This window comes from Burkholderia sp. Bp9140 (genome assembly GCF_003853425.1).
Taxonomy (GTDB): Bacteria; Pseudomonadota; Gammaproteobacteria; order Burkholderiales; family Burkholderiaceae; genus Burkholderia.
In genome coordinates, this window is the sequence record NZ_QTPQ01000027.1 from 56,371 (window position 1) to 111,501 (window position 55,131).

The following is a 55,131-nucleotide window of genomic DNA, read 5'->3' on the forward strand; positions in this document are numbered from 1 at the left end:
CGCATGTCCGGCCTGACGACGATTGCCGAGCGTCCGCGCGCCGCGCACGCGCAAACCGTGCTGCGGATGATCTTCGATGCGAACCGCGCGGATGCGCAGCGCGGCATCTATTCGATCTGCAGCGCGCACCGGCTGGTGCTGGAGGCCGCGTGCGAAGCCGCGCGCGCGGACGGCTCGCCGCTCCTGATCGAGGCGACCTGCAACCAGGTGAACCACCTCGGCGGCTACACGGGCATGACGCCCGCCGATTTCCGGCGCGACGTCGATGCGATCGCGCAGCGCTGCGGGCTCGCGCCGTCGGCGCTGGTGCTGGGCGGCGACCACCTGGGCCCGAACCCGTGGCGGCACCGCCGCGCGGCCGACGCGATGCGCGAAGCGGCTGCGATGGTCGCCGCGTATGTCGAGGCCGGCTTCGAGAAGATCCACCTCGATGCGAGCATGGCGTGCGCCGACGATCCGGCGCGGCTCGACGATCGCACGATCGCCGCGCGCGCGGCCGAGCTGTGCCGCGCGGCCGAAGACGCGGCGGCGCGCACCGGCGTCGCGCCGGTCTACGTGATCGGCACCGAGGTGCCGACGCCGGGCGGCGAAGTGGCGGGCGACACGGGCGGCGACGCGATCGCGCGGATCGCGGTCACGCGCGGCGACAGCATCGCCGCGACGCTCGACGCGCACCGCGACGCTTTCTCCGCGGCCGGGCTCGACGACGCATGGACGCGCGTGGTCGCGATCGTCGCGCAGCCGGGCGTCGACTTCGACGACCGCCACGTGCTCGACTACGACAGCGCGAAGGCCGCGTCGCTCGGCGCGAGCATTCTGCGCACGCCGCGCCTCGTGTTCGAAGCGCATTCGACCGACTACCAGACCGAAGGCGCGCTTGCCGCGCTCGTGCGCGACCACTTCGCGGTGCTGAAGGTCGGCCCCGCGCTGACCTTCGCGCTGCGCGAGGCGCTGTTCGCGCTCACCTTCATCGAGGACGCGCTGATCGACGACGTCGCGCAGCGCTCGCGCTTGCGCGACGTGGTCGACGCCGCGATGCGCGCGCAGCCCGAGCACTGGGCGCCGTACTACCGCGGCGACGAAACCGAGCAGCGGCTCGCGCGCCAGTTCAGCTACAGCGACCGGATCCGCTACTACTGGCTGCAGCCGGCCGTCGCGGCGGCGGTCGAGCAGCTGTTCGACAACCTCGCGCGGCAGCCGGTGCCCGAGACGCTCGTCGCGCAGTGGCTGCCGGACGTGTACGCGGCGTGCCGCGCGGGCGGTCTCGCGAAGGAACCGCGCGCGTGGGTGCGCCACCGGATACGCGACGTGATCGCGCACTATGCGCGCGCGTGCGGGATGCAGCGGCCGGCGTGACGGGCCGCAACGGAAACGACGCAACACGACACACGCACTACGCAACACGCAACACGCAACACCGACGACAGTTCGAACAATCACAGGAGACATGCCATGCAACGAAAGATGCTCGATGCCGCCGTACGCTGCTTCGCCGGAGCCGCGCTCGCGACGGCCGCGTGCGCGGCGTCCGCCGGCACGCTGACGATCGCGACGCTGAACAACCCGGACATGATCGAGTTGAAGAAGCTGTCGCCGGCGTTCGAGAAGGCGAACCCCGACATCAAGCTGAACTGGGTGATCCTCGAGGAGAACGTGCTGCGCCAGCGCGCGACCACCGACATCACGACCGGCAGCGGCCAGTTCGACGTGATGGCGATCGGCACCTACGAGACGCCGCAGTGGGGCAAGCGCGGCTGGCTCGCGCCGATGACGGGGCTGCCCGCCGACTACGACCTGAACGACATCGTGAAGACCGCGCGCGACAGCCTGTCGTACAACGGCCAGCTCTTTGCGCTGCCGTTCTACGTCGAGAGCTCGATGACGTTCTACCGCAAGGACCTGTTCGCGGCGAAGGGGCTCAAGATGCCCGACCAGCCGACCTACGACCAGATCGCCGAGTTCGCGGACAAGCTCACCGACAAGGCGAAGGGCACCTACGGGATCTGCCTGCGCGGCAAGGCCGGCTGGGGCGAGAACATGGCGTACGTGTCGACGGTCGTGAACACGTTCGGCGGGCGCTGGTTCGACGAGAACTGGAACGCGCAGCTGACGTCGCCGGAATGGAAGAAGGCGATCAATTTCTACGTGAACCTGCTGAAGAAGAACGGGCCGCCGGGAGCGAGCTCCAACGGCTTCAACGAGAACCTGACCCTGACCGCATCGGGCAAGTGCGCGATGTGGATCGATGCGACGGTCGCGGCCGGGATGCTCTATAACAAACAGCAGTCGCAGGTCGCCGACCGGATCGGGTTCGCGGCCGCGCCGGTCGCCGCCACGCCGAAGGGCTCGCACTGGCTGTGGGCGTGGGCGCTGGCCGTGCCGAAGACGTCGAAGCAGCAGGACGCCGCGCGCAAGTTCATCGCGTGGGCGACGTCGAAGCAGTACATCGAGATGGCCGGCAAGGACGAGGGCTGGGCGTCGGTGCCGCCGGGCACGCGCACGTCGACCTACCAGCGTGCCGAGTACAAGGCCGCCGCGCCGTTCTCGGAGTTCGTGCTGAAGGCGATCGAGACGGCCGACCCGAACGATCCGTCGCTGAAGAAGGTGCCGTACACGGGCGTGCAGTACGTCGGGATTCCCGAATTCCAGTCGTTCGGCACGGTGGTCGGCCAGTCGATCGCGGGCGCGGTGGCCGGCCAGATGACGGTCGACCAGGCGCTCGCCGCCGGGCAGGCCGCCGCCGACCGCGCGGTCCGGCAGGCCGGCTACAGGAAGTAACGCGGCCCGCACCGTGCGCGCGCGCACGGTGCGCGTCGCCGAAGCAGACAGGCGGGCCGCCCGTGCGCGCCCGCGCCTCAACCGGAGGGACTCCGATCATGCGTCATTTGCGTCTTCCCCTGAGCCACGCGTCGTCGGTCGGCGATGCGTCGTCGCCGCCGGGCGCGCCGCGCCGCGCGCGCGGCGGCGCCAGCTGGCTCGTGTCGCCGTCCGTGGCGGTGCTGCTGCTGTGGATGTCGATTCCGCTCGCGATGACGATCTGGTATTCGTTCTCGCGCTACAACCTGCTGAACCCGGACGTGAAGGGCTTCGCCGGATTCGACAACTACCGCTTCCTCGCGACCGATCCGTCGTTCCTGCCCGCGATCTGGCACACGCTCGTGCTGATCGGCGCGGTGCTCGCGATCACGGTGGTCGGCGGCGTGCTGATGGCCGTGCTGTTCGACCGCAAGTTCTACGGGCAGGGCGTCGCGCGCCTGCTCGCGATCGCGCCGTTCTTCGTGATGCCGACGGTGGCCGCGCTGATCTGGAAGAACATGATCCTGCACCCGGTGTACGGGCTCGTCGCGAACGCGATGCGCGCGCTCGGGATGACACCGGTCGACTGGTTCGCCGATTACCCGCTCACCGCCGTGATCATGATCGTCGCGTGGCAGTGGCTGCCGTTCGCGTTCCTGATCCTGTTCACCGCGATCCAGTCGCTCGACCAGGAACAGAAGGAAGCCGCGCGCATCGACGGCGCCGGCCCGATCGCGATGTTCTTCTACATCACGCTGCCGCACCTGAAGCGCGCGATCGCCGTGGTCGTGATGATGGAGACGATCTTCCTGCTGTCGATCTTCGCGGAGATCTACACGACCACCGGCGGCGGCCCGGGCGATGCCACGACCAACCTGTCGTACCTGATCTACGCGCTCGGCCTGCAGCAGTTCGACGTCGGCCTCGCGTCCGCGGGCGGGATCATCGCCGTCGTGGTCGCGAACGTCGTGTCGTTCTTCCTGGTGCGGATGCTCGCGCGCAACCTGAAGGGGGAATACGAAAAATGAGCGACCTGACCTTCGAAGGCCGGCGCACGCCGGCCGTGTTCGACCTCGTGCGGCGCGCGCTGCCCGGCGCGCTCGCGTGGCTGCTCGCGCTGCTGCTGTTCTTCCCGATCTTCTGGATGGCGATCACCGCGTTCAAGACGGAGCAGCAGGCGTATGCGTCGACGCTGTTCTTCATGCCGACGCTCGACAGCTTCCGCGAGGTGTTCGCGCGCAGCAACTACTTCGGGTTCGCGTGGAACTCGATGCTGATCTCGGCGGGCGTCACGGTGATCTCGCTGCTGTTCGCGGTGCCGGCCGCGTACGCGATGGCGTTCTTCCCGAACCACCGCACGCAGAAGGTGCTGCTGTGGATGCTGTCGACCAAGATGATGCCGTCGGTCGGCGTGCTGGTGCCGATCTACCTGCTGTGGAAGAACGCGGGGCTGCTCGATAGCGTATCGGGCCTCGTGATCGTCTACACGCTGATCAACCTGCCGATCGCGGTGTGGATGACCTTCACGTATTTCAACGAGATCCCGAAGGACATCCTCGAAGCGGGGCGCATCGACGGTGCGTCGACGTGGCAGGAGATCGTCTACCTGCTGATGCCGATGGCGCTGCCGGGGCTTGCGTCCACCGCGCTGCTGCTCGTGATCCTGTCGTGGAACGAGGCGTTCTGGAGCATCAACCTGTCGAGCTCGAACGCGGCGCCGCTGACCGTGTTCATCGCGTCGTACTCGAGCCCCGAAGGGCTGTTCTGGGCGAAGCTGTCCGCGGCGTCCCTGCTCGCGGTCGCGCCGATCCTGATCGTCGGCTGGCTGTCGCAGAAGCAGCTCGTGCGCGGGCTCACGTTCGGGGCGGTCAAATGAGCGCGGCCGGCCATGGGGTGAACGTGCTGATCTGCGATTGCGACGGCGTGCTGATCGACAGCGAGGCGGTTGCCGCCGACGTGATCGTGCGCGAGCTCGACGCGCGCTGGCCGGGCGTCGATGCGCGTCCGGCGGTGATGCCGCTGCTCGGGCTGCGCATCGAGCGCGTGCTGGCCGGCGCGAGCGAGGCCGTCGGCCGCACGCTGACGGACGACGACGTCGACGCGATCCGCCGCGCGGTCGAAGCGGCGGCCGTCAACGCGCCGATGGTCGACGGCATCGATGCGGCACTCGCGGCGATCAGCCTGACGACGGCATGCGCGAGCAACAGCTACCGCGCCTATGTCGCGGCGGCGCTCGCGCGCACCGGCCTCGCGCGCTTCTTCGGCGACCGGCTGTTCTGCGCGGACGCCGTCGCGCGGCCGAAGCCCGCGCCCGACGTGTATCTGGCGGCCGCGCACGCGCTCGGCGCGGTGCCCGCGCAATGCCTCGTCGTCGAGGACAGCGTGACCGGCATCACCGCGGCCGCGGCGGCCGGCATGACCGTGCTCGGCTTCGTCGGCGGCGGGCATGCGTCGGCCGCGCAGATCGACGCGCTGCGTGGGATCGGCGCGCGTCACGTATTCGACGACATGCACGAGCTGCCCGGCTACGTCGCGCGCTGGCAGGCGACGGGCGCCGTGCTGCCGAACTAGCAACAAACGATTGCGCGCCGCGTCGAACGCGGCGCATCACGAACGAACGGAGACAGATCATGGCAAGCGTGCTCCTGCGCAACATCGCGAAGCGCTACGACGACACCGAAGTGCTGCGCAACGTGAACCTCGACATCGCCGACGGCGAATTCGTCGTGTTCGTCGGGCCGAGCGGCTGCGGCAAATCCACGCTGATGCGGATGATCGCCGGGCTCGAGGACATCTCGAGCGGCGACCTGCTGATCGACGGCGCGAAGGTCAACGACGTGCCGAGCGCGAAGCGCGGCATCGCGATGGTGTTCCAGTCGTATGCGCTGTACCCGCACATGACGCTGTACGACAACATGGCGTTCGGCCTGAAGCTCGCGGGCGCGAAGAAGCCCGAGATCGACCAGGCGGTGAAGCAGGCCGCGAAGATCCTGCACATCGATCACCTGCTCGACCGCAAGCCGAAGCAGTTGTCGGGCGGCCAGCGGCAGCGCGTCGCGATCGGCCGCGCGATCACCCGCAAGCCGAAGGTGTTCCTGTTCGACGAGCCGTTGTCGAACCTCGACGCGGCGCTGCGCGTGAAGATGCGGCTGGAATTCGCGCGGCTGCACGACGAGCTGAAGACGACGATGATCTACGTGACGCACGACCAGGTCGAGGCGATGACGCTCGCCGACAAGATCGTCGTGCTGTCGGGCGGCGCGGTGCAGCAGGTCGGCACGCCGAACGCGCTGTATCACGCGCCGGCCAACCAGTTCGTCGCGGGCTTCATCGGCTCGCCGAAGATGAACTTCCTGAAGGGCACGGTCGAGTCGGCCGATGCGACCGGCGCGCTGGTGCGCTTCGACAGCGGCGAGACGCAGCGCGTCGCGGTCGATGCGGCGGGGCTGCAGCGCGGCGCGGCCGTGACCGTCGGCGTGCGGCCCGAGCATCTGCTGGTGGGGCAGGCGGCGACCGGCGTCGCCGCGCGGACGATGGCCGTCGAATCGCTTGGCGACGCCGCGTATCTGTATGCGGAGTCGGCCGTCGCGCCGGACGGGCTGATCGCGCGGATTCCGCCGCTCGACACGTACCGCACGGGCGAGGCGCTGCACGTGCATGCGCAGGCCGAGCACTGTCATCTGTTCGACGAGCACGGACAGGCGTTGCGGCGGCTGAGCGCGCATGCGAAGGCCGCGTGACGGCCGGAAGCGGTCAGAAGCGCAGGTGCGAGGCCATGAAGTCGACGAATGCGCGCAGCTTCGGCGTCGGATGGCGGCCTGACGGCCACAGCACGTAGATCGGCGTGCAACTCGCGACGTGTTCGTCGAGCACCGCGCACAGCGTGCCGTCGTCGAGCGCGTCGCGCACGAAGAACTCGGGCAGGCACGCGATGCCGAGCCCGCGCAGCGTGAAGCACAGGCGCGCTTCCGCGCTGTTGCTGACCATCGCGACGGGCACCTCGGGCGGCGTGCCCGAGCGCGGCGCGCGCAGCGGCCAGGTTTCGAGCTTGCCGCTGCTCGGGAAGCGATAGTGCAGGCAGCGGTGCAGCGCGAGATCGGCCGGCGTGCGCGGCGTTCCATGCCGTGCGAGGTAGTCGGGCGACGCGACGAGGTGCTGGCGGAAATGGCGGAGCAGCCGCGACGACAGTCGTGAATCCGATGGCTGGCCGGTGCGCAGCACCGCGTCGAAACCTTCCTCGACGACGTCGACGAGCCGGTCGCTGAAGTCGATGTCGAGTTCGATCTCCGGATAGGCGGCCATGAAATCGGCGAGCACCGGCAGCAGCAGCGTGCCGATCGTCGGCAGGCTCACGCGCAGGCGCCCGCGCGGCGCTTCGGCGCTGTGCGTCAGCTCCTGCTCGGCCGCGTCGATCTCGGCGATCACGCGCCGGCATCGCTCCAGGAAGCGCGTGCCTTCCGCCGTCAGCGTGATGCTGCGCGTGCTGCGGTGAAACAGCCGCACGTTCAGCCGGGCCTCGAGCCGCGCGATGCGTTTGCCGATCGCGGATGCCGACAGCCCGAGCGCGCGGCCGGCCGCGACGAAACTGCGCGTTTCCGCGACCTGGACGAACACGACGAAGCCGCCAAGATTTTCCATACAGGTTCCCGATTGCGGACATCGATGTCCGGAGTGTCCGGAACTCTAACCCGGTTTTTCTTCTTGCGCCGGCTCCCTACGATGGGCGTTCCTTCACTGTTCGAGGTCACGCCATGTCATCCCTGCCTGTCACCGCCCACCGCGCAGAACCGGACGCCGCGCTGCCCGAGCGCCTCGACGCCGTGCTCGATCGCGCGCTGGCCGAGGCGCGTCTGGTCGGCGCGGTCGTGCTGGTCACCCGCGACGGCGAACCTCGCTATGCGCGCGCGGCCGGTCTCGCCGATCGCGAGGCCGGCACGCCGATGCGGGAGGACACGCTGTTCCGGCTCGCGTCGGTGTCGAAGCCGATCGTGACGGCCGCCGCGATGCGGCTGGTCGCGGCAGGCCGTATCGGGCTCGACGAGCCGGTCGCGCGCTGGTTGCCGGCGTTCGAGCCGACGCTGGCGGACGGCACGCGCGCCGGCATCACGTTGCGTCATCTGCTGTCGCATACGGCCGGGCTCGGCTACCGCTTCCTCGAAGCCGACGGCGACGGCCCGTATGCGCGCGCCGGCGTGTCCGACGGCATGGACCGCGCGGGCCTGTCGCTCGTGGAGAACGTGCGGCGCATCGCCGGCGTGCCGCTGCGGTTCGCGCCCGGCACGTCGTGGGACTACTCGCTCGCGATCGACGTGGTCGGCGCGCTGATCGAGGCGCTCGACGGCCGGCCGCTCGCCGAGGCCGTGGCCGCGCTCGTCACCACGCCGCTCGGGATGACCGACACGGCATTCTTCGCGCACGACGCCGCGCGCTTCGCGACGCCGTACGTGAGCACACCGGGCGCGCCGCGCCGGATGACCGACGACGATCTCGTCCCGGTGTACGACGGCACGGTCGGCATCCGCTTCGCGCCGGCGCGCGCGTTCGATGCGGCCGCATGGCCGTCGGGCGGCGCGGGGATGGTCGGCACCGCGCGCGACTGCATGACGCTGCTCGATACGCTGCGCACCGGCCGCGACGACTGGCTCGCGCGCCGCTGGATCGACGAGATGTCGCGCGTGCAGCCGGGGGCGCACGACCTGCAGGACGCGCCGGGATTCGGCTTCGGGCTCGGCTTTTCGGTGCTGCGCGATCCGGCGGCCGCGCAGTCGCCGGAGTCGGTCGGCACGTGGCGCTGGGGCGGCGCGTACGGGCATGCGTGGTTCGTCGACCGCGCGGCCGGGCTGACGGTCGTGGCACTGACCAATACGTTGTACGAAGGGATGCACGGGCGCTTCGTCACCGACGTGCGCGATGCGGTGTACGGCGTCGACGAACGGAGCGCGACATGAGCGAGTGCATACCCGCTTCCGCTTCCGCCTCCGTCTCCGACCGGGCGTCCGGCCTGTCCGCACCGGTGCGCGAACGCCTGCCGGTCGCGAACCTGCTGGCGCTCGCCACCGCCGGTTTCATCACGATCCTCACCGAGGCGTTGCCCGCCGGCCTGCTGCCGTTGATGAGCGTCGACCTGCGCGTGACCGAGGCGCTGATCGGCCAGCTCGTGACCGTCTATGCGCTCGGCTCGATCGTCGCGGCGATTCCGCTCGTCGCCGCGACGCGCGCGATGCGCCGGCGCCGGCTGCTGCTCGCGGCGCTCGCCGGCTTCGTCGTGTCGAATGCGTTGACGGCGGCGTCGCCGTACTACGCGCTCACGCTCGCCGCCCGTTTCGTCGCGGGCGTGTCGGCCGGGCTGCTGTGGGCGTTGCTGGCCGGCTATGCGAGCCGGATGGTCGACGCATCGCTGCGCGGCCGGGCGATCGCGGTCGCGATGCTCGGCGCGCCGGTCGCGATGTCGATCGGCATTCCGGCCGGCACCGCGCTCGGTGCGTTGTTCGGCTGGCGCATCGCGTTCGCGGGCATCACGATCGCGGCGCTCGCGCTGATCGGCTGGATCCGGCTGCGCGTGCCCGACTATCCGGGGCAGCGGGCCGGCGCGCGCGAGCCGGTGCTCGGCGTGTTCGCGCTGCCCGGCGTGCGGCCGGTGCTGGTCGTGATGTTCGCGTACGTGCTCGCGCACAACATGCTGTACACGTACGTCGCGCCGTTCCTCGCGGGCGTGCGGATGGGCGCGCAGGTCGACGCGGTGCTGCTCGTGTTCGGCGTCGCGTCGCTGGTCGGCATCGCGCTGACGGGCGCATGGATCGGCGCCGCGCAGCGGCGGCTGACGCTCGCGAGCATCGCGCTGTTCGCGCTCGCGGCGGCGATGCTCGGCGCCGGATCCGGAATGGCGATCGTCTATGCGGGTGTCGCGCTGTGGGGGCTCGCGTTCGGCGGCGCGCCGACGCTGTTCCAGACGGCCGCCGCGAACGCGGCCGGCGACGCGGCCGATGTCGTGCAGTCGATGCTCGTGACGGTGTGGAACCTCGCGATCGCGGGCGGCGGCATCGCGGGCGGGATGCTGCTCGGCGCGACGGGCGCGAGGGCGATTCCGTGGGTGCTCGTCGCGCTGCTGACGGCGGCGTGGCTCGGCGCGTGGCGCGCGCGCCGGCATGCGTTTCCGGCACCGCGCGCGGCCGCGGCCGTGTAAGTGTCCGGCGGCGTCAGGCTGCCTTCGCCTCGAGTGCCGCGCGTGCGCATGTCTCGTCGGTGACGAGCCCCGACAGCCAGCCGCCGCGCAGCGCGGCGATCACCGCGTCGCGCTTCTTCGGGCCGCCCGCGAACGCGATCGTCGGACGCTTCGGCGGCGTGTCGAGCGCGACGCTCGTCACGCGCGCGCTCGTCGACACGTCGACCAGCCTGCCCTGCGCATCGATCGGCACGCCCAGCAGCTCGGCCACCGCGCCGAGCGCGGTCATCTCGTCGCGTTCCTGTTCGGTGATGAAGCCGTCCTCGTAGAGCGGGCAGTGCGGGCCGATGTTGCCGATCCCGACGAACGCGACGTCGGCCTGCGCCGACAGCGCATCGACGATCCGGTACAGCCGGTGATTGCACCATTGCGCGCGCTCGGCGTCGCTGTCGGCGAACAGTGGCGCGGGCAGCAGGAAGTGCTTGCTGCCCGTCTTCTCGGAGATGTACTGCGCGACGTCGTAGCGGTTCGACGAGCCGTCGGCCGCGATCGCGCCGACCATCGACACGAGCCGGTGCTGCGGCCGCTCGATCTGCGCGATCTGCGCGACCGCCGCCTTCAGCGTCCGTCCGCTGCTGACCGCGATCACCATCGGCCGTGTTTCGTTCAGGTAGCGCTCCATCACCTGCGCGCCGGCGACTGCGAGCTTGCGGTCGATCGCTTCGGGCGCGTCGGCATCGACCGGCACGACTTCGCACATCGCGAGTCCGTAGCGTTTCGACAGTTGCGCGCCGAGATCGAGACAGTCGGCGAGCTGGTGATCGACGCGCACGCGGATCAGGTTTTTCTCGACCGCGAACGCGACGAGGCGCTGCGCGACCGGGCGCGACACCTGCAGCTTCTCGGCGATTTCGTTCTGCGTGTCGCCCGCGACGTAGTAGAGCCACGCGGCACGCGTGGCGAGATCGAGTTTTTCTGAGGACTTGGACACGATAGCGGTTCGGTTCGGATCTGGGCCGGCCGTCGGGCGGCGCAACGGCATCCACTGTAACGCATGCCGGGCGCGCGGCCGACGGCCGCCGCGCGTCGTCGCGGCGCTTACGCGAGCCGCGCGCGCGACGGTTCGTAAAGCGGGCGCACATGACGATACAGCGAGCGGAACGCGTCGAGGCGTTCGCGCAGCAGCGCATGACGTGCGGCGTCGGGCGCATATTCGGCGCGCACCGGCGGCTTGGTCAGCACGGCAAGCGGATCGCCGCCGACGGCAAGCCAGCCCAGGCGCGCGGCGCCGAGCGCCGCACCGGTTTCGCCGCCGCCGTGCTGGCGCGTGCGCACGTTCAGCGCGTCGGCGATCAGCTGCGCCCAGAACGCGCTGCGCGCGCCGCCGCCGATCAGCGACAGCCGGTCGGTTTCGACGCCCGCCGCGTGCAGCGCATCGAGGCCGTCCGCGAGGCCGAGCGTCACACCTTCGAGCACCGCGTAGCCGAGATGCGCGCGCTCGGTCGCGTGCGTCATCCCGAAGAACACGCCCTGCGCATACGGATCGTTGTGCGGCGTGCGTTCGCCGGACAGGTAGGGCAGGAACAGCGGCGCCGTCGCGAGCGCGTCCGCGTCGAGCGCCTCGATTTCGGCGAGCAGCGCCGGTTCGTCGGTGCCCGTCAGCTTGCAGACCCAGCGCAGGCAGCTCGCGGCCGACAGCACGACGCTCATCAGTTGCCAACGATCGGGGATCGCATGACAGAACGCATGCACGGCCGATGCGGGATTCGGCATGAAGCGGTCGCCGACCACGCTCAGCACGCCCGACGTGCCGAGCGACACGAAGCCGTCGCCGGCGTGGATCGCGCCGATGCCGAGCGCGCTCGTCGCGTTGTCGCCGCCGCCGCCCGCCACCACGACGGCCTCCGACAGCCCGAGTTCGCGCGCGACGTCCGCGCGCAGCGTGCCGGACGGCGCGTTGCCTTCGACGATGCGCGGCATCTGGTCGCGCGTCATGTCGCACGCGGCGAGCAGCGCGTCGGACCAGTCGCGGCGCGCGACGTCGAGCCACAGCGTGCCGGCCGCGTCGGACGGATCGGAGACCTTCGCCCCCGTGAGCCGGAAGCGCAGGTAGTCCTTCGGCATCAGCACGCAGGCCGTCGCGGCGAACACGTCGGGTTCGTGTTTCGCGACCCACAGCAGTTTCGGCGCGGTGAAGCCGGGCATCGCGAGGTTGCCGGCCAGCGCGTGCAGATCGGGCGCGCGTTCGGTGAGCAGCGCGCATTCGTCGGCGCTGCGCATGTCGTTCCACAGGATCGCGGGGCGCAGCACGCGGTCGTCGCGGCCGAGCAGCACCGCGCCGTGCATCTGGCCCGACAGGCCGATCCCGCGCACCTGCGCGAACGCTTGGCGGTGCCGTTCGCGCAGTGCCGCGAGCGCGGCGAGCGTGCCTTGCCACCAGTCGTCCGGATGCTGTTCCGCCCAGCGCGGGTGCGGCCGCGACACGCTGAACGGCGTGCCCGCGGTGCCGGCCACGGTTCCGTCCGGGGCCAGCAGCAGCACCTTGACTTCCGAGGTGCCGAGGTCGATGCCGAGATACATGAGCGATCCGTTCCGTCAGTGAGGAGCCGCTACTTTAGCCGCACGCACGCGCGCATGCCAACGCAGGTTCGCCCGGATGCGCGGCTGCGCACGGGCGGCGGGCCGCCGTGCTTCGGGGCCGCCCATCAGCGCTGCGCGAGCCATGCGTCGACGCGCGCGAGCCCGGCGCGCAGCGCCTCGAACAGCGCCGCGTTGCCGGCGAGCGAGCCCCACAGCGGGCGGCTCGCGCACAGCGCGACGACCGGGTCGTCGGCCTCGACGATCGCTCGCGCGGCGCCGTCGTCCATCACGCCGTCCTGGTACGCATACGGCAGCAAGCCGCGCGCCCAGCGTTCGAGAAAACGCAGGAACAGCGCCGGCAGCACGGCGGTGGCGACCGGCGCCGCGCCGCGTGCGAACGATTCAACGAGCGTCGGCGCGATGAAGCCGGGAATCTTCGAGAAGCCGTCGGCCGCGACGCGCTGGTTCGTGTCGAGCACGTACGGGTTGCCGAAGCGTTCGAGCACGACGTCGCGATAGCGTTCGAGATCGAGCGGGCTCGGGCTGAGGCACGGGATCACGTCCTGCGTCACGTAGTCGTGCGCGAAGCGGCGGATCGCCGCGTCGTGCGTGCCCTCGTGGATATACGTGCAGCCCGCGAGCGTGCCGGCCCACGCGATGCAGCTGTGCGTCGCGTTGAGGATGCGGATCTTCGCTTCCTCGTACGGGTGCACGTCGTCGACCAGTTCCGCGCCGGCCAGCTCCCAGCGCGGCCGGCCGGCCGCGAAGCGGTCCTCGATCACCCACTGGATGAACGATTCGCCCATCACCGGACACGCGTCATCGACGCCGGTGGCCGCGCGCACGCGTTCGCGCACGTCGGCGGTCGGGCGCGGCGTGATGCGGTCGACCATCGCGCTGGGCGTCGCGACGTTCGCATCGAACCACGCGAGCAGGTCCGTTGCGCCGCGCCGTTCGAGGAATTCGCGCATGCCTGCGCGAAAGCGCGCGCCGTTGTTGCGCAGGTTGTCGCAGCTCTGCAGCGTGAGCGGGCCCGCGCCGCGCGTCGCGCGCTCGGCGAGCAGTGCCGCGAGCGCGCCGTACAGCGTCGTGCGCGCGCCCTGCAGGTCGGCCGCGAGATCGGCGTTCGCGAGGTCGAGCCGGTTGTGTTCGTCGAGGTAGTAGCCGCCTTCGGTGACGGTGAACGACACGATCCGGCACGCCGGGTCGGCGCCCGCGTCGATCAGCGCGGCGAGGTCGATCGACCACGGCAGCACGCGCGAGATCGCGCGGACCGTCTCGTATGCGCGCTCGCCTTGCGGCGTGACGGTTTCGAGCGTGTAGGCGCCGTGTTGGGCGGCGAGCGCGTCCATCGTCGCGCGCATGTCGTCGCGGATGTTGCCGACGGTCAGCGACCAGCGTTCGCCGGCCGGCACGGCCGCGTTCACGCGATGCAGATACCACGCCTGGTGCGCGCGGTGAAACGAGCCTGCGCCGATGTGCAGCAGCACGGGCGTGCGCTCGGAGGGCGATTCGCTCATCCGGTGTCTCCTGTTCGTGCCAGTTTTCCTGTCGAATACGATCATTTGCTCTTTGTGTGAGCGAATGATCGTATTCGGGCGAGCGAAAGTCAAGGCGGAGACACGGCATTTCGATGGTGCGCTGCGGCGGTGCGCGGGCAGTGCGGGAGCGGGGGCCGGAAGGAGCAGGGCGTCAGCGCCCTTCGCGCGTGAGCGCGACGAGTTCGTCGAGCAGCTTGCCGGCCGGCCCCGGCAGGATCCCGTGGCGGCGCCGGAACGCGGTGAGCGTGCGCACCGCGACGACCTCGCGCACCGGCAGCGTGTCGATCGTGCCGGCGAGCCGTTCGGCGCCGTACATCGGTTCGGCCATCCAGCTCAGGAAGCCCGCATGCGCGACGAGGCTCTTGAGCGTCGTGACCGAGCGCGTCTCGACCGCGATGTCGGGCAGCGCGAGCCCGTGCGCATCGAAGGTCGCGCGCATGTGATCGAACGGCGCGGTGCCGCGCGGCGGAATCGCCCAGCGCGCGTGCAGCGTGTCGGCGAGCGTCGGTGCGCGGCCGAGCGCGCGCAGCGGATGGTGCGGCGCCGCAACGATATGGCTGCGATCTTCCCAGCGGCACTCCGGAATCGCGACGATCTCGTCGGTGTCGGGCCCGTGCGCCGACAACGCGAGATCGATCTCGTGCTTGTTCAGCCCTTCCGCGAGCCGGTCCCACACGCCTTCGAGAATCTCGACGCGCAGGTTCGGCCAGCGGTCGAGCACGCGGCCGACCGCGACCGGCAGCACGAGGCTCGCGATGCTGCCCACCGTGCCGACCTTGATCGTGCCCTTCGCGAACCCGCGCATCGCGTCGAGCTCCTCGCGCGCGTGTTCTGCCTCGTGCTGCAGCAGCGTCGCATGCGGCAGCAGCGCCTCGCCGAACGCGGTCAGCTGCACGCCTTTCGAATGGCGCTCGAACAGCGGCGCGCCGACCTGGTCCTCGAGCCGCTTCAGGATCCGGCTCAGCGCCGGCTGGGTCACGTGCAGCGCGTCGGCCGCGCGGCCGAGGCTGCCGCACGCGACGATGGTCGTGAAGGCACGCAATTGTCGGAGATCGAAAGTCATGCCGAACCGTAATGGCTTTTCGCAGAAAATACAGTATCCGAGAATGACTCGCGCTTCGATACTGTGGAAACCGCCAAGCCACCGAGGAGACGCCCGAGCATGTCCGGCACCCCGTCCCATTCCGCCACGCCGATCACCGTCCGCGACGCCGTCATCGATTTGTTTCGCCAGTTCGGCATCGATCGCGTGTTCGGCAACCCCGGCTCGACCGAGCTGCCGATGTTTCGCGATTTCCCCGCCGATTTCCGCTACGTGCTCGGCCTGCAGGAGGCCGTCGTGGCCGGGATGGCGGACGGTCATGCGCAGGCCACCGGCAATGCGGCGGTCGTCAACCTGCATTCGGCGGCCGGCGTCGGCAACGCGATGGGCAACCTGTTCACCGCGTTCAGGAACCGCACGCCGCTGATCGTCACCGCGGGCCAGCAGGCGCGCGCGATCCTGCCGTTCGATCCGTTCCTCGGCGCGACGCAGGCCGCCGAGATGCCGAAGCCCTATGTGAAATGGAGCATCGAGCCCGCGCGCGCGCAGGACGTGCCGGCCGCCATCGCGCGCGCCTACCGGATCGCGATGCAGGAGCCGCGCGGGCCGGTGTTCGTGTCGATCCCGGTCGACGACTGGGACCAGCCGGCCGAGCTGCTGCCGCGCCGCGACGTGAGCAGCGTCGTGCGGCCCGATCCCGACGCGCTCGCGCGGCTCGGCGACACGCTCGATGCCGCGCGGCGTCCCGCGCTGGTGGTCGGTGCGGCCGTCGATCGGGCCGGTGCGTGGGACGACGTCGTGCGGCTCGCCGAGCGGCACCGCGCAAGCGTGTACGTCGCGCCGATGTCGGGGCGCTGCAGCTTTCCCGAGGACCATCCGCTGTTCGCCGGCTTCCTGCCCGCGATCCGCGAGAAGATCGTCGCGCGGCTCGACGGGCACGACCTCGTGTTCGCGTTCGGCGCACCTGCGTTCACCTATCACGTCGAGGGCTTCGGCCCGCACGTGCCGCCGGGCGCCACGCTGGTGCAGCTCGTCGACGATCCGGGCACGGCGGCGTGGACGCCGTCGGGCGACGCGGTCGTCGGCAACCTGCGGCTCGCGGCGCGCGACCTGCTGGCCCGGCCGGCGCCGCCCGAGCGGCCGATGCCCGCGCCGCGGCCGCCGCGTCCGCGCGCCGAAGCGCCGGCCGCCGGCGAGCGGATGTCGGTGGCGTTCGCGCTGCAGACGCTCGCCGACGTGCGCGACGCGCATGACATCGTCGTCGAGGAAGCGCCGAGCGCGCGGCCCGTGATGCAAATGCACCTGCCGTTCACGCGCAGCGGCACGTTCTACACGATGGACAGCGGCGGGCTCGGCTACGGGATGCCGGCCGCGGTCGGCGTCGCGCTCGCGCGGCCGGGGCGGCGCGTGATCGGCCTGATCGGCGACGGGTCGAGCCTCTATTCGATCCAGGCGTTGTGGAGCGCCGCGCAGCTGAAGCTGCCGATCACGTTCGTGATCCTGAACAATCGCCGCTACGCGGCGTTGCAGGACTTCGCGCCCGTGTTCGGCTTCGGCCCCGACGATCCGGTGCAGGGCACCGATCTGCCCGACCTGGATTTCGTCGCGCTCGCGCAAGGGATGGGGTGCCGCGGCATCCGCGTCGCCGATGCCGCGCGCCTGCGCGACACGCTGACGGACGCGCTGCGGGCCGATACGCCCGTCGTCGTCGACGTCGAGGTTGCCTGACGCGCATGGCGCGTCGTTCCGGAGAATCCATGCAAACCGTATCGATGCTGATCGGCGGCGAACGCCGCCATTCGTCCAGCGGCGCGACCTTCGTGCGCCGCAACCCGCTCGACGGCGAAGCCGCGTCGGCCGCGCCCGCGGGCACGGTCGACGATGCGCGCGCGGCGGCCGACGCGGCCGCCCGCGCGTTTCCAGCGTGGGCGGCGCTCGGCCCCGGCGCGCGCCGCGCACTGCTGTTGAAGGCGGCCGCGGCGCTCGAAGCGAAGCACGAGCAGTTCGTCGCCGCGATGGCGGCCGAAACCGGCGCGTCGGCGCTGTGGGCCGGCTTCAACGTGCACCTTGCCGCGAGCGGGCTCGTCGAGGCCGCGTCGCTGACCACGCAGGTCGGCGGCGAGCTGATCCCGTCCGACGTGCCCGGTTCGCTCGCGATGGGCGTGCGGCAGCCGGCCGGCGTCGTGCTCGGCATCGCGCCGTGGAACGCGCCGGTGATCCTCGCGACGCGCGCGCTCGCGCTGCCGCTCGCATGCGGCAACACGGTCGTGCTGAAGGGCTCCGAACTGTGTCCCGTCACGCACGGGCTGATCGTCGAGGCGCTGCAGGAGGCCGGGCTGCCGCCGGGCGTCGTCAACTTCGTGACGAACGCGCCCGAGGATGCGGGCGCCGTCGTCGATGCCCTGATCGCGCATCCGGCGGTGCGTCGCGTGAATTTCACCGGATCGACGCGCGTCGGGCGGATCGTCGCCGAAGCGTGCGCGCGTCATCTGAAACCGTCGGTGCTCGAACTCGGCGGCAAGGCGCCGTTCGTCGTGCTCGACGATGCGGATCTCGACGCGGCGGTCGCGGCGGCCGCGTTCGGCGCGTTCGCGAATTCCGGGCAGATCTGCATGTCGACCGAGCGCATCGTCGTCGACGCATCGATCGCCGACGCGTTCGTCGCGAAGCTCGCCGCGAAGGCTGCGTCGCTGCCGCTGGGCGACCCGCGCCACGGTCCCGTCGTGCTCGGCTCGCTGATCGACATGAAGGCCGTCGAGCGCTGCAACGCGCTGATCGACGATGCGCTCGCGCACGGCGCGACGCTGCTGTGCGGCGGCATGTCCGGCAGCACGCTGTTTCCGGCGACGCTGCTCGATCGCGTGACGCCCGCGATGCGGATCTACGCGGAGGAATCGTTCGGGCCGGTGAAGGGCATCGTGCGGGTCGACGGCGAGGCGGCCGCGATCCGCTGCGCGAACGACAATGCGTTCGGGCTGTCGTCGGCCGTGTTCAGCCGCGACGTCGCGCGCGCGATGCGCGTCGCGGCGCGCATCGAATCGGGCATCTGCCACGTGAATGGCCCGACCGTGCACGACGAGGCGCAGATGCCGTTCGGCGGCGTGAAGGACAGCGGCTTCGGTCATTTCGGCGGCAAGGCCGGCATCGCCGCGTTCACGGACCTGCGCTGGATCACCGTGCAGACCGTGCCGCGCCACTATCCGTTCTGAGAGGCCGCCGACGATGAGGATTGCGATTCTCGGTGCGGGCGCGATGGGCTCGCTGTTCGGTGCGCTGCTGGCCGAGCACGGCGAGGCCGTCACGCTGATCGACGTGAACGACGCGCATCTCGATGCGATCCGTCGCGACGGGCTGCGCCTCGACGACGATCGCGGTGAGCGCCGCATCCGTACGTTGCAGGCCATTCGGCCGGAAGCGGCGAATGCGGCCGCAAGCGCGTCGCCCGACATACCGTTCGACTTGCTGATCGTTTTCACGAAATCGCTGCACACGCGTGCGGCGCTCGAAGGCGTGCGCGCATTGCTGACGCCGCATACGCACGTGCTGACGCTGCAGAACGGTCTCGGCAACGTCGAGACGCTGAATGCGTTCGTGCCGCTCGAGCGCATTCTGGTCGGCGTCACGACGTGGCCGGCCGACTTCGCCGGCGCCGGGCACGTGCGTTCGCACGGTGCCGGCACGATCCGCATGATGACGGCCGACGGCGCGACGCGTCCGTTCGCGGCGGCCGTGGCCGACGCGCTGTCGCGTGCCGGGCTCGCGTGTTCGCTCGATGCCGACGTGTGGGCCGCGATCTGGGAGAAGGTTGCGTTCAACGCGGCGCTCAACACGCTGTGCGCGGCGACGGGCTGCACGGTCGACCAGCTCGGCGGCGTTCCGGACGGCCCGCGGCTCGCGCTCGCGATCGCGGCCGAGACGGCCGCCGTCGCGCGTGCGAAAGGCATCGCCGTGGACGGCGAACGCATCGCGCGCAACGTCGAGCATGCGATCCACGCGCATCGCGGCCATCGGCCGTCGATGCTGCAGGACGTGCTCGCGGGTCGCCGTACCGAGATCGACGCGATCAACGGCCAGGTCGTCGCGGCCGCGCGCGAGACGGGCGTCGCGGTGCCGCATACGGACACGCTGCTCGCGCTGGTCCGGCTGATCGACGCACGGATCGACTGAGCATCAGGCCGGCGGCCGGCTTGCGCCGCAAGACGATACGAGTGCGTCGCGCGCAGGCGACGTCGCCGGATCGGGACGGGTTGGACAAGACACCGGAGCCGGCGCCGATGCGTCGACGCCGGCCGACTGCGCAGCACGAGATCCGGGCACGCGCCACCGCGCCAGCCCGGGCAACAGGAGACGCCATGAAAGTCATCGAATGCCGTTGTCTGGACGCGCGCCGTTCGCGCACCTTGCCGCCGACGCGCGGCGCGCGGGAGCGCGCATGAGCACGCGCGACGGGTTGCAGCCGCCCCCGGTCGACATCGGCGCGACGCTCGACGACGGGCCGTTCACGACGATGCAGCGTTACGTGGTGCTGCTCGCCGCGCTCGCGATCGTGCTCGACGGTTTCGACGGCCAGTTGATCGGCTTCGCGATTCCGGTGCTGATGCGCGAATGGGGGATCACGCGCGGCGCGTTCGCGCCGGCGGTGGCCGCCGGGCTGATCGGGATGGGCATCGGCAGCGCGTGCGCGGGGCTGGTCGCGGACCGCTTCGGCCGCCGCCAGGCCGTGATCGGCAGCGTGTTCCTGTTCGGCGTCGCGACCTGCGCGATCGGCTTCGCGCCGGATGTCGCGACGATCGCGATGCTGCGCTTCTGCGCGGGGCTCGGGATCGGCGGCGCGCTCCCGACGGCCACGACGATGACGGCCGAATACACGCCCGCGCGGCGCCGCACGATGATGGTGACGGCGACGATCGTCTGCGTGCCGCTCGGCGGGATGCTGGCCGGACTGTTCGCCCACGAGGTGCTGCCGAGCTACGGCTGGCGCGGGCTGTTCTTCGCCGGCGGCGCGCTGCCGCTCGTGCTCGGCTTCGTGCTGGTGCGCGCGCTGCCCGAATCGCCGCGCTACCTGGCGCGCCGCCCCGCACGCTGGCCGGAACTCGGCGCGCTGCTCGCGCGCATGCAGCGGCCCGTCGCGCCCGGTACCGCGTTCACCGATCTGCGCGATGCACGCGCGCCCGGCGCACGAGGCGGGTTCGGTGCGCTGTTCGCCGGCGGGCAAGCGCGCGACACGATCGCGCTGTGGTGCGCGTTCTTCATGTGCCTGCTCGCGGTGTATGCGGCATTCAGCTGGCTGCCGACGATGCTGGCCGCGAGCGGGCTGAGCGTGTCGGTCGCGGGCTCGGGGCTCACCGCGTACAACCTCGGCGGCGTGATCGGCGCGCTGCTGTGCGCATGGGCGATCGCGCATGCCGGGTCGCGCTGGCCGCTCGCGCTGTGCAGCATCGGCGGCGCCGTGAGCGCGGTGTGGCTGATGGGCGTGGATGCAAGCCGCCATACGGGCTGGCTGATCGTCGGGCTCGGCCTGCACGGGCTGTTCGTCAACGCGGTGCAGTCGACGATGTATGCGCTCTGCGCGTACATCTACCCGACGGCGGTGCGGGCAACCGGGACCGCGAGCGCGCTCGCGTTCGGCCGGCTCGGCGCGATCCTCAGCGCGTTCGCGGGCGCGATCGTGATCACCACGGGGGGCGCCGCGGCCTACCTGACGATGCTGGCGATCGCGATGGGGGTAGTCTGCGTCGCGCTGCTCGTCGTGCGACGGCATATCCCGCGACTGTCGCGCGCGACAGTGCAGCCGCGCGAAGGGGAGGAACTGGCCCGCACGTCGTCGTGACGGCGGGCGCATGACGTGCGCGGCTGACGTGCGTTACAGCGTCGTGCGCACGTGCCAGAGCTCGGGGAACAGCACGACGTCGAGCATCTTGCGCAGGTACGGCGCGCCGCTCGTGCCGCCCGTGCCCTGCTTGAAGCCGATGATGCGCTCGACGGTCGTCACGTGACGGAAGCGCCACTGGCGGAATGCATCCTCGAGATCGACGAGTTCCTCCGCCATCTCGTAGAGCTCCCAGTGTTGCTGCGGGTGACGATAGACCTCGAGCCACGCGGCCTCGACGGTTTCGTCGTGACGCATCGGCTGCGTCCAGTCGCGCTCGAGCCGCTCGGGCGCGATCGGGAAGCCGCGCCGCGCGAGCAGGCGCACGACCTCGTCGTAGAACGACGGCGCCTCGAGCGTCGCGCGCACCTGCTCGAGGATGTCGGGCCGGTGCGCATGCGGCTGCAGCATCTGCACGTTCTTGTTGCCGAGCAGGAATTCGAGCTGCCGGTACTGGTACGACTGGAAGCCCGACGACTGGCCGAGATACGGCCGCATCGCCGAATACTCGGACGGCGTCATCGTCGACAGCACGTTCCACGCCTGCACGAGCTGCTCGAGGATCCGCGACACACGCGCGAGCATCTTGAACGCGGGCGGCAGCGCGTCGCCGCGCACCGCGTCGAGCGCGCCGCGCAGCTCGAAGAGGGCGAGCTTCATCCACAGCTCGCTCGTCTGATGCTGGATGATGAACAGCATCTCGTTGTGATCGGGCGACAGCGGATGCTGCGCGTCGAGGATCGCGTTCAGCGACAGGTAGTCGCCGTAGCTCATCGACTTCGAGAAATCGAGCTGCGCGTCGTGCCAGCCGGCTTGCGCGGGGGCATCGCCCGGCACGTGCGGCGCTTCATGAGCGGGGTGGCCCGCGCGTGCGCCCGAGAACGGGCAGCCCGCCGGCGCATCGTCGCCGGGTGGCTGCATATGACCAGAATTCACGACTCTCTCCAGATTTGAATGACGGGGGCCCGGCGCGCGGCCTGCGCGCGCCGGGCGATGCCGATCAGGTCACCGCGCCGCGCTCGGCGAACTCGGGGGCCTTCCACGCATCGGTGGCGAGGATGTCGCGCAGCGTCTCGACGGCATCCCACACGTCGGCGAAACGCGTGTAGAGCGGCGTGAAGCCGAAGCGCAGCACGTACGGCTCGCGGTAGTCGCCGATCACGCCGCGCGCGATCAGCGCCTGCATCACCTCGTAGCCGTGCGGATGCTCGAAGCTCGCCTGCGAGCCGCGCTGGTGATGCGCGCGCGGCGTGACGAGCTTCAGCGACAGGCCCGCGCAGCGCGCTTCGACGAGCGCGATGAACGCGTCGGTGAGCGCGAGCGACTTGCGGCGGATCGCGTGCATGTCGGTCTGCAGGAACACGTCGAGCCCGCATTCGACCATCGACATCGACACGATCGGCTGCGTGCCGCACAGGAAGCGCGCGATGCCCGGATCGGGCGCGAAGCCCGGCTGCATCGCGAACGGTGCGCGGTGGCCCCACCAGCCCGACAGCGGCTGCGAGAAATGCGCGTGATGGCGGTGCGGCACCCACACGAACGCCGGCGAACCGGGGCCGCCGTTCAGGTACTTGTACGTGCAGCCGACCGCGCCGTCCGCATGCGCGCCGTTCAGGTCGACCGGCACCGCGCCGGCCGAATGCGCGAGATCCCACAGCATCAGCGCGCCCGCGTCGTGCACGAGCTGCGTGACGGCCGGCATGTCGTGCATGTAGCCGGTGCGGTAGTTCACGTGCGTGATCATCGCGACGGCCGTGTCCGCGCCGAGCGCGCCCGGCAGGTCCGCCGGATCGTCGATCAGGCGCAGCTCGTAGCCGCCGCCGAGCTGCTCGATCAGCCCTTGCGCGATGTACAGGTCGGTCGGGAAGTTCGAGCGCTCCGACACGATCACGCGGCGCTGCGGTGCGCGCCCGGCCTGGTGGCGCAGCATCGCCGACAGCAGCTTGAACAGGTTGATCGAGATGGTGTCGGTCACGACGGTCTCGCCGGGCGCGCCGCCGATCAGCGTCGCGAGCTTGTCGCCGAGGCGGCGCGGCAGCGCGAACCAGCCGGCGGTGTTCCAGCTGCGGATCAGGCCTTCGCCCCATTCGGCGCCGATCACCTGTTGCGCGCGGGCGGCCGATGCGCGCGGTTGCGCGCCGAGCGAGTTGCCGTCGAGGTAGATCACGCCGCCGGGCAGCGCGAACTGGTCGCGCAGTGCGGCGAGCGGGTCGTCGCGATCGAGGGCGAGCGCGTCTTCACGGGTCTTGATCATGATGTCGGGTCAGTGGTTCGGTTAATCAGGAGGATCGGCCGGGCAGCGCGCGCAGCACCGCACGCACGGGGCTCGCATCGAGCGTCGCGAACTTCAGCGGCAGTGCGATCAGCTCGTAGTCGCCGGGCGGCACGTCGTCGAGCACGATCCCTTCGAGGATCGCCATCCGGTGCGCGCGCACGCGATGATGCGCATCCATGGTCTTCGATTCCTGCGGGTCGAGCGACGGCGTGTCGATGCCGATCAGCTTGACGCCGCGCGCGGCGAGCAGGTCGACGGTCTCGGGCGCGACCGCGCAGAAGCCGCTGTCCCATTGCTCGACGCGGGCGCGCGCATAGGTGCGCAGCAGCACGCGCGGCGGCACGCCGTCGAGCGCGGCCTCGAGGTCGGCCGGGCGCACGACCGGCGATGCGCCGATGCAGTGGATCACGCGGCACGGGCCGAGATAGGTGTCGAGCGGCACCGCGCCGATCGGCGCGCCGTCGGCGTCGTAGTGGAGCGGCGCATCGCAGTGCGCGCCGGTGTGCGGCGACAGCGTCAGGCGCGCGACGTTGACCGGCGAGCCGGCCTCCATCCGCCATACGCGTTCGACGGAAACCGGCGTATCGCCCGGCCACACGGGGGTGGCGGGGCTGACCGGCGGCGAGATGTCCCAGAGTGTGTCCATGGCATGACGAATCGGTGAATCGATGCTTCGAATGATAGGTGGACGCTCGCAGAAAGTGCTTGCGAAATAAACATGGACAATCCGCCCGATTGGCAGATAATTCGAATCAGAGGGAAAACGGGGACCAAAAATGCATGCGATCACGCTCGATGCCACCGACTGCCGGATTCTGGCGGTACTGCAGGAGGAGGGCAGAATCAGCAATCTCGACCTGGCCGAACGCATCTCGCTTTCGCCGTCGGCCTGCCTGCGCCGGATGCGCCTGCTCGAAGAGCAGGGCGTGATCGAGCACTATCGCGCGTGCCTGAGCCGCGAGAAGCTCGGCTTCGAGCTCGAGGCGTTCGTGCAGGTGTCGATGCGCAACGAAGAGAATCAATGGCACGAGCGTTTCGCGGAAGCGCTGCGCGAATGGCCGGAGGTGGTCGGCGCGTTCGTCGTGACGGGCGAGAGCCACTACCTGCTGCGCGTGCTCGCACACAACCTCAAGCACTATTCGGATTTCGTGCTGAACCGGCTCTACAAGGCGCCGGGCGTGATGGACATCCGTTCGAACATCGTGCTGCAGACGCTGAAGGACGAAGCGGGCGCGCCGGTCGGACTGGCGCGCACCGGGGCGATCAAAGCGGTGTGAGGCCGTGGAAGCCACCGCCGTGGAACACGAGCGGCGGCGCGGCGTCCGACACGTCTCGCACGCCGCAGCGTTCCACTTCGCCGACGAAGATCACGTGGTCGCCTTCGTCGTAGCGGCTGCGGTTGTGGCATTCGAACCACGCCAGCGCACCGTCGAGCACCGGCATGCCCGAGTTGCCGGCCGCATGCGCGATGCCTTCGAAGCGGTCGCCCTTGTAGGTCGAGAAGCGCTTGCACAGGTCGAGCTGCGATGCCGCGAGCACGTTCACCACGTAATGGCTGTTGCTGCGGAACACCGGCGTCGACGCCGATTTGTGCGCGAGGCTCCACAGCACGAGCGGCGGATCGAGCGACACCGAGTTGAACGAGCTTGCGGTGATGCCGATCAGCTGCCCGGACGGCGCACGCGTCGTGATGACGGTGACGCCGGTCGCGAACTGGCCGAGCGCCTGGCGGAAGGCGGCCGAATCGAAATCCGGCGGGTTGGCATGCTTCATCGGGCGGCCATCCGGAACGAAACGGACAGGCGCGGCGCGCGGCGGATGCAACGGGCGCGGCGGACGAAAGGCGGCAAGGCCGGGGCGGTCGGTTGGAAAGTGGTGCGCATGGCCCGATTTTAGCGGAATCGCGACCGGCAAGCCCGTGCGGACGGCGCATTGCGGCGCGAGCGTGAGGTAGCGAACACTGTCGCGCGGCGCCGCCATCGCTGCGGAACGGCCGTTCGATCGCGTTTTGTTGCGCGCCATCGCGGCCGCGCCGCGCGCCGGGGGCTACCGCGTCGCCGCCAACCCGAGCGACAGCGCACCCGTCAGGATCAGGCTCGACGCCCACACCGCATCGAGGTTGAACCAGCTCCGTGCAACGAACTTCAACCCGAGATAGCGGTACACGAGCCACGCCAGCACGCCGCCCGCGCCGATCATCGCGGCCGCGTGCACGGCCGCGACGACAAGCGCCATCCCGAGATGCGCGTCGACGAGCGTGGCCGCCGCGCGATGGCCGGCGTCCCCGTCGAGCCCGCAGAGTCCCAGATAAATCGGCACCAGCATCAGCCCCGCGCCGTGCGCGAGCGCGACCGCGAACGACCAGAGCCCGAGCCGCGCGGGCGGAATCCGCGCGAGCGCGCGCGGATGGCGCCGACGGATCAGCAACGCGGCGCCGAAGCCGATCACGAGCGCGCTCGCGCCGATCCGGATCGCCGACTGCCACGCGAGCAACGCGGCGAGCAGCCCGAACGGCAGCATCACCGTGAATACCGCGAGCGCGTGGCCGAGCGCGAGATAGCCGAGCGCCGCGACGAGCGCGCCTGCGCGGCGCGTCATCAGCGCGTTCGACACCGCGAGCGGCCAGCCCATCGCCGGGTTGAGCCCGTGATAGACGCCGCTCGCGAGCACGGCTGCCCACAACGCGAGCGACGCGGGAAGGCCGGTGCTCAACGCTTGACCGACGGATAGCAGAACGAGTCGGTCGAGCAGTCGCCGCCCTCGAGCCGGATCTGGTGCGCGCGATAGCCGTCGGGGAAGTCGACCCAGTAGTCGTCGGCGAGCGTCAGCCCGCCGTCCGGCCCCGCATGCGCGAGCACCTGCGCGGCCGGCACGCCGTCCGGATAGAACTGGTCGTCCCACGTCGAGTAGAGCGAGTTGGTCCAGTACACGCGCCGGCCGTCGCGGCTGATCTCGACCATCTGCGGGCCGCCCGCGAACGCGCGGCCGTTCGTGTGCGGCGCGCGGCGCACGATCCCGCCGATGCGTACCGACCCCGCGAGCACCGGGTGATGCGGATCCGATACGTCGTACTGGCGCATCTCGCCCGTGCCCCAGCACGACACGTACAGGAAACGGTCGTCGAGCGACAGGTCGATGTCGGTCACGAGCGGCGGCACCGCGCCGAATCCCTTGAGCAGCGGCGGCAGTTCGTCGGCCGCGGCCGGCTCGGGCGGAATCGTCGCTGTCTTCTTCACATGGAACTGGCCGTCCTCGCGCCACCAGGTCCAGATCGACCCTTCGAGATTGGTCGTGTCGACCACGACGCCGACGAACCCGTATTCGCGCACCGGATCGTGCGCGGGCCGCACCTCGAGCGCCATCTGGTGGTGCGCGCCGAGATCGATCGTCTGCACGTTGCGCCGCGCGCGCAGGTCCCAGAAATGCAGCCGGTGGCCGTAGCGGTTCGCGAGCAGGTCTTCCGGCACGATGCCGTTCTCGAATTGCGGCGGCAGCGCCCATTCGCTCGACACCATGTAGTCGCGCGGCAGGTTCCACCAGAAGTCGTAATGCTTGTCCTGCGGGCCGCGGTCGATTTCCCAGCGGCCGAGCACGTCGAAGGTCTCGCAGTCCATGATGAAGATGCCGGGCGCGCCGTCGGTGCCGTCCTTGCCTGCACCGCCGAGCGTGCTCACGTAGATGCCCTCGGGGCCGCAGTGGACCGTGTGCGGCCGCGAATAGCCGGTCTTCGCGAAGATCTCGTCGGGCTCGATGATCTTGTGGATGCGTGCCTGCGTCGGGTGCGGCTTCGTGTCGATCACGTAGATGCGCGACGAGCGCAGGCCGGGGATGATCAGGAAGCGGCGCTCGAGAAACGCGTGGCCGGTCAGCGGCGACAGCGACGACGAACACGCATTCCAGCCGAAGTGGTGGAATTCGTCGCCGGTGTTCGGCATCGTCACCGTGTGCACGATCCTGCCGTAGGTCGCCGAGCCGGGCTTCACGTCGATCACGGCGAGCGCGTCGGGTCTGGAAAAATCGGGGCTCAGCAACAAGGTATAGGCGAATTCCTCCGCCGGCGCCTGCATCGCGAGTTCCGGCGAAGCGTGAAATGTCGGGTCAGGCCGCATGCTCATCGTAGTGCCTCTCTCGGTTGTATCGGATCACGGGCGCACGGCCGTTCGCGTGCGTGCGGGTCGAACAGTTGCGTGATGCGAATGCGCCGGCGGCCGCACGCGTTGCGGGACGCGCGGTGCGGTGCATGCATCAGATCGGGACAGCGGGGAAACGCGGTGCACCGGATCGTCGCGCATGCGGCGCAACGCGCGCACGGCGACGCAATGGTGCGATGGAAGCGACCGCGCGAGGGACGCCGGCGGCCGGGTTCGCGATGCGGACGGAATCTACTGGGGCGTGCATATCGATGTTCCGGCGGATGATGGTGGCATCAGGGCGGGCATGCATCGGACGCTGCGTGCAGCCGGACGGTGTGCCGTCGCGGCGAGGCGTGCCTAAGTGTAGTCGAGAAACGCGCGGCTGGTGGTACGCGGCACGCACGCGTTTCTGCCTGATTCGCGCGCGAGTGAGATACTTGAACGCGTGCCGCTTCGCGCCGGTCAACCGGGCAGCGGCGATACGGACCGGCGGCGCCGGCGCGTGCCTGCGTGCCGGCCGCCGTCATCAACGAGGTGATGATTTCATGGTGAACGAGATGCTTGAAACCGCGACCGTGGGCGGCGGGTGCTTCTGGTGCACGGAGGCCGTGTTTCTCGACGTCGACGGCGTGACGGCCGTCCAGTCGGGCTATGCGGGCGGCCATACGCGCAATCCCGGCTATCGCGACGTCTGCGACGGCGACACCGGTCACGCGGAGGTCGTGAACGTGACGTTCGATCCGGCGCGCATCGGTTATCGCGAGATCCTCGAGATCTTCTTCGCGACGCACGATCCGACCCAGCTGAACCGGCAGGGCAACGACGTCGGCACGCAATACCGGTCGGTCGTGTTCACGCATTCGGACGCGCAGCGCGACATCGCGCTGGAGGTGATCCGCGAACTGGAGCGCGAGCAGATGTTCGGGCAGCCGATCGTCACGCAGGTCGTGCCGCTCGACGACAACTACTGGCCGGCCGAGGACTATCACCAGAACTATTACGCGCGCAATCCGGGGCAGGGCTACTGCTCGGTCGTGATCGGGCCGAAGCTCGCGAAATTCCGCCAGAAGTTCTCGCACCGGCTGAAGTCGCTGCGCGGCGCGTAATCGGCCGGCAAGCCCGCGTGTCATTTGGGGGCGCGGGCGCCCGCGCCGCGACCCCTACGCCGCCTCGCTGCGCCAGTGCGCGCACGCGGCGGCGATCTCGCGCGCGAGCGCGAGGCACGACAGCGGTGCGGAGCCTTCCGCCTTGTTGTTGATCGTGATGATCACCGGCTGTCCGGCCAGCGTGTAGCGCGCGGCCAGCTCGGCGAGCGCCGAGCGTGTGGCCGGATCCTCGTCGACGAGCTTGTCGAACGGCTCGTACTTCGCTTTCGCCTGTTCGTACTTGAACCCGCCGTGCAGGCTCCAGCGCACGATCAGCGGGCCCGGCGCGTCGCCGTCGAGCAGCGCGAGCGCGGCCGCCTGGCGCAGCGGGTCGGGCATCCGCGCGTGCAGGCCGACGCAGTAGCGCACGCCGAGCGCCGCGAGCGAGCGGATGAAGCGCGGCGTGAGCAGGCTCGCGTCGCGGATCTCGATCGCGTAGCGCGTGCCGTCGGCGTCCGGCGGCAGCGGCGGCAGCGCCGCGAAGAACGCCGACAGCCGGTCGATCAGCGCCGCCGGTTCGGCGAGCAGTTGATCGGGCATCGGCGAAAACTGGAACACCAGCACGCCGGCCTTCCTGCCGAGCCCTTCGAGGCACGGCTCCACGAATTCCCGGGTGGCGAGCGGCGCGTCGAGGAAGGTCGGGTTCGGGCCCGACGGCTCGCCGCGCCGGCCGCGCACGACCGCGTCGGTGACGGACGCCGGCGCCTTCACGACGAAGCGGAAGTCGTCCGGCACCTGTTGCGCATAGCGCAGGTAGTCGGCCACCGACAGCGGGCCGTAGAACGACCGGTCGAGGCTCACGCTCTTCAGCAGCGGATGCGCGCCGTACGCCTCGAGCCCCTCGCGCGACAGCTTCGTCTGCGCGAAATCGCCGTCGTAGACGATGCCGTCCCAGCCGGGGAAATACCACGACGACGTGCCGAGCCGCACATTCGGCGGCAGCGCGGCCGCCGCTTCGGCGACGTCGGCGGAAACCGGGGCGGGCGGCACGCCGCGCCGGCGACGGCCCTTCTTCGGCGGCGCGGCCGGCGGGGACGGCTCGTCCCACAGCAGGCCGGAGGCGGGGGGCGGTTCCGGATCCTGATCGGCGGAAGGGCGGGGTGATGCACGGCTGGCGGCGCGCGCAGGCGGCTTTGCAGGTTGCGCGGCGTCGCGCTCGTCCGGCGTCACGCGGTCGCCAGCGCCTGCAGGGTTGTCGTCTTCCGCCGGCGCAGCCGCGCGCGCGTCGTCGGGCGACGCGCCGAACAGGTCGAACTGCCCGTCGGCGTGCGACCCGTCCGGTTCGTCGCGCTGCTGTCGTTGCGGCGGTGTGTCGCGCCGCGTCCTGCCGTCACCCATGCCTGCCCAGCTTGAAGTGCCGCCTAGCGCGGCAGCGGGTTTTCGTACATGTAGCGCCGCGACCACGGCAGCGTTTTCGCGCTGTGACCGGCCTTGCGGCACACGATCTGGAAGATCGACACGTCGTCGTGCTCGAACGCATACGCGCAACCGGCGAGGTACACGCGCCAGATGCGGAATTTTTCGTCGTCGACGAGCGCGCGCGCCTCATCCGCCTTCGCCTCGAAGTTCTCGGTCCAGATCTCGAGCGTGCGCGCATAGTGCCGCCGCAGGCTTTCGACGTCAATCGCCTCGAGCCCGCCGCGCTGCGCCGCTTCGAGTGCGAGACTGATGTGCGGCAGCTCGCCGTCCGGGAACACGTAGCGGTCGATGAATTCGCCGCCGCCGAGCGCCGTCTCGCCGCTTTCCGCGTCGGTCGACGTGATCCCGTGGTTCATCGCGACGCCGTCGTCGGTCAGCAGCTCACGTACGCGCGAGAAATAGAGCGGCAGGTTCTTGCGGCCGACGTGCTCGAACATCCCGACGCTCGTGATGCGGTCGAACTGGCCCTCGATCTCGCGGTAGTCCTGCAGGCGGATCTCGATCTTGTCCTCGAGCCCGGCGGCCTTCACGCGCGCGGTCGCGAGGTCGAACTGGTTCTGCGACAGCGTCACGCCCAGACACTGCGCGCCGAACTTCTGCGCGGCGCGCAGCACGAGCGCGCCCCAGCCGCAGCCGATGTCGAGCAGGCGCTGGCCGGGCTGAAGCTGGATCTTGGTCAGGATGTGGTCGATCTTCTTGATCTGCGCGGTCGCGAGATCCTCGTCGCCGTTCTCGAAGTACGCGCACGAGTACACCATGTTCTCGTCGAGCCAGAGCTGGTAGAACGCGTTCGAGACGTCGTAGTGATACTGGATCGCCTTCTTGTCGGTGCTCTTCGTGTGATTGAAGTAGCGCCTCACGCGCGCGAGCTTGCTCGCGCTGGTGACCGTGCTGCGCGCGAGCGAATAGCTGATGTTGATGATGTCCGACAGCCGGCCCTCGATGTCGATCTTGCCCTTCACGTACGCCTCGCCGAGATTGTCGAGGCTCGGTTCGAGCAGGAGCGGCAACGCGGACGCGCTGTTGACCTTCAACGTGACCTGCGGCGCGCTGAAGGTGCCGAAATCGAGTTGATCGCCGTTCCACAGCACGAGGCGCGCCGGTATGTTCGCTTTTGCCCGTACTTCGTCCGCCCACTGTGCCAGCTTCTTTTCCCAGAACATTTGGATTCTCCGTTTGTTCGTTGAATCGAATACAGCCAAGTATCTTGACCGGCGCCCGCCTCTCGCGAGGCGGGCGCCCGGATGCAACACGAGACACGACCGGCGTGCGCCGGCACCGCGGCAGCGGCGCTTACGGCGACAGGCGCGAGATCGTCCAGCCGGCCGCCGCCGCGGCGTCGCGCGTATAGAGCAGGCGGTCGTGCAGTCGCGACGGGCGGCCTTGCCAGAACTCGATCGCGTCGGGCACGACGCGATAGCCGCCCCACTGCGGCGGGCGCGGCGGGTTCTCGCCGTAGCGTTCGGCCACGGCCTTCTCGCGCGCTTCGAGCGTCGCGCGGCTGTCGATCACGGCGCTCTGCTCGGACGCCCACGCACCGATGCGCGAGCCGAGCGGGCGCGACGCGAAATAGCGGTCGCTTTCGTCGGCGCTGGTTTTCTCGATCCGGCCTTCGATGCGCACCTGGCGCTCGAGCTCGATCCAGTAGAACAGCAGCGCCGCGTGCGGATGGGCGGCGAGATCGCGGCCCTTGCGGCTTTCGTAATTGGTAAAGAAGACGAACCCGCGTTCGTCGACGGCCTTGATGAGCACGATTCGGGCCGACGGCCGGCCGTTATCGCCGACGGTGGCGAGCGTCATCGTGTTGGGCTCGGGGAGCTTGGCGGCGAGCGCCTCCTTGAACCAGCGATCGAACTGGGCGAAGGGGTCGGGGGCGGCGTCTGCTTCGTCGAGCGAAGCACGCGAATAATTGATGCGGAGATCGGCGAGAGTCGTCATGTTATGCAAACGCTTCAATCTGGGGCCAGTATAGCGAACGCGCGAGAATCGTGCGTGCACAGTGGCGCGTGTCGACGGGGAGTTCAGGCAAAATAGAGGGCTGCTCGACTTACGTTTTCCTTGCTGCCATGTCCGCTGCCGACACTGCCCCGCCCAGTTCCTCTGATCTTACCCCGACCCCGACAATCCGGCTTGACGTGGATCGCGAACGCCGCTTTGGCGGCATCGCGCGGCTGTACGGCGCCCCTGCGCTCGCCGCGTTCGAGGGTGCGCACGTTGCCGTGATCGGCATCGGCGGCGTCGGATCGTGGACGGCCGAGGCGCTCGCGCGCAGCGCGATCGGCACGCTGACGCTGATCGACCTCGACAACGTCGCGGAAAGCAATACGAACCGGCAGATCCACGCGCTCGACGGCAATTACGGCAAGCCGAAGGTCGACGCGATGGCCGAGCGGATCGCGCTGATCGATCCGGCGTGCCGCGTGAACCGGATCGAGGATTTCGCGGAGCCCGACAACTTCGACGCGTTGCTCGGCGGCGGCTTCGACTACGTGATCGACGCGATCGACAGCGTGCGCACGAAGGTCGCGCTGATCGCGTGGTGCGTCGCGAAAGGGCAGCCGCTCGTCACGGTCGGCGGCGCGGGCGGGCAGCTCGACCCGACGCGCATCCGGATCGACGATCTCGCGCTGACGATCCAGGATCCGCTGCTGTCGAAGGTGCGCGCGCAGCTGCGCAAGCAGCACGGCTTTCCGCGCGGGCCGAAGGCGCGCTTCAAGGTCAGCGCCGTGTATTCGGACGAGCCGCTGATCTATCCGGAAGCGGCCGCTTGCGACATCGAGGACGGCGCGGAGCCGTCCGCCGCCGCGCATGTCGCGGGGCTCAACTGTGCGGGGTTCGGTTCGAGCGTGTGCGTGACCGCGAGCTTCGGCTTCGCGGCCGCCGCGCATGCGCTGCGGGCGATCGCGGCGCGGGCCGCGGGCTGATCAGGGAACCGATCGACGCGCAGGGGAATGCTGCGGCGCGGCAAACCCGCCGCGCGCGACAGGGCGACTCGGCCGGGCCGTTGCGGCCCGGCCGGCCGTTGGTTCGTCAGTTGAGCGCCATGCTCAGCTTGCGCCGCCACGCGGCGACGAGCTCGGGGCGATCGCCCGCCAGCTCGAACACTGAAATCATCGTGCGGCGGCCGAGGTCGTCGCCATACGCGCGGTCGCGCAACACGATTTCCAGCAACTGCTCGAGCGCGCCTTCGTAGGCGCGTCGCGCGATCAGGCTCTGCGCGAGGTCGAAGCGTGCTTCGAGATCGGCCGGGTTCGCTGCGATGCGTGCTTCGAGCGCATCGGTCGGCGGCAGGTCGGCCGTCGCGTCGAGCGCATCGAAACGGGTCTTGATCGCCTGGTAGCGCGGATCGGCGCCCTGCACGATCTGCGGCGCCAGGCGCTCGGCCTCGGTGCGCGCGGCATCCACCTGGTTGTTCGCGAGCAGCAGTTCGATCAGGTCGAGCCGTGCGTCGTCGAAACCGGGGTTCAGCGCGAGCGCCGCCTCGAGGTGGGTGAGCGCATCGTCGTAGCGCGACTCGGCGATCGCGTATTGTGCGGCGCGGCGTTCGGCTTCGTCGGGCGCCGGCAGCAGCCGGTCGAGAAACGCCCGCAACTGGCCTTCCGGCAGTACGCCGATGAACTGGTCGACCGGGCGCCCGTCGGCAAACGCGATCACGTGCGGGATGCTGCGCGTCTGGAAGTGCGCGGCGAGCTCCTGGTTCTCGTCGACGTTCACCTTCACGAGCTTCCAGCGGCCTTCGTAATCGGCTTCGAGCTTCTCGAGCAGCGGGCCGAGCGTCTTGCAGGGGCCGCACCACGGCGCCCAGAAGTCGACCAGCACGGGCGTGTCCAGCGACGCCTCGATGACGTCTTTCTCGAAAGTGGCAAGCGTGGTGTCCATGTCGTTCTCTTCCGTTCGAATGTCGTCAGGATGGGGGCGGCGCGCCCGTTTTTCAACGCGGCTTCGATTCGGGCAGCGCAATCCACTCGGTTTCGCCGGGCACCTTGCCCATTGCCTGGTTCGTCCATGCTGCTTTCGCGCGCTCGATCGCGTCGCGGCTGCTGGCGACGAAATTCCATTCGATGAAGCGCTCGCCGTCGATCTTGTCGCCGCCCAGCAGCATCGCGCGTGCGCCGTTGCCGCTCGCGAGCGTGACGGTTGCACCCGGCGCGAGTACGGCCATCTGCGCGGCCGGCACCGGCGTGCCGTCGATCGTCAGGTCGCCGTCGACCACGTAGACCGCGCGCTCCTCGTGCGACGCGTCGAGTTCGAGGCGGCCGCCGGCCGCGAATTGCGCGGCGACGTACAGCGTGCGCGAGAACGTCGTGACCGGCGAGCGCAGGCCGAACGCGTCGCCGGCGATCACGGTCAGCGACACGCCGTCTTCGTGGCGCGTGGGCAGCGTATCGGCCGCATGGTGCTCGAACGACGGCTCGGTGGTCTCGTGGGCGACGGGCAGCGCGACCCAGGTCTGGATCCCGTGCACCGTATGGCCGCTCGCGCGCTGCGCGTCGGGCGTGCGCTCCGAGTGGACGATGCCGCGGCCGGCCGTCATCCAGTTCACGTCGCCCGGCACGATCTCCTGCAGCGAACCGAGGCTGTCGCGATGCAGGATCGCGCCGTCGAACAGGTAGGTGACGGTGGCGAGCCCGATATGCGGGTGCGGGCGCACGTCGAGCCCGGTGCCGGCCGGCAGCGTCGCGGGCCCCATGTGATCGAAGAAGATGAACGGGCCGACGAGGCGCGCGGCGAGCGCGGGCAGCGTGCGGCGCACCTGCAGGTTGCCGATGTCGCGGACGTGCGGCTTCAGCAGGGCTTTGATCGGATCGCTCATGGCGGACCTCGTGGGGAGCGGCTGGAATGCCGGTCATTGTACTGGCGGCGCGGCGGCGACGCGCGTGACGGACCTGACGAACGCGCCGGCCGGCGGTATCGGCGCCGGCGGGTACGCGCGATGCTGCTTTCCTGCCGACGCGTGCCGACGCGTGCCGACGCGCGGCCGCGCAGGCCGCCGATTCCATGCGCGCCTCGCGGGTATCGGGCCGCGTGGCGAAACCCGGTAGACTGACCGGCTTCAGAACATCCATCCGACAATCGAGGAGACGCCGATGATGGCCCCGAAGGACTTGCTGCTCGCGCTGGTCGTGATCCTGGCGTGGGGCGTGAACTTCGTCGTGATCAAGGTCGGCCTGCACGGCATGCCGCCGATGTTGCTCGGCGCGCTGCGCTTCACGCTTGCGGCGGTGCCCGCGGTGTTCTTCGTGCGCCGGCCGCGGATTCCGTGGCGCATGCTGATCCTGTACGGCGCGACGATCCAGCTCGGCCAGTTCGTGTTCCTGTTCACCGGCATGTACGTCGGCATGCCGGCCGGCCTTGCGTCGCTCGTGCTGCAGTCGCAGGCGTTCTTCACGCTGGTGTTCGCGATGCTGTTCCTCGGCGAGCGGCTGCGCGTGCAGAACCTGGCCGGGCTCGCGATCGCCGCGGCCGGGCTCGTCGTGATCGCGGCGCAGGGCGGCCGCGCGATGACGCTCGCGGGCTTCCTGCTGACCATCTGCTCGGCCGCGATGTGGGCGTTCGGCAACATCGTCACGAAGAAGGTCGGCCGTGCGGACCTCGTGTCGCTCGTCGTGTGGGCGAGCCTCGTGCCGCCCGTACCGTTCTTCCTGCTGTCGCTGTGGTTCGAGGGGCCGCAGCGGATCGGGGCCGCGCTCTCGGGGCTGGACGGCGCGTCGATCTTCGCGGTCGTCTATCTCGCGTTCGTCGCGACGCTCGTCGGCTACGGCCTGTGGAGCCGCCTGATGTCGCGCTATCCGGCCGCGCAGGTCGCGCAGTTCTCGCTGCTGGTGCCGATCGTCGGGCTCGCGTCGTCGGCGCTGCTGCTCGACGAGCATCTGACCCAGGCGCAACTGATCGGCGCCGCGCTCGTGATGGGCGGGCTCGCGGTGAACGTGTTCGGCGGAAAGCTGGTGCGCCGCTTCGCGGCGTCGTGACGCGCCGGCACGCGGCGCGTGCCGGCGGCGGGGAAGGGGCGGCCGTGCTTCAGGCCATCCGGCTCTTCGCGAGCGGCGGATTCGCGGCGAAGTAACGCTTGATGCCGCGGAAGATCGCGTCGGCCATCTGGTCGCGATAGCTTTCGTCGTTGAGCCGGCTTTCCTCTTCCGGGTTGCTGATGAACGCGGTCTCGACGAGGATCGACGGAATGTCCGGCGCCTTCAGCACCGCGAACCCGGCCTGCTCGACCGAGCCCTTGTGCAGCTTGTTGATGCCGCCGACTTCCTTCAGCACATAATTGCCGTAGCGCAGCGAATCGCGGATCTGCGCGGTCGTCGACATGTCGAACAGCGCGCGGCTGACTGCCGCGTCCTGCGTCTTGATGTTGATGCCGCCGATCAGGTCCGACGAGTTCTCCTTGTTCGCGAGCCAGCGCGCCGCGGCGCTCGACGCACCGTGGTCGGACAGCGCGAATACCGACGAGCCGCGCGCGGACGGCGTCGTGAACGCATCCGCGTGGATCGACACGAACAGGTCGGCGCCGACGCGGCGCGCCTTCTGCACGCGCACGTTCAGCGGCACGAAGAAGTCGGCGTCGCGCGTCATCATCGCGCGCATGTTCGGCGCGCCGTCGATCTTCGCGCGCAGCTTCTTCGCGATGTCGAGCGCGATGTGCTTCTCGTACGTGCCGCCGCCGCCGATCGCGCCCGGATCCTCGCCGCCGTGGCCCGGATCGATCGCGACCGTCAGGAGCCGCACGGTCCCGCCCTTGCCGGATTTCGGCGCGGTGAATTTGTAGGTGTCGCCGTCGTCCTCGCTGTCGTCGCGGCGCGCGATGACGGGCGGCGGCTTGACGGCCGGCTTCGCGGGCGCGGAAGGCGTCGTGGTGCCCGGTGGCGTGCGCGGCGTGGCCGGCGTGTTCTGCGCGAAGCGCTGGAAGAACGCATCGCTGTTGTCGCCCGCGGCGGGCGGCGGCGTGGCCGGGCCCGCGAGCGCGGTCGGCGGCTGCATCTGTTGCGCGCGCGCGGTGTCGTTGAGCGCCTGTTCCTTGCGTTCGGTCTGCGCGATCAGGTCGGTCAGCGGATCGGGCGCGACGGCCGGATACAGGTCGAACACGAGCCGGTACTTGTAGGTGCCGACCGGCGGCAGCGTGAACACCTGCGGCTTCACCGAGCCTTTCAGGTCGAACACCATCCGCACGACGTGCGGCTGGTACTGGCCGACGCGCACCGACTGGATCTGCGGATCGTTCGGCGCGATCTTCGACACGAGGTCGCGCAGCGCCTGGTCGAGATCGAGCCCGTTCAGGTCGACGACGAGCCGGTCGGGACCCTGCAACAGCTGTTGGCTATTCTGCAGCGGCTGGTCGGATTCGATCGTGACGCGCGTGTAATCGCGCGCGGGCCAGACGCGCACGCCGAGCACCGACGACGCGTGCGCGAGCCGCGGCACGGCGAGACCGAGCACCAGCGTCGACGCACCCGCGCGCAGGATCTGGCGGCGGCGCCAGTTGTGCGTCGCGGTGGCCGCCGATTCGATCGAGCGGAACGGTTTGATCAACATCTTTCGAGACATGCCTTTCCTGAAGCGCTGTACGCCCGCACGGTGAGGGCGCGGCCGTCGCCATCCACGTCGAGCGAGAAAACCAGATCGGGCACGCCGAGCAGGGTGCCCGCCTGTTGCGGCCATTCGACGAGACAGATCGCGCTGGAATTGAAATATTCGCGAAAGCCTGCGTCGGACCATTCGGCCGGATCGTTGAATCGATACAGATCGAAGTGATAGACCTCAAGTTCCCCGTCATCGCGTGCGAACGCATAAGGTTCGACGAGCGTGTAGGTCGGGCTGCGCACGCGTCCCGGGTGGCCGAGGCCGCGCAGGATTGCGCGCACGACGGTCGTCTTGCCCGCGCCGAGGTCGCCGATCAGCTGGATCTGCAGTCCGTCGAACGCGTGCGCGCGGGCGAGTTCGGTGCGTGCCGCGTCGAGCGCGTGCGCGAAGCGGGTGCCGAAGGCCTCGGTCGCCGCTTCGTCGGCGAGTGCGATCACGCGCTCCGCGAGCGGGGCAGGCAGCGTGTCGGCATGAGGCGTATGAGGCGTGGCTGGCATTCTCGTAAAATAGTGCGATGAACCGATTACCGGAACTCGCCGCATCCGACAGGCCTTCGACTCGTGCCGAAGGCGCGGCGCCGTGCGCGCTCGATGATGCGACGTTGACTGCGCTCGCCGCGCGCATCAGGGCGTGGGGGCGCGAATTGGGTTTCGGGGCGATCGGCATCAGCGATACCGATCTCTCGGATGCCGAAGCAGGCCTCGCCGCCTGGCTGGAAGCCGGGTGCCACGGCGAAATGGATTATATGGCGAAACACGGGACGAAACGCGCGCGGCCGGCCGAACTTGTGGCCGGTACGCGACGCGTGATCTCCGCGCGGCTCGCCTATCTGCCGGCCGAAACGCTCGCCGCCGACGCGCCCGATGCGTCATCCGGCGCACGCGTGCCGCACGACTGGCGCGCCCGCGAGCGCGCGCGCCTCGACGATCCGCAGGCCGCCGTCGTGTCGATCTACGCACGCGGCCGCGACTATCACAAGGTGCTGCGCAACCGGCTGCAGACGCTCGCGGAGCGCATCGAGCGCGAGATCGGCGCATTCGGCTACCGCGTGTTCACCGATTCGGCGCCGGTGCTCGAGGTCGAGCTCGCGCAGAAGGCCGGTGTCGGCTGGCGCGGCAAGCACACGTTGCTGCTGCAGCGCGACGCGGGTTCGCTGTTCTTCCTCGGCGAGATCTACGTCGACATTCCGCTGCCGACCGACGCGCAAACGGCGCCCGACATCGCGCCCGAGACACCCGGCGCGCACTGCGGCAGCTGCACGCGCTGCATCGCCGCATGCCCGACCGGCGCGATCGTCGAGCCGTACCGCGTCGACGCGCGCCGCTGCATCTCGTACCTGACGATCGAACTGAAAGGCAGCATTCCGGAGCCGCTGCGCCCGCTGATCGGCAACCGCGTGTACGGCTGCGACGACTGCCAGCTCGTGTGTCCGTGGAACAAGTTCGCGCAGGCCGCGCCCGTCGCCGATTTCGACGTGCGGCACGGGCTCGACCGCGCGACGCTCGTCGAGCTGTTCCGCTGGGACGCGGACGCGTTCGACACGCGGATGCAGGGCAGCGCGATCCGGCGCATCGGTTACGAAAGCTGGCTGCGCAATCTCGCGGTCGGGCTCGGCAATGCGTTGCGCGCGCCGGCCGACCGGCTCGCGCCCGATGCGCGCGACGCGATCGTCGCCGCGTTGCGCGCGCGGGCCGACGATCCGTCGCCGGTCGTGCGCGAGCATGTCGAATGGGCGCTGCGTGCCGCATGATCACGGCGTAAAGTGTCGTCGGCGCGCGGCGGCGCCGCGCGTTTCACGGTGAGGAGAAGCTCATGTTCAACGCAGTCATCGACGCACCGTTCGGCAAGGTCGGCATCCGTACCGATGCCGTGGTGGTGCGCGAGATCGTCTATCTGCCCGAGTCGATCGAGCCGGTCGAGCCGGACTCGCCGCTCGCGAAGCGCGTGGTCGAGCAGATCGAACGTTATTTCGAGCGCGCGTCGGCGCGCTTCGACCTGCCGCTCGCCGACGTCGGCAGCGCATTCCAGCATCGCGTGTGGAACGTGATCAGCGACATTCCGCCGGGCACGGTGCTGACCTACGGGCAGGTCGCGAAGCGGATCGGCAGCGCGCCGCGCGCGGTCGGCCAGGCGTGCGGCGCGAACTATTTCCCGCTCGTGATCCCGTGCCATCGCGTCGTCGCGGCGGGCGGCCTCGGCGGCTTCGCGAACCACGACGACGACGGCTATTACCAGAAAGTGAAGCGCTGGCTGCTGGCGCATGAAGGCGTGCCGTACTGATGAGTGAACCGCTGCTTTCCCCCGACTCCGCGTCCGGCGCCGATGGCGACGCGGCCGCCGCATCGCCCGCGCTGCTCGCGAGCCGCGCATCGATCGACGTGTTCTGCGATGGGCTGTGGCTCGAGCACGGGCTCGCGCGCAACACGCTCGATGCATACCGGCGCGATCTGGTGCTGTTTTCGCAATGGCTGGCCGCGACGCACGACGTGCCGCTCGACTCGGCCGACGAAGCGATGGTGACCGGCTATATCGCCGCGCGCAGCGACGGCAAGGCGACGTCGTCGAACCGGCGGCTGTCGGTGTTCCGTCGCTATTACGGCTGGGCCGTGCGCGAGCATCACGCGAGCACGGACCCGACGCTGCGGATCACGTCGGCGAAGCAGGCCGCGCGCTTTCCGTCGACCCTGTCCGAGGCACAGGTCGAGGCGCTGCTCGGCGCACCCGACATCGGCACGCCGCTCGGCCTGCGCGATCGCACGATGCTGGAGCTGATGTACGCGAGCGGGCTGCGCGTGAGCGAGCTCGTCACGCTGAAGACCGTCGAGGTCGGGCTCAACGAGGGCGTCGTGCGCGTGATGGGCAAGGGCTCGAAGGAGCGGCTCGTGCCGTTCGGCGAGGTCGCGCACGGCTGGATCGAGCGCTACCTGCGCGACGCGCGGCCGGCGCTGCTCGGCGCACGCGCGGCCGACGCGCTGTTCGTGACCGCGCGCGGCGACGGGATGACGCGCCAGCAGTTCTGGAACATCATCAAGCGCCACGCGCAGCAGGCCGACGTGCGCGCGCACCTGTCGCCGCATACGCTGCGGCACGCGTTCGCGACACACCTGCTGAACCACGGCGCCGACCTGCGCGTCGTGCAGCTGCTGCTCGGCCACAGCGACATCTCGACCACGCAGATCTACACGCACGTCGCGCGCGAGCGGCTGAAGACGCTGCATGCGCAGCACCATCCGCGCGGTTAGCGCGGCGCGTGCGCCGGCCCGCGTGCGCGATGCGGCCGGCGCCGCGCGTCACGCGAGTTCGCGCAGCTTGTGCTTCAGCACCTTGCCCGTCGACGCGGCGGGCAGCGCATCGAGCACGCGGATGCGCGCAGGGCGCTTGTAGGGCGCGAGCCGTTGCGCGCACCACGCCTGCAGCGCGGCCTCGGTCGCGGTCGCGCCCGGCACCAGCTCGACGAACGCGAGCACTTCCTCGTTGCCCTCGACCGCGCGGCCGACGACGGCTGCCTGCACGACGTCCGGGTGTGCGTTCAGCACCTGTTCGACCTCGACCGGATACACGTTGAAGCCCGAGCGGATGATCAGCTCCTTGCTGCGGCCCGCGATCGTCACCGAGCCGTCGGCTTCCTGGCGCGCGAGATCGCCGGTGCCGAGCCAGCCGTCCGGCGAAACGGCCGCGCGCGTCGCCTCCGCGTTGCGGTAGTAGCCGAGCATCACGTTTGGCCCGCGCACGCGGATTTCGCCCACTTCGCCCTGCGGCACGTCGGTGCCGTCCGGTGCGACGATCCGCATCTCGACGCCCGGGATCGGCACGCCGACCGAGCAGTCGGTACGCGGTGCGTCGAGCGGCGTCTGCGTGATCGTCGGGCTGCTCTCGGTCATCCCGTAGCCATTGTGGAGCGGCACGCCGTACACACGCTCGACGCGCGCCTTCAGGTCGGCGTCGAGCGGCGAGCCGCCCGAATACGCGAAGCGCAGCCGCGGCGCGTGCCACGCGTGCGCATGCGTGTGCAGGTGCTCGAGCAGCTTCGCGTGCATCGCGGGCACGCCCTGGAAGATCGTCACGCCTTCGTCGGCGAGCGCGACGCGCACGGCCTCCGGCGAGAAGCGCGGTGCGAGCCGCAGCGTCGCGCCCGCGTACAGGCTGCCGAGGCAGACCGACGCGAGACCGTACACGTGCGACACGGGCAGCACCGTATAGACGACGTCATCGGGCGACACGCGGCGCAGCGCGCTCGACGTCGCCGCGATGAACAGCAGGTTGCGATGCGACAGCATCACGCCTTTCGGCGTGCCGGTCGTGCCGGTCGTGTAGATCAGCGCCGCGCATTGCGCGGCGCCGTCGGCCGCCACCGGTTCGCCGGGCGCGCTCATGTCGATGCGGTACGACCATGCGCCGATGTCGACCGGCAGCGCGTCGGCCGGCGTCGCGTCGTAGCGTGCCGCGTGCGTGCGCGCGTCGGGCGACGCTTCCGTCGCGAACGCGATCAGCTTCGGGCGCGCGTGCGCGGCGATCGCATCGAGCTCGCCGGCCGACAGCCGCGCGTTCGACACGAGCGCCCATGCGTCGACACGCGCGACCGCGAACAGCAGCACGATCTGCGCGACGCTGTTCTCCGCGACGATCATCACGCGATCGCCGCCGCGCACGCCAAGGCGCGCGAGCCGCCCGGCGGCGGCATCGACGGCCTGCGACAGCTCGCCGTACGACAGGCGGCGCGCATCCTCGATCAGCGCCGGATGCGCGCGCGCGCGTGCGGCCCAGCGGGCGGGCACGTCGGCGATGCGGCCGGGCAGCGCGGCGAGCAGTGCCGCGACGTCGAGCGGCGCGGATGAGCGGACAGGCGAGGTCATGGCGTCTCCAGAAAAAGGGCCGGGCGGCGGCGCGGCGAGTTTTGCGAACGATCGTGCCATGATGGCGGGCGCGCCACAATCGGCCAATCGGGCAATAGCGCTTCGCGATGTCCGCAATGATGATGGCGCGCTGCGGCGACGGGCGCGCTCGCCCCGGACAAAAGGGCCGCGAGTATACCGCCGGCGCGCGGCGCACCGGCGCGAACACGGGATGCCGCGATTGTGCGATGGCGGCCGCCCGCCGGTCGTTCGCCATTAAAATGCCGCCATGAGCAAATCCAGACACGTGTCCGAGACACCCGCGACCCAGCTGCTGCGCCGCCACGGCGTCGCGTTTGGCGAGCATCCGTACGATTACGTCGAGCACGGCGGCACCGGCGAGTCGGCGCGCCAGCTCGGCGTCGACGAACACAGCGTCGTGAAGACGCTCGTGATGGAGGACGAGCATGCGAAGCCTCTGATCGTGCTGATGCACGGCGACCGCACGGTGTCGACCAAGAACCTCGCGCGGCAGATCGGCGCGAAGCGCGTCGAGCCGTGCAAGCCCGACGTCGCGAACCGCCACTCCGGCTATCTGGTCGGCGGCACGTCGCCGTTCGGCACGCGCAAGACGATGCCCGTGTACGTCGAGTCCACCATCCTCGAATTGCCGACGATCTACCTGAACGGCGGCCGCCGCGGCTATCTCGTCAGCCTCGCGCCGGCGGTGCTCGCGACGCTGCTCGGCGCGACGCCCGTGCAGTGCGCGAGCGTCGACTGAGGGTTTCACCCTCGTGGCAGGCCGTGCTCGTTCGGTAGAATGGGCGCCGCTTCGGCCGGGCGCGCCCGGCCGTCCCTTCACCGATACGTTGAAAGAAGAGTTCTCCGCATGCAGATCCTGCTCGCCGCACTAGTTGCCTACCTGATCGGTTCGGTGTCGTTCGCCGTCGTCGTCAGCGCCGCGATGGGCCTGGCCGATCCCCGTTCGTACGGGTCGAAGAATCCCGGCGCGACCAACGTGCTGCGCAGCGGCAACAAGAAGGCCGCGATCATGACGCTCGTCGGCGACGCGTTCAAGGGCTGGCTTGCCGTGTGGCTCGCGCGGCACTTCGGGCTGTCCGACGTCGCCGTCGCGTGGGTCGCGATCGCCGTGTTCCTCGGCCACCTGTATCCGGTGTTCTTCCGCTTCCAGGGCGGCAAGGGCGTTGCCACCGCGGCCGGCGTGCTGCTCGCCGTGCACCCGGTGCTCGGCCTCGCGACCGCGCTGACCTGGCTGATCGTCGCGTTCTTCTTCCGCTATTCGTCGCTCGCGGCGCTGGTGGCGGCCGTGTTCGCACCGGTGTTCGACGTGTTCCTGTTCGGCACGGGCCACAACCCGGTCGCATGGGCCGTGCTCGCGATGAGCGTGCTGCTCGTGTGGCGTCACCGCGGCAACATCTCGAAGCTGCTGAAGGGGCAGGAAAGCCGGATCGGCGACAAGAAGAAGGCAGCGTCCGACGGCGGTGCGCAGGACGGCGGGAAGGTCTGAGGAAGGCGTTGCTGCTGTCGCCCGCCCGCCGGGGCATCCCGCATGCGGGGCCCGGCGGCGCGGCGTGACCGGTCGACGGCGTCGATCAGTCGCGGAAGTTGTTGAAGTCGAGCGGGGTGTCGGTCACGTCCTTGCGCAGCATCGCGATCACGCTTTGCAGGTCGTCGCGCTTCGTGCCGGCCACGCGCACCGCGTCGCCCTGGATGCTCGCCTGCACCTTGATCTTGCTGTCTTTCACGAGCCTGACGATCTTCTTCGCGAGGTCGCCCGTCACGCCTTTCTTCACGGTGACGATCTGCTTGACCTTGTCGCCGCCGATCTTCTCGACCTTGCCGTAGTCGAGGAAGCGCACGTCGACGTTGCGCTTCGCGAGCTTGTTGATCAGCACGTCCTTGACCTGGCCGAGCTTGAAATCGTCGTCGGCGAACAGCGTCAGCTCGCGCTCCTTCTGCTCGACACGCGCGTCGGAGCCCTTGAAGTCGAAGCGCGTCGAAATTTCCTTGTTCGACTGCTCGATGGCGTTCTTCACTTCGATCATGTTCGCTTCGGAAACGACGTCGAACGATGGCATGGCATTCTCCCTTGAGATGCAAGCACCCGGCTCGCGCGCGGGCACTCGCTATAATTGCGGACTGTTTGCCATTTTACCGATGCCCCTCCGTTTGCCCAAGGCCGGCCGTGCGCCCGCCCGGCGGACGTGACCGCGAATGCCGATGCCTCCTGACGATTCCGCCCTGTCGCTGCTCCCCGACCATCCGCTCGCCGCGCACAACACGTTCGGCATCGGCGCGACCGCGCGCTTTGCCGCCCGCATCACGCATGCGGCGCAGTTCGCGGCGCTGCATCGCGACCCGCGCGTCGCGCATCTGCCGCAGCTCGTGCTCGGCGGCGGCAGCAACGTCGTGTTCACGCGCGATTTCGACGGCGTCGTGCTGCTCGACGAGATCGCCGGCCGCCGCGTCGTGCGCGAGGACGACGACGCGTGGTACGTCGAGGCCGGCGGCGGCGAGACCTGGCATGCGTTCGTCGCGTGGACGCTCGAGCACGGGATGCCGGGCCTCGAAAACCTGGCACTGATTCCGGGCACCGTCGGCGCCGCACCGATCCAGAACATCGGCGCGTACGGCCTCGAGATGAAGACGTATTTCGAGTCGCTGGTCGCCGTCGAACTCGCGACGGGACGTAGCGAGCGCTTCGACGCCGCGCGCTGCGCGTTCGGCTATCGCGACAGTTTCTTCAAGCGGGACGGGCGCGGGCGCTTCGCGATCGTCGCGGTGACGTTCCGGCTGCCCAAGCGCTGGACGCCGCGGCTCGGCTACGCGGACGTCACGCGCGAGCTCGACGCGCGCGGCATCGCCCCCGACTTCGCGACGCCGCGCGACGTGTTCGACGCGGTCGTCGCGATCCGCCGCGCGAAGCTGCCCGATCCGCTGGCGCTCGGCAACGCCGGCAGTTTCTTCAAGAATCCGGTGATCGACACCGCGCAGTTCGATGCGCTGCGCGCGCGCTCGCCGGACGTCGTGTCGTATCCGCAGCCGGACGGGCAGGTGAAGCTCGCGGCCGGCTGGCTGATCGACCGCTGCGGCTGGAAAGGGCGCGCGCTCGGCGCGGCGGCCGTGCACGACCGGCAGGCGCTCGTGCTGGTGAATCGCGGCGGCGCGACGGGGGCCGACGTGCTCGCGCTGGCGCGCGCGATCCAGGACGACGTGTTCGCGAAATTTGGCGTCGAGCTGGAGCCCGAGCCGGTTTGCCTGTGAGCCGGGCCACGACGCCCGCGTAACGGAACCACGCCGGTTGTTGCCGATTCCATACGGCAAACCGTCCCTTTTTCTAGAGGCGCGCTGTCGTGTCCCGCATCGCGCCCGCACCCCGCACCGCTCGGCGGCGGCGATGCGTGCGTCGTTCCGTTCCGCCGCCCGTCCATCCACGCCGTTGCGTCCCCCGGCCGCCACACCCGTCATCCCCTTGACTCTCATTTAACCTTGAAGTTAAATGAGATCATGCATTCCACATCCGATCCCCTGTCTGCGGTGTTTGCTGCGCTGGCCGACCCTACCCGGCGCGCGATCCTGGTGCGGCTGGCCGAGGGCGCGGCGCCCGTCAGCGAGCTGGCCCGGCCGTTCGACATGTCCGCGCCGGCGATTTCGAAGCACCTTCGCGTGCTGTCGGAGGCGGGGCTGATCGAGAGGGAAGTCAATGCGCGCTGGCGAATCTGCCGGTTGCGCGCGGACGGGATGCGCGATGCGCATGGATGGCTCGAAGCCTATCGGCAATATTGGGAAGAGAGCCTCGATCGACTGACGGCGTTCGTCGAATCGTGCGCGGGCGGCACGGCCGGCGACGACGCCCCACCTCGGCGAGAGAAGTCATGAGTCAGGCAGCGACGTTTCATCTCGAATTGAACCGGTTCATCCGCGCACCGCGCGAACGTGTTTTCGACGCGTTCACGAACGAATCCGCGCTGGCGACCTGGCATTGTCCGCGCGGGATGAGCGTGATCGAAGCGAGCGCCGACGCGCGGGTCGGCGGCACGTACCGCATCGTGATGGGCGGGCGCGACGGTTCGCGCCACATCGCGGGCGGCGAATACCAGAAGGTCGATCGCGTCGACTTTCTGGCGTACACATGGGCGTGGGAGGCCGGGTCGATGCCGGCCGACCTGAAGACGCTGATCGAGGTCACGTTCACCGACAAGGACGGCGGCACGCATCTGCACATGCGTCACAGCGGCTTTCCGGGCGAGGCCGAGCGCGATTCGCACATGGGCGGTTGGCAATCGGTGTTCAACCGGCTCAGCGATCTGCTGGACCCGGAAGGCAGCGCGGGTACCGTCGTCGTGATCGGCGATCCGCGCAGCAGCTATTGCAGGACCGTGCGCATGGCGCTCGCGGAAAAGGGCGTCTCGTACACGTTGCAGCCGCTGCCGCCGCATTCGCCGGACGTGCTCGCGCACAACCCGTTCGGACGCATCCCGGCATTCTGCGACGGTCCGATCGAGTTCTACGAAACGCGTGCGATCCTCGGCTATATCGACGAAGCGTTCGACGGCCCGAGCCTGCTGGCCCAGTGGGGCGCCACCGCGCATGCGCGCGGCGAGCAGTGGATCAGTCTGATCAACTGCCACGCGTACGACGCGATGGTGCGCCGCTACGTGCTGCAATACATCTTCCCGAAAGGCGAGAACGGCCAGCCCGATCGCGCGGTGATCGACGCGGCGCTGCCTGAAATCGACAAGCATCTGCAGGTGTTCGACGCGGCGTACGGCGGTCGCGATTACCTGGTCGGCAGCGAGTTGTCGATGGCGGATCTGTTCCTGGCGCCGATCCTGGCTTACGTGGGCATGTTCCCCGAAGGGGCGGAATTGCTGCGGAAATACCCGAACGTCACGCGTGCGCAGGCGGTGATGCGCGAGCGGCCAAGCTTCGCCGCGACGCAGCCGACGCCGGGCTGACGGGGGCATCGGCATGCGCGCGCATGCCGCGCGGGTGGCGGGAAAATAAAAAGCGCCGGGCTGTGCCGGCGCTTATCGCTTGCGACGAGGCCGCGCGCGTCAGTGCTTCAGCCGGCCGAGCAGCAGGAACTCCATCAGCGCCTTCTGCACGTGCAGGCGGTTTTCCGCCTCGTCCCACACGACGCTTTGCGGGCCGTCGATCACGCCGGCCGTCACTTCCTCGCCGCGGTGCGCGGGCAGGCAGTGCATGAAGAGCGCGTCCGGGTTCGCGTGGCCCATCATTTCCTCGTCGACGCACCAGTCGGCAAACGCCTGCATGCGCGCTTCGTTCTCGGCTTCGAAGCCCATGCTCGTCCACACGTCGGTCGTCACGAGATCGGCGCCCTTGCACGCTTCGTTCGGGTCGTCGAACACCTCGTAGAACGGCGCGCTGTCCGGCGACACGAGCTTCATGTCGAGCGCATAGCCGGGCGGCGTCGACAGGCGCAGCTTGAAGCCGAGAATCTGCGCGGCTTCGATCCACGTGTACAGCATGTTGTTCGCATCGCCGACCCACGCGACCGTCTTGCCGGCGATCGGGCCGCGGTGCTCGTAGTACGTGAAGATGTCGGCGAGCACCTGGCACGGGTGGTATTCGTTGGTCAGGCCGTTGATCACCGGCACGCGGGAGTTCTGCGCGAAGCGCGTGATCACGTCCTGCTCGAACGTGCGGATCATGATGATGTCGACCATCCGCGAGATGACCTGCGCGGAATCCTCGACCGGCTCGCCGCGGCCGAGCTGCGTGTCGCGCGTGCTCATGAACACCGCATGGCCGCCGAGCTGGAAGATGCCGGCTTCGAACGACAGCCGCGTGCGCGTCGAGCTCTTCTCGAAGATCATCGCGAGCGTGCGGTCGTGCAGCGGGTGATAGGTCTCGTAGTTCTTGAACTTGCGCTTCAGGATACCCGTGCGTTCGAGCACGTACTCGTAGTCTTCCAGCGAGAAATCCTTGAACTGCAGGTAGTGACGAATGGTTTTGGCGGTCATGAAACGAGATACGGCGGGTTTCACCCGGCCGCGGGGCCGGACGGCGCCGCCGTCGGGTGTGGATAACTCAAAGCAGCATAAAGGATTTTCTGTGCTTTGACGAGCCGCGAAGAAAAGCGGGGAGCGCTTGGGGCGGGCGACGGAGCGTGTCGGGAGAGGGGGGCGGCACGACGCGCGATGGCGCGCTGCGGTATAATTCAAAAGTTTTCTCCAGCCCGGCAGGCAAGGCTTTTCGCGCTCTGCCGGACACAAGCCGTGCGCTGCACAAATCCGGTGCGGCGCGCCGGCGGCACGCATCGACGGCCTGTTTTCGGGATATCGAAGCGCGTGTGCAGCCGTCCACTCCAGCTTTGTGTTCGCATATCCAGGCGCCGTCGCCTGGATATCGCCGGGCCGTCACTTGGGTAACCACATGGCTGAAACCCCTCCGACCGAATTCTTCATCCAGGGCATCACGAAAGACGGGAAAAAGTTTCGCCCGAGCGACTGGTCGGAGCGTCTGGCCGGCGTGATGGCCTGCTTCGGGCCGGGTGCGAGCGGGCCGAATGCGCGCCTGAAATATTCGCTGTACGTGCGCCCGACGATGCTCGGTGACCTGAAATGCGTGATCCTCGATTCCCGGCTGCGCGACATCGAGCCGATGGCGTTCGATTTCGTGCTGAACTTCGCGAAGGACAACAACCTTGTCGTCACCGAGGCGTGCGAGCTGCCGGACTACAACGAGAAGAAATGAGTTCGACGGACGAGGGTGCATGCCGCGCCCACGTCCGGCAGTCGTCCGGCGCGATGCGCGGACGACGCGCAACAAAAAAGCCCGCCTAGGCGGGCTTTTTTGCGATCGCAGGAAACAGGAGCGCCCGCCGAGGCGGGCGCCCTCGCCGGTCGCACCGGATTTACGCTGCTGCCTGCAGACCCTTGACGGCTGCGGCGAGGCGGCTCTTGCTGCGAGCGGCCTTGTTCTTGTGAACGATCTTCTTGTCGGCGATCGTGTCGATCGTCTTCACGGCAGCCTTGAACAGCTCGGCAGCCTTAGCCTGGTCGCCGGCTTCAACAGCCTTGCGAACCGACTTGATCGCGGTACGGAATTTCGAGCGCAGCGCCGAGTTGTGCGAATTTGCCTTCGCGGCTTGGCGGGCGCGCTTGCGTGCTTGTGCGGAGTTAGCCATGACGGTTCCTTATCCTGTCCTGTTTCCAGAGCTTGGAGCCTGACGGCCAAGCGCTGCTTTTCGATCCGTCCCCTGAGAACGATTGCCCAGGGGCGCATAAAAAACGGTGATTTTAACCGAGGCCGAGACATGAAAACGACAGGCGCCGTGCATGTAACAGGCTCAGAAACCGGCAATTATAGCAACAAAATCAAGCGCGTGGCAAGTTCAACGTGACATCGGCCGGATGGGGCGCCGGCGACGCGCGCGCTTTTCCGGATCCGTCCGTGCCGGGACACGCAACGTCCGTATAATAAGCGCCCCATGAATCTATTCCGAGCCCTGCTGACGGTCAGCGGCTTCACGCTGCTGTCGCGCGTGACCGGACTGGCCCGCGAGACGCTGATCGCCCGTGCGTTCGGCGCCAGTCAATACACCGACGCGTTCTACGTCGCTTTCCGTATTCCGAACCTGCTGCGCCGCCTGTCTGCCGAAGGCGCGTTCTCGCAGGCGTTCGTGCCGATCCTGGCCGAGTTCAAGAACCAGCAGGGGCACGATGCGACCAAGGCGCTCGTCGATGCGATGTCGACCGTGCTCGCGTGGGCGCTCGCCGTGCTGTCGGTCCTCGGGATCGTTGGCGCGTCGTGGGTCGTGTTCGCGGTCGCGTCCGGCCTGCGCACCGACGGGCAGGCGTTCCCGCTCGCGGTCACGATGACGCGGATCATGTTCCCGTACATCGTGTTCATCTCGCTGACGACGCTCGCGTCCGGCGTGCTCAACACCTACAAGAGCTTCTCGCTGCCGGCGTTCGCGCCGGTCCTGCTCAACGTCGCGTTCATCGCCGCGGCCGTGTTCGTCGCGCCGCACCTGAAGGTGCCGGTGTTCGCGCTCGCGTGGGCCGTGATCGTGGGCGGCGTGCTGCAGTTCGTCGTGCAGTTGCCGGGCCTGAAGAAAATCGACATGGTGCCGCTGATCGGCCTCAACCCGGTGCGCGCGCTGCGTCACCGCGGCGTGAAGCGCGTGCTCGCAAAGATGGTGCCCGCGACGTTCGCGGTGTCGGTCGCGCAGCTGTCGCTGATCATCAACACCAACATCGCGTCGCGGCTCGGGCAGGGCGCGGTGTCGTGGATCAACTACGCCGACCGCCTGATGGAATTCCCGACCGCGCTGCTCGGCGTCGCGCTCGGCACGATCCTGCTGCCGAGCCTGTCGAAGGCGCACGTCGACGCCGATACGCAGGAGTATTCGGCGCTGCTCGACTGGGGGCTGCGCGTCACGTTCCTGCTCGCGGCGCCGAGCGCGCTCGCGCTGTTCTTCTTCGCGACGCCGCTCACCGCGACGCTGTTCAACTACGGCAGGTTCGACGCGCATACCGTCACGATGGTCGCCCGCGCGCTCGCGACCTACGGGATCGGTCTCGTCGGCATCATCCTGATCAAGATCCTCGCGCCGGGCTTCTATGCGAAGCAGGACATCAAGACGCCGGTGAAGATCGCGATCGGCGTGCTCGTCGTCACGCAGATCTCGAACTACGTGTTCGTGCCGCTGATCGGTCATGCGGGCCTCACGCTGAGCATCGGCGTCGGCGCGTGCCTGAACTCGCTGCTGCTGTTCCTCGGGCTGCGCAAGCGCGGCATCTACCAGCCGTCGCCGGGCTGGCTGCGCTTCTTCGTGCAGTTGATCGGCGCGGCGCTCGTGCTCGCGGGCCTGATGCACTGGTTCGCGATCAGCTTCGACTGGACCGGCATGCGTGCGCAGCCGCTCGATCGCATTGCGCTGATGGCCGCGTGCCTCGTGCTGTTCGCTGCACTATATTTCGGTATGTTGTGGGTAATGGGCTTCAAATACGCTTACTTCAGAAGGCGCGCCAAGTGACGACCGCAATGACCCGCGTCCTCGACTACTTCAGCACGCTCGTGGCGGACGACGACAGTCTGCCCGTCACGGAAACCGCGCTGTCGCTCGCACAGGACGCGTATCCCGACCTCGACCTGCAGGGCACGCTGGCCGAAATCGACATGCTGGCCGCGCGGCTGAGCCGCCGGCTCGCCGACGATGCGGACCTGAAGGACCGCGTCGCCGCGCTGAACGAGTTCTTCTTCCGCGAACTCGGCTTCGCGTGCAATCACAACGATTACTACGACCCCGACAACAGCCACCTGAATGCGGTGCTGAAGCGGCGGCGCGGGATTCCGATCTCGCTGTCGGTGCTGTACCTCGAGCTCGCCGAGCAGATTGGCGTACCGGCGCGCGGCGTGTCGTTCCCCGGCCACTTCCTGCTGCGCGTGACACTGCCGGACGGCGACCTGATCATCGATCCGACCAACGGCCATTCGCTGTCCGAAGCCGAGATGGTCGAGATGCTCGAGCCGTACGTCGCGCGCGCGGCGGGCGCGGTCGACAGTGCGTTGCGCGCGCTGCTGCAGCCCGCCACGAGCCGCGAGATCATCGCGCGGATGCTGCGCAACCTGAAGACGATCTATCTGCAGACGGAACGCTGGCAGCGGCTGCTCGCGGTGCAGCAGCGGCTCGTGATCCTGTTGCCCGAACAGCTCGACGAGGTGCGCGACCGCGGCTTCGCGTATGCGCGGCTCGATTACCTGCGTCCCGCGCTAGAGGATCTCGAGCAGTATCTCGGCGAGCGGCCCGATGCAGAGGATGCGACCGTCGTCGAATCGCAGGTGACGGAATTGCGGCAGCGGATGCAGCGCGACGGCGAGGACTGAGCCGCTTGCGGGCGGCATTGCCGGTGGGCAAGCCCGCCGTCCGGCGCCTCGAATGAAAAACGCCAGCGGGCGTTTTTCGTTTGCAGTTGTTTGCACTTATTTCGGCTGCATCCGGATCGCGCCGTCGAGGCGGATCACTTCGCCGTTGAGCATCGGGGTTCTCGACTATCTGGCGCACCAGCAGCACGTATTCGTCCGGTTTGCCGAGCCGCGGCGGGAAGGGCACCATCGCATCGAGCACGACCTTGCCGCCTGCCTGCGCGAGCATGCGGGCCGTTCCGGCGCCGAGGCCCGATGCGCCGCCCGTGATCGGAAAGACGTTGCCGGCCGCGAATCTCCATCACGGTCTCCTTGGCTGGGTCCGATGCCGGTCGATCGGAGCAAAGCCGGGGCGTCTGCGTTCGATCGATTGTATGGGGCGCCGGCGAGGCCGGCACGGCCGTGCGGATCCTGGTCAGACGAAACGGAGGAAGCAGACGAAAAAAAGCCGCCCGGAAAGGGCGGCTTGCGGGGGCACGACGCGGTGCTTACTTCAGTGCGTCGAACGCACGCTCGCGGATTTCGTCCACGCTGCCGAGGCCCGAGATCTTGCGATACTGCGGGGCCTTCAGGCCGTTTTCCTCGCCGCGCTGCGCCCAGTCGCCGTAGTACGTGATCAGCGGCTTGGTCTGCGCTTCATACACTTCGAGACGCTTCTTGACGGTTTCTTCCTTGTCGTCGTCGCGCTGGATCAGCGGTTCGCCCGTCACGTCGTCCTTGCCCTCGACCTTCGGCGGGTTGAACTTCACGTGGTACGTGCGGCCCGATGCCGGGTGCGTGCGGCGGCCGCTCATGCGCTCGACGATTTCCGAGAACGGGACGTCGATTTCGAGCACGTAGTCGATCGCGACGCCGGCTTCCTTCATCGCGTCAGCCTGCGCGATCGTGCGCGGGAAGCCGTCGAACAGGTAGCCGTTCGCGCAGTCCGATTCCTTCAGGCGCTCCTTCACGAGGCCGATGATCAGCGCGTCCGGCACGAGCTTGCCGGCGTCCATGTAGCCCTTCGCCTCGACGCCGAGCGGCGAGCCGGCCTTGACGGCCGCACGCAGCATGTCGCCCGTCGAGATTTGCGGGATGCCGAACTTTTCCTTGATGAAGTTTGCCTGGGTGCCCTTTCCCGCGCCGGGCGCGCCCAACAGGATCAAACGCATGGTGATATCTCCAGTATGTAGATTCGTATGGCGAGACGCAAAAGTGTCAGCGACAGCGTGCGCGGGGCTTGCCTGGCGCGCGGCGGACCGGTCTGACGCGGCACGTCGGCGAAAGCGACGCGCGGCTGCCGGGATGGGCCGTGGCGGGGTCAAGCGAGAACGCGCGGGTCGCGGACGGCTCGCACAATCGCCTGATTATGCCACGGGTTATTTTGAACCCGGCCGAAAAAGGGCCTGCACGCGTGCAAGATCGGCCGGCGTGTCGATTCCGGCTTCGGGCGCGTGCTCGGTAATCAGCACGGCAATGCGCTCGCCGTGCCACATCGCGCGCAGCTGTTCGAGCTGCTCGGCCTGCTCGATCGGCGCCTGCGCGAGCGACGGATAGGTGCGCAGGAAGCGCGCGCGATACGCGTAGAGGCCGATGTGGCGGTAGACCGGAAACGCCGGCGCCGGCATGGCTCCGACGTCCGGCCAGTGTGGCTGGTACGCGTCGCGGCTCCACGGAATCGGCGCGCGCGAGAAGTACATCGCGACGTTGCGCGCGTCGAGCGCGACCTTCACGATGTTCGGGTTGAACACGTCGGCCGCTTCGTGGATCGGGTGCGCGGCAGTCGCGATCGCGCAGTCCGGATGCGCGGCGAGGTGCGACGCTACGTCGCGCACGAGCACCGGGTCGATCAGCGGCTCGTCGCCCTGCACGTTGACGACGACGGTGTCGTCGCTCCACCCGAACGTCGCGGCGACTTCCGCGAGCCGGTCGGTGCCCGACGGATGGTCGGCGCGCGTCAGCACCGCTTCGAAACCGTGATCGCGTGCCGCGTCGAGCACGCTCTGCGCGTCGGACGCGACGAGCACCTGCTGCGCGCCCGCTTCGCGCGCGCGCTCGGCGACGCGCACGACCATCGGCTTGCCGCCGAGATCGGCGAGCGGCTTGTTCGGCAGGCGCGTCGACGCGAGCCGGGCAGGAATGACGGCGATGAAGGGCTGCGGATGAGTCATCGGGACTGGGCGGTGAGAAGGGCGGGGCGGGCGGCGCGTCGAAAGCAGGCCGCCCGGCAGGGTTCGGCACGCGGCCGCGGCGAACCGCGGCGGGGCGCCGGTGCAGCGGTCGGCGTTCAGCTGCCGGCCGGGCCGGCGGGATCGACCGGCGTGCCTTCGACGGTCTGGCGTGCTTCGTCGACGAGCATCACGGGGATGCCGTCGCGGATCGGATAGGCGAGCTTGTCCGCGTTGCAGATCAGCTCCTGCGCGGCGCGGTCATAGTGGAGCGGGCCTTTGCAGATAGGGCACACAAGGATTTCAAGCAGGCGAGCGTCCACGGAGTTTCTCCACAACGAGGGCAATGAGGCGAGGATCGAGCGCGGCTTCGACGGGGACGACCCACAGCCGAGCGTCGCGCCAGGAAGCGCCCAATTTTACTGCATCCTTCTCGGTGATCAGGATCGCGTCGACCGCGTCGTCGACGAACGGATTGTCGGCGAACGCGTAATGGTCGGGCAGCGCGCGTGTCGCCGGCGCGAGGCCGGCCGCGCGCAGCGTCGCGAAGAAGCGTTCCGGCGCGCCGATGCCGGCCGCGGCGAGCACGCGCTCGTTCGCGAACTGCGACAGCGGGCGGCGCAGCGCCGGCTGGTCGAGGTGCCACGCGGCGCCCGGTGTCAGCGCGAGCGCGTAGGTGTCGGGCCACGGC

General features: G+C 69.3%; 54 protein-coding genes and 1 pseudogene (2 of these 55 cut by a window edge). 28 read left to right on the forward strand and 27 right to left on the reverse strand.

The window, feature by feature from the left end:
• The 7 genes from DIE21_RS22360 to DIE21_RS22390 form a co-directional block, all read left to right on the forward strand.
• Positions 1–16: the end of a sugar kinase gene (locus DIE21_RS22360; protein WP_124499762.1), read on the forward strand. 941 nt of this gene lie to the left of the window's left edge; only the last 16 of its 957 coding nucleotides appear in the window; the start codon falls outside the window, past its left edge; its stop codon occupies positions 14–16.
• Entirely contained in the window at positions 4–1,356 is a 1,353-nt protein-coding gene (locus DIE21_RS22365) for a D-tagatose-bisphosphate aldolase, class II, non-catalytic subunit (RefSeq protein ID WP_124499763.1), read from the forward strand. The genes DIE21_RS22360 and DIE21_RS22365 overlap by 13 nt, the downstream gene beginning before the upstream one ends.
• 96 nt (positions 1,357–1,452) lie before the next feature.
• Complete coding sequence (locus tag DIE21_RS22370; RefSeq protein WP_124499764.1) at positions 1,453–2,778, forward strand: sugar ABC transporter substrate-binding protein; 1,326 nt, start codon at positions 1,453–1,455, stop codon at positions 2,776–2,778.
• Between the two features lie 98 nt (positions 2,779–2,876).
• A complete protein-coding gene (locus DIE21_RS22375; protein WP_124499765.1) occupies positions 2,877–3,824 on the forward strand; it encodes a carbohydrate ABC transporter permease in 948 nt (315 codons plus the stop codon).
• On the forward strand, positions 3,821–4,672 hold the full coding sequence (locus tag DIE21_RS22380) for a carbohydrate ABC transporter permease (RefSeq protein ID WP_124499766.1): 852 nt from the start codon (positions 3,821–3,823) through the stop codon (positions 4,670–4,672). Before DIE21_RS22375 ends, DIE21_RS22380 begins: the two co-directional genes overlap by 4 nt.
• Positions 4,669–5,367 carry an HAD family phosphatase gene (locus DIE21_RS22385; RefSeq protein ID WP_124499767.1) on the forward strand — a complete coding sequence of 233 codons (699 nt, stop codon included), beginning with the start codon at positions 4,669–4,671 and terminating at the stop codon, positions 5,365–5,367. Before DIE21_RS22380 ends, DIE21_RS22385 begins: the two co-directional genes overlap by 4 nt.
• 59 nt (positions 5,368–5,426) lie before the next feature.
• Complete coding sequence (locus tag DIE21_RS22390; protein WP_124499768.1) at positions 5,427–6,536, forward strand: ABC transporter ATP-binding protein; 1,110 nt, start codon at positions 5,427–5,429, stop codon at positions 6,534–6,536.
• 13 nt (positions 6,537–6,549) lie between these two features.
• On the opposite strand, the gene DIE21_RS22395 is transcribed toward DIE21_RS22390, so the two are convergent.
• On the reverse strand, positions 6,550–7,434 hold the full coding sequence (locus tag DIE21_RS22395; RefSeq protein ID WP_124499769.1) for a LysR family transcriptional regulator: 885 nt from the start codon (positions 7,432–7,434) through the stop codon (positions 6,550–6,552).
• A gap of 113 nt (positions 7,435–7,547) precedes the next feature.
• Between DIE21_RS22395 and DIE21_RS22400 the strand changes: the two genes are divergently transcribed.
• Positions 7,548–8,744, forward strand: a complete 1,197-nt coding sequence (locus DIE21_RS22400; RefSeq protein WP_124499770.1) for a serine hydrolase — start codon at positions 7,548–7,550, stop codon at positions 8,742–8,744.
• Positions 8,741–9,979, forward strand: a complete 1,239-nt coding sequence (locus tag DIE21_RS22405) for an MFS transporter (protein ID WP_124499771.1) — start codon at positions 8,741–8,743, stop codon at positions 9,977–9,979. Before DIE21_RS22400 ends, DIE21_RS22405 begins: the two co-directional genes overlap by 4 nt.
• Before the next feature lie 13 nt (positions 9,980–9,992).
• On the opposite strand, the gene DIE21_RS22410 is transcribed toward DIE21_RS22405, so the two are convergent.
• From DIE21_RS22410 to DIE21_RS22425, 4 genes are all read right to left on the reverse strand, one after another.
• Positions 9,993–11,000, reverse strand: coding sequence for a sugar-binding transcriptional regulator (locus DIE21_RS22410; RefSeq protein ID WP_185642822.1), 1,008 nt, complete (start codon positions 10,998–11,000; stop codon positions 9,993–9,995).
• Positions 11,001–11,056: 56 nt separating this feature from the next.
• Complete coding sequence (gene xylB, locus DIE21_RS22415) at positions 11,057–12,538, reverse strand: xylulokinase (RefSeq protein ID WP_124499773.1); 1,482 nt, start codon at positions 12,536–12,538, stop codon at positions 11,057–11,059.
• Between the two features lie 125 nt (positions 12,539–12,663).
• A complete protein-coding gene (dalD, locus tag DIE21_RS22420) occupies positions 12,664–14,058 on the reverse strand; it encodes a D-arabinitol 4-dehydrogenase (protein WP_124499774.1) in 1,395 nt (464 codons plus the stop codon).
• A gap of 172 nt (positions 14,059–14,230) precedes the next feature.
• The gene (locus DIE21_RS22425; protein ID WP_124499775.1) at positions 14,231–15,142 is read right to left on the reverse strand and encodes a LysR family transcriptional regulator; all 912 of its coding nucleotides are present in this window, start codon (positions 15,140–15,142) and stop codon (positions 14,231–14,233) included.
• A gap of 99 nt (positions 15,143–15,241) precedes the next feature.
• Here DIE21_RS22425 and mdlC point away from each other — a divergent pair, with 99 nt between their 5' ends.
• From mdlC to DIE21_RS22445, 4 genes are all read left to right on the forward strand, one after another.
• Positions 15,242–16,849 (forward strand): benzoylformate decarboxylase, encoded by a 1,608-nt coding sequence (gene mdlC, locus DIE21_RS22430; RefSeq protein ID WP_124499776.1) that lies wholly within the window; start codon positions 15,242–15,244, stop codon positions 16,847–16,849.
• A gap of 29 nt (positions 16,850–16,878) precedes the next feature.
• A complete protein-coding gene (locus DIE21_RS22435) occupies positions 16,879–18,330 on the forward strand; it encodes an aldehyde dehydrogenase family protein (RefSeq protein ID WP_124499777.1) in 1,452 nt (483 codons plus the stop codon).
• 13 nt (positions 18,331–18,343) lie between these two features.
• Positions 18,344–19,288 (forward strand): ketopantoate reductase family protein, encoded by a 945-nt coding sequence (locus tag DIE21_RS22440; RefSeq protein WP_124499778.1) that lies wholly within the window; start codon positions 18,344–18,346, stop codon positions 19,286–19,288.
• A gap of 265 nt (positions 19,289–19,553) precedes the next feature.
• Positions 19,554–20,951, forward strand: coding sequence for an MFS transporter (locus DIE21_RS22445; RefSeq protein WP_124499779.1), 1,398 nt, complete (start codon positions 19,554–19,556; stop codon positions 20,949–20,951).
• 33 nt (positions 20,952–20,984) lie between these two features.
• Here the strand turns inward: DIE21_RS22445 and kynA are convergent, their stop codons facing one another.
• The 3 genes from kynA to kynB all read right to left on the reverse strand — a co-directional run bounded on the left by kynA (position 20,985) and on the right by kynB (position 23,911).
• Complete coding sequence (gene kynA, locus DIE21_RS22450) at positions 20,985–21,911, reverse strand: tryptophan 2,3-dioxygenase (protein WP_124499824.1); 927 nt, start codon at positions 21,909–21,911, stop codon at positions 20,985–20,987.
• 79 nt (positions 21,912–21,990) lie between these two features.
• Positions 21,991–23,244: a kynureninase gene (gene kynU / locus DIE21_RS22455; protein ID WP_409364645.1), complete on the reverse strand. Its 1,254-nt coding sequence runs from the start codon at positions 23,242–23,244 to the stop codon at positions 21,991–21,993.
• A 25-nt stretch (positions 23,245–23,269) separates the two neighbouring features.
• Positions 23,270–23,911, reverse strand: a complete 642-nt coding sequence (gene kynB, locus DIE21_RS22460; RefSeq protein WP_124499780.1) for an arylformamidase — start codon at positions 23,909–23,911, stop codon at positions 23,270–23,272.
• A gap of 130 nt (positions 23,912–24,041) precedes the next feature.
• On the opposite strand from kynB, the gene DIE21_RS22465 reads away from it, so the two are divergent.
• Positions 24,042–24,542 (forward strand): Lrp/AsnC family transcriptional regulator, encoded by a 501-nt coding sequence (locus DIE21_RS22465; protein WP_006477992.1) that lies wholly within the window; start codon positions 24,042–24,044, stop codon positions 24,540–24,542.
• Here DIE21_RS22465 and DIE21_RS22470 read toward each other — a convergent pair.
• The 3 genes from DIE21_RS22470 to DIE21_RS22480 form a co-directional block, all read right to left on the reverse strand.
• Entirely contained in the window at positions 24,529–25,038 is a 510-nt protein-coding gene (locus DIE21_RS22470; RefSeq protein WP_124499781.1) for a flavin reductase family protein, read from the reverse strand. The genes DIE21_RS22465 and DIE21_RS22470 overlap by 14 nt on opposite strands.
• Before the next feature lie 273 nt (positions 25,039–25,311).
• Positions 25,312–25,977: a hypothetical protein gene (locus DIE21_RS22475; protein ID WP_124499782.1), complete on the reverse strand. Its 666-nt coding sequence runs from the start codon at positions 25,975–25,977 to the stop codon at positions 25,312–25,314.
• Positions 25,974–27,380: a selenium-binding protein SBP56-related protein gene (locus tag DIE21_RS22480; protein ID WP_124499783.1), complete on the reverse strand. Its 1,407-nt coding sequence runs from the start codon at positions 27,378–27,380 to the stop codon at positions 25,974–25,976. The genes DIE21_RS22475 and DIE21_RS22480 overlap by 4 nt, the downstream gene beginning before the upstream one ends.
• Positions 27,381–27,943: 563 nt before the next feature.
• On the opposite strand from DIE21_RS22480, the gene msrA reads away from it, so the two are divergent.
• The gene (gene msrA / locus DIE21_RS22485; protein ID WP_124499784.1) at positions 27,944–28,504 is read left to right on the forward strand and encodes a peptide-methionine (S)-S-oxide reductase MsrA; all 561 of its coding nucleotides are present in this window, start codon (positions 27,944–27,946) and stop codon (positions 28,502–28,504) included.
• A 54-nt stretch (positions 28,505–28,558) separates the two neighbouring features.
• Here msrA and DIE21_RS22490 read toward each other — a convergent pair whose 3' ends face one another.
• The 3 genes from DIE21_RS22490 to pdxH all read right to left on the reverse strand — a co-directional run bounded on the left by DIE21_RS22490 (position 28,559) and on the right by pdxH (position 31,900).
• A complete protein-coding gene (locus tag DIE21_RS22490) occupies positions 28,559–29,881 on the reverse strand; it encodes a DUF72 domain-containing protein (RefSeq protein ID WP_124499785.1) in 1,323 nt (440 codons plus the stop codon).
• A 23-nt stretch (positions 29,882–29,904) separates the two neighbouring features.
• Positions 29,905–31,125 (reverse strand): cyclopropane-fatty-acyl-phospholipid synthase family protein, encoded by a 1,221-nt coding sequence (locus DIE21_RS22495; RefSeq protein ID WP_124499786.1) that lies wholly within the window; start codon positions 31,123–31,125, stop codon positions 29,905–29,907.
• Between the two features lie 130 nt (positions 31,126–31,255).
• The gene (gene pdxH / locus DIE21_RS22500) at positions 31,256–31,900 is read right to left on the reverse strand and encodes a pyridoxamine 5'-phosphate oxidase (protein WP_124499787.1); all 645 of its coding nucleotides are present in this window, start codon (positions 31,898–31,900) and stop codon (positions 31,256–31,258) included.
• Between the two features lie 128 nt (positions 31,901–32,028).
• Between pdxH and tcdA the strand changes: the two genes are divergently transcribed.
• Positions 32,029–32,886: a tRNA cyclic N6-threonylcarbamoyladenosine(37) synthase TcdA gene (tcdA, locus tag DIE21_RS22505; RefSeq protein ID WP_124499788.1), complete on the forward strand. Its 858-nt coding sequence runs from the start codon at positions 32,029–32,031 to the stop codon at positions 32,884–32,886.
• A 106-nt stretch (positions 32,887–32,992) separates the two neighbouring features.
• Here tcdA and trxA read toward each other — a convergent pair whose 3' ends face one another.
• Positions 32,993–33,841, reverse strand: a complete 849-nt coding sequence (gene trxA, locus DIE21_RS22510; RefSeq protein ID WP_124499789.1) for a thioredoxin — start codon at positions 33,839–33,841, stop codon at positions 32,993–32,995.
• Positions 33,842–33,893: 52 nt separating this feature from the next.
• Complete coding sequence (locus tag DIE21_RS22515) at positions 33,894–34,775, reverse strand: pirin family protein (RefSeq protein WP_124499790.1); 882 nt, start codon at positions 34,773–34,775, stop codon at positions 33,894–33,896.
• 277 nt (positions 34,776–35,052) lie between these two features.
• On the opposite strand from DIE21_RS22515, the gene DIE21_RS22520 reads away from it, so the two are divergent.
• On the forward strand, positions 35,053–35,931 hold the full coding sequence (locus DIE21_RS22520; protein ID WP_185640583.1) for an EamA family transporter: 879 nt from the start codon (positions 35,053–35,055) through the stop codon (positions 35,929–35,931).
• Between the two features lie 49 nt (positions 35,932–35,980).
• On the opposite strand, the gene DIE21_RS22525 is transcribed toward DIE21_RS22520, so the two are convergent.
• Both DIE21_RS22525 and tsaE read right to left on the reverse strand, forming a co-directional pair.
• Positions 35,981–37,507, reverse strand: a complete 1,527-nt coding sequence (locus DIE21_RS22525; RefSeq protein ID WP_124499792.1) for an N-acetylmuramoyl-L-alanine amidase — start codon at positions 37,505–37,507, stop codon at positions 35,981–35,983.
• Entirely contained in the window at positions 37,489–38,040 is a 552-nt protein-coding gene (gene tsaE / locus DIE21_RS22530; protein ID WP_124499793.1) for a tRNA (adenosine(37)-N6)-threonylcarbamoyltransferase complex ATPase subunit type 1 TsaE, read from the reverse strand. The genes DIE21_RS22525 and tsaE overlap by 19 nt, the downstream gene beginning before the upstream one ends.
• Before the next feature lie 17 nt (positions 38,041–38,057).
• Here tsaE and queG point away from each other — a divergent pair, with 17 nt between their 5' ends.
• The 3 genes from queG (at position 38,058) to xerD (ending at position 40,785) form a co-directional block, all read left to right on the forward strand.
• On the forward strand, positions 38,058–39,293 hold the full coding sequence (gene queG, locus DIE21_RS22535; protein WP_124499794.1) for a tRNA epoxyqueuosine(34) reductase QueG: 1,236 nt from the start codon (positions 38,058–38,060) through the stop codon (positions 39,291–39,293).
• 62 nt (positions 39,294–39,355) lie between these two features.
• On the forward strand, positions 39,356–39,823 hold the full coding sequence (locus DIE21_RS22540) for a methylated-DNA--[protein]-cysteine S-methyltransferase (protein ID WP_124499795.1): 468 nt from the start codon (positions 39,356–39,358) through the stop codon (positions 39,821–39,823).
• A complete protein-coding gene (gene xerD, locus DIE21_RS22545) occupies positions 39,823–40,785 on the forward strand; it encodes a site-specific tyrosine recombinase XerD (RefSeq protein WP_124499796.1) in 963 nt (320 codons plus the stop codon). The genes DIE21_RS22540 and xerD overlap by 1 nt, the downstream gene beginning before the upstream one ends.
• A gap of 48 nt (positions 40,786–40,833) precedes the next feature.
• Here the strand turns inward: xerD and DIE21_RS22550 are convergent, their stop codons facing one another.
• Positions 40,834–42,396: a class I adenylate-forming enzyme family protein gene (locus DIE21_RS22550; RefSeq protein WP_124499797.1), complete on the reverse strand. Its 1,563-nt coding sequence runs from the start codon at positions 42,394–42,396 to the stop codon at positions 40,834–40,836.
• Between the two features lie 268 nt (positions 42,397–42,664).
• On the opposite strand from DIE21_RS22550, the gene ybaK reads away from it, so the two are divergent.
• Together ybaK and plsY are read left to right on the forward strand one after the other, a co-directional pair.
• On the forward strand, positions 42,665–43,156 hold the full coding sequence (gene ybaK, locus DIE21_RS22555) for a Cys-tRNA(Pro) deacylase (RefSeq protein WP_124499798.1): 492 nt from the start codon (positions 42,665–42,667) through the stop codon (positions 43,154–43,156).
• Positions 43,157–43,264: 108 nt separating this feature from the next.
• Entirely contained in the window at positions 43,265–43,903 is a 639-nt protein-coding gene (gene plsY, locus DIE21_RS22560) for a glycerol-3-phosphate 1-O-acyltransferase PlsY (RefSeq protein ID WP_124499799.1), read from the forward strand.
• An 85-nt stretch (positions 43,904–43,988) separates the two neighbouring features.
• Here plsY and DIE21_RS22565 read toward each other — a convergent pair whose 3' ends face one another.
• Positions 43,989–44,474, reverse strand: a complete 486-nt coding sequence (locus DIE21_RS22565; RefSeq protein WP_006762345.1) for a YajQ family cyclic di-GMP-binding protein — start codon at positions 44,472–44,474, stop codon at positions 43,989–43,991.
• Between the two features lie 136 nt (positions 44,475–44,610).
• Between DIE21_RS22565 and murB the strand changes: the two genes are divergently transcribed.
• The 3 genes from murB to DIE21_RS22580 all read left to right on the forward strand — a co-directional run bounded on the left by murB (position 44,611) and on the right by DIE21_RS22580 (position 47,354).
• Positions 44,611–45,660, forward strand: coding sequence for a UDP-N-acetylmuramate dehydrogenase (gene murB, locus DIE21_RS22570; RefSeq protein WP_124499800.1), 1,050 nt, complete (start codon positions 44,611–44,613; stop codon positions 45,658–45,660).
• A gap of 243 nt (positions 45,661–45,903) precedes the next feature.
• Positions 45,904–46,275: a helix-turn-helix transcriptional regulator gene (locus DIE21_RS22575; protein WP_124499801.1), complete on the forward strand. Its 372-nt coding sequence runs from the start codon at positions 45,904–45,906 to the stop codon at positions 46,273–46,275.
• A complete protein-coding gene (locus DIE21_RS22580) occupies positions 46,272–47,354 on the forward strand; it encodes an SRPBCC domain-containing protein (protein WP_124499802.1) in 1,083 nt (360 codons plus the stop codon). Before DIE21_RS22575 ends, DIE21_RS22580 begins: the two co-directional genes overlap by 4 nt.
• A 99-nt stretch (positions 47,355–47,453) precedes the next feature.
• Here the strand turns inward: DIE21_RS22580 and argF are convergent, their stop codons facing one another.
• Complete coding sequence (gene argF / locus DIE21_RS22585) at positions 47,454–48,383, reverse strand: ornithine carbamoyltransferase (protein ID WP_057926108.1); 930 nt, start codon at positions 48,381–48,383, stop codon at positions 47,454–47,456.
• A 412-nt stretch (positions 48,384–48,795) separates the two neighbouring features.
• Between argF and DIE21_RS22595 the strand changes: the two genes are divergently transcribed.
• Positions 48,796–49,116 carry a DUF3579 domain-containing protein gene (locus DIE21_RS22595; protein WP_006762342.1) on the forward strand — a complete coding sequence of 107 codons (321 nt, stop codon included), beginning with the start codon at positions 48,796–48,798 and terminating at the stop codon, positions 49,114–49,116.
• Positions 49,117–49,276: 160 nt separating this feature from the next.
• Here DIE21_RS22595 and rpsT read toward each other — a convergent pair whose 3' ends face one another.
• Positions 49,277–49,549, reverse strand: coding sequence for a 30S ribosomal protein S20 (rpsT, locus tag DIE21_RS22600; RefSeq protein ID WP_006482211.1), 273 nt, complete (start codon positions 49,547–49,549; stop codon positions 49,277–49,279).
• A 303-nt stretch (positions 49,550–49,852) separates the two neighbouring features.
• Between rpsT and murJ the strand changes: the two genes are divergently transcribed.
• Positions 49,853–51,403, forward strand: a complete 1,551-nt coding sequence (gene murJ / locus DIE21_RS22605) for a murein biosynthesis integral membrane protein MurJ (RefSeq protein WP_124499803.1) — start codon at positions 49,853–49,855, stop codon at positions 51,401–51,403.
• A gap of 8 nt (positions 51,404–51,411) precedes the next feature.
• Complete coding sequence (locus DIE21_RS22610) at positions 51,412–52,254, forward strand: SirB1 family protein (RefSeq protein ID WP_124499804.1); 843 nt, start codon at positions 51,412–51,414, stop codon at positions 52,252–52,254.
• A 96-nt stretch (positions 52,255–52,350) separates the two neighbouring features.
• On the opposite strand, the pseudogene DIE21_RS22615 reads toward DIE21_RS22610, so the two are convergent.
• The 5 genes and pseudogenes from DIE21_RS22615 to lpxK form a co-directional block, all read right to left on the reverse strand.
• Positions 52,351–52,492 (reverse strand): annotated as a pseudogene (locus tag DIE21_RS22615) (3-hydroxyacyl-CoA dehydrogenase); the annotation flags it as partial.
• A 289-nt stretch (positions 52,493–52,781) separates the two neighbouring features.
• Positions 52,782–53,444, reverse strand: coding sequence for an adenylate kinase (gene adk / locus DIE21_RS22620; RefSeq protein WP_124499805.1), 663 nt, complete (start codon positions 53,442–53,444; stop codon positions 52,782–52,784).
• Positions 53,445–53,651: 207 nt separating this feature from the next.
• The gene (gene kdsB / locus DIE21_RS22625; RefSeq protein ID WP_124499806.1) at positions 53,652–54,443 is read right to left on the reverse strand and encodes a 3-deoxy-manno-octulosonate cytidylyltransferase; all 792 of its coding nucleotides are present in this window, start codon (positions 54,441–54,443) and stop codon (positions 53,652–53,654) included.
• A 116-nt stretch (positions 54,444–54,559) separates the two neighbouring features.
• Positions 54,560–54,763 carry a Trm112 family protein gene (locus DIE21_RS22630; protein ID WP_006750935.1) on the reverse strand — a complete coding sequence of 68 codons (204 nt, stop codon included), beginning with the start codon at positions 54,761–54,763 and terminating at the stop codon, positions 54,560–54,562.
• Positions 54,744–55,131, reverse strand: the 3' end of a protein-coding gene (gene lpxK, locus DIE21_RS22635) for a tetraacyldisaccharide 4'-kinase (RefSeq protein WP_124499807.1). It continues 641 nt past the right edge of the window; only the last 388 of its 1,029 coding nucleotides appear in the window; the start codon falls outside the window, past its right edge — the gene reads right to left on this strand; its stop codon occupies positions 54,744–54,746. The genes DIE21_RS22630 and lpxK overlap by 20 nt, the downstream gene beginning before the upstream one ends.

Coding starts and splice junctions, on each gene's coding strand:
- DIE21_RS22440 (WP_124499778.1), top strand. CDS start 18,344: ATGAGGATTGCGATTCTCGGTGCGGGCGCGATGGGCTCGCTGTTCGGT.
- DIE21_RS22395 (WP_124499769.1), bottom strand. CDS start 7,434: ATGGAAAATCTTGGCGGCTTCGTCGTGTTCGTCCAGGTCGCGGAAACG.
- DIE21_RS22425 (WP_124499775.1), bottom strand. CDS start 15,142: ATGACTTTCGATCTCCGACAATTGCGTGCCTTCACGACCATCGTCGCG.
- DIE21_RS22495 (WP_124499786.1), bottom strand. CDS start 31,125: ATGTTCTGGGAAAAGAAGCTGGCACAGTGGGCGGACGAAGTACGGGCA.
- DIE21_RS22470 (WP_124499781.1), bottom strand. CDS start 25,038: ATGAAGCATGCCAACCCGCCGGATTTCGATTCGGCCGCCTTCCGCCAG.
- DIE21_RS22515 (WP_124499790.1), bottom strand. CDS start 34,775: ATGAGCGATCCGATCAAAGCCCTGCTGAAGCCGCACGTCCGCGACATC.
- kynU (WP_409364645.1), bottom strand. CDS start 23,244: ATGATCAAGACCCGTGAAGACGCGCTCGCCCTCGATCGCGACGACCCG.
- pdxH (WP_124499787.1), bottom strand. CDS start 31,900: ATGACGACTCTCGCCGATCTCCGCATCAATTATTCGCGTGCTTCGCTC.
- DIE21_RS22525 (WP_124499792.1), bottom strand. CDS start 37,507: ATGTCTCGAAAGATGTTGATCAAACCGTTCCGCTCGATCGAATCGGCG.
- kynB (WP_124499780.1), bottom strand. CDS start 23,911: ATGGACACACTCTGGGACATCTCGCCGCCGGTCAGCCCCGCCACCCCC.
- murJ (WP_124499803.1), top strand. CDS start 49,853: ATGAATCTATTCCGAGCCCTGCTGACGGTCAGCGGCTTCACGCTGCTG.
- DIE21_RS22410 (WP_185642822.1), bottom strand. CDS start 11,000: ATGCCGTTGCGCCGCCCGACGGCCGGCCCAGATCCGAACCGAACCGCT.
- DIE21_RS22405 (WP_124499771.1), top strand. CDS start 8,741: ATGAGCGAGTGCATACCCGCTTCCGCTTCCGCCTCCGTCTCCGACCGG.
- DIE21_RS22385 (WP_124499767.1), top strand. CDS start 4,669: ATGAGCGCGGCCGGCCATGGGGTGAACGTGCTGATCTGCGATTGCGAC.
- DIE21_RS22595 (WP_006762342.1), top strand. CDS start 48,796: ATGGCTGAAACCCCTCCGACCGAATTCTTCATCCAGGGCATCACGAAA.
- DIE21_RS22400 (WP_124499770.1), top strand. CDS start 7,548: ATGTCATCCCTGCCTGTCACCGCCCACCGCGCAGAACCGGACGCCGCG.
- DIE21_RS22380 (WP_124499766.1), top strand. CDS start 3,821: ATGAGCGACCTGACCTTCGAAGGCCGGCGCACGCCGGCCGTGTTCGAC.
- rpsT (WP_006482211.1), bottom strand. CDS start 49,549: ATGGCTAACTCCGCACAAGCACGCAAGCGCGCCCGCCAAGCCGCGAAG.
- kdsB (WP_124499806.1), bottom strand. CDS start 54,443: ATGACTCATCCGCAGCCCTTCATCGCCGTCATTCCTGCCCGGCTCGCG.
- DIE21_RS22540 (WP_124499795.1), top strand. CDS start 39,356: ATGTTCAACGCAGTCATCGACGCACCGTTCGGCAAGGTCGGCATCCGT.
- DIE21_RS22370 (WP_124499764.1), top strand. CDS start 1,453: ATGCAACGAAAGATGCTCGATGCCGCCGTACGCTGCTTCGCCGGAGCC.
- DIE21_RS22520 (WP_185640583.1), top strand. CDS start 35,053: ATGGCCCCGAAGGACTTGCTGCTCGCGCTGGTCGTGATCCTGGCGTGG.
- DIE21_RS22435 (WP_124499777.1), top strand. CDS start 16,879: ATGCAAACCGTATCGATGCTGATCGGCGGCGAACGCCGCCATTCGTCC.
- DIE21_RS22390 (WP_124499768.1), top strand. CDS start 5,427: ATGGCAAGCGTGCTCCTGCGCAACATCGCGAAGCGCTACGACGACACC.
- msrA (WP_124499784.1), top strand. CDS start 27,944: ATGGTGAACGAGATGCTTGAAACCGCGACCGTGGGCGGCGGGTGCTTC.
- DIE21_RS22550 (WP_124499797.1), bottom strand. CDS start 42,396: ATGACCTCGCCTGTCCGCTCATCCGCGCCGCTCGACGTCGCGGCACTG.
- DIE21_RS22580 (WP_124499802.1), top strand. CDS start 46,272: ATGAGTCAGGCAGCGACGTTTCATCTCGAATTGAACCGGTTCATCCGC.
- plsY (WP_124499799.1), top strand. CDS start 43,265: ATGCAGATCCTGCTCGCCGCACTAGTTGCCTACCTGATCGGTTCGGTG.
- kynA (WP_124499824.1), bottom strand. CDS start 21,911: ATGCAGCCACCCGGCGACGATGCGCCGGCGGGCTGCCCGTTCTCGGGC.
- DIE21_RS22575 (WP_124499801.1), top strand. CDS start 45,904: ATGCATTCCACATCCGATCCCCTGTCTGCGGTGTTTGCTGCGCTGGCC.
- DIE21_RS22565 (WP_006762345.1), bottom strand. CDS start 44,474: ATGCCATCGTTCGACGTCGTTTCCGAAGCGAACATGATCGAAGTGAAG.
- queG (WP_124499794.1), top strand. CDS start 38,058: ATGAACCGATTACCGGAACTCGCCGCATCCGACAGGCCTTCGACTCGT.
- tcdA (WP_124499788.1), top strand. CDS start 32,029: ATGTCCGCTGCCGACACTGCCCCGCCCAGTTCCTCTGATCTTACCCCG.
- DIE21_RS22490 (WP_124499785.1), bottom strand. CDS start 29,881: ATGGGTGACGGCAGGACGCGGCGCGACACACCGCCGCAACGACAGCAG.
- mdlC (WP_124499776.1), top strand. CDS start 15,242: ATGTCCGGCACCCCGTCCCATTCCGCCACGCCGATCACCGTCCGCGAC.
- tsaE (WP_124499793.1), bottom strand. CDS start 38,040: ATGCCAGCCACGCCTCATACGCCTCATGCCGACACGCTGCCTGCCCCG.
- DIE21_RS22445 (WP_124499779.1), top strand. CDS start 19,554: ATGAGCACGCGCGACGGGTTGCAGCCGCCCCCGGTCGACATCGGCGCG.
- DIE21_RS22375 (WP_124499765.1), top strand. CDS start 2,877: ATGCGTCATTTGCGTCTTCCCCTGAGCCACGCGTCGTCGGTCGGCGAT.
- trxA (WP_124499789.1), bottom strand. CDS start 33,841: ATGGACACCACGCTTGCCACTTTCGAGAAAGACGTCATCGAGGCGTCG.
- DIE21_RS22610 (WP_124499804.1), top strand. CDS start 51,412: ATGACCCGCGTCCTCGACTACTTCAGCACGCTCGTGGCGGACGACGAC.
- murB (WP_124499800.1), top strand. CDS start 44,611: ATGCCGATGCCTCCTGACGATTCCGCCCTGTCGCTGCTCCCCGACCAT.
- dalD (WP_124499774.1), bottom strand. CDS start 14,058: ATGAGCGAATCGCCCTCCGAGCGCACGCCCGTGCTGCTGCACATCGGC.
- DIE21_RS22465 (WP_006477992.1), top strand. CDS start 24,042: ATGCATGCGATCACGCTCGATGCCACCGACTGCCGGATTCTGGCGGTA.
- adk (WP_124499805.1), bottom strand. CDS start 53,444: ATGCGTTTGATCCTGTTGGGCGCGCCCGGCGCGGGAAAGGGCACCCAG.
- xerD (WP_124499796.1), top strand. CDS start 39,823: ATGAGTGAACCGCTGCTTTCCCCCGACTCCGCGTCCGGCGCCGATGGC.
- DIE21_RS22480 (WP_124499783.1), bottom strand. CDS start 27,380: ATGAGCATGCGGCCTGACCCGACATTTCACGCTTCGCCGGAACTCGCG.
- DIE21_RS22365 (WP_124499763.1), top strand. CDS start 4: ATGTCCGGCCTGACGACGATTGCCGAGCGTCCGCGCGCCGCGCACGCG.
- argF (WP_057926108.1), bottom strand. CDS start 48,383: ATGACCGCCAAAACCATTCGTCACTACCTGCAGTTCAAGGATTTCTCG.
- xylB (WP_124499773.1), bottom strand. CDS start 12,538: ATGTATCTCGGCATCGACCTCGGCACCTCGGAAGTCAAGGTGCTGCTG.
- ybaK (WP_124499798.1), top strand. CDS start 42,665: ATGAGCAAATCCAGACACGTGTCCGAGACACCCGCGACCCAGCTGCTG.